The 57,671-nt window shown below is 61.1% G+C and carries 54 protein-coding genes and 3 pseudogenes (2 of these 57 running past the window's edge); 29 read left to right on the top strand and 28 right to left on the bottom strand.

Annotated features, from left to right (window positions below; translation table 11 throughout):
• From carA to C7T36_RS22095, 8 genes are all read right to left on the bottom strand, one after another.
• Window positions 1–1,149, bottom strand: partial view of a glutamine-hydrolyzing carbamoyl-phosphate synthase small subunit gene (gene carA / locus C7T36_RS22130; RefSeq protein WP_033232157.1) — the 5' portion only. It extends 27 nt beyond the left edge of the window; 1,149 of the gene's 1,176 nt are visible here — the first part of the coding sequence; its start codon is at window positions 1,147–1,149; its stop codon lies off the left edge, out of view.
• Window positions 1,146–1,697, bottom strand: a complete 552-nt coding sequence (locus C7T36_RS22125) for a hypothetical protein (RefSeq protein ID WP_033232258.1) — start codon at window positions 1,695–1,697, stop codon at window positions 1,146–1,148. Before C7T36_RS22125 ends, carA begins: the two co-directional genes overlap by 4 nt.
• Window positions 1,698–1,708: 11 nt before the next feature.
• A complete protein-coding gene (locus C7T36_RS22120; RefSeq protein ID WP_033232158.1) occupies window positions 1,709–3,046 on the bottom strand; it encodes a dihydroorotase in 1,338 nt (445 codons plus the stop codon).
• Complete coding sequence (locus tag C7T36_RS22115; RefSeq protein ID WP_045067673.1) at window positions 3,043–3,987, bottom strand: aspartate carbamoyltransferase catalytic subunit; 945 nt, start codon at window positions 3,985–3,987, stop codon at window positions 3,043–3,045. The genes C7T36_RS22120 and C7T36_RS22115 overlap by 4 nt, the downstream gene beginning before the upstream one ends.
• On the bottom strand, window positions 3,984–4,610 hold the full coding sequence (gene pyrR, locus C7T36_RS22110) for a bifunctional pyr operon transcriptional regulator/uracil phosphoribosyltransferase PyrR (RefSeq protein WP_033232160.1): 627 nt from the start codon (window positions 4,608–4,610) through the stop codon (window positions 3,984–3,986). Before pyrR ends, C7T36_RS22115 begins: the two co-directional genes overlap by 4 nt.
• Window positions 4,611–4,792: 182 nt before the next feature.
• A complete protein-coding gene (nusB, locus tag C7T36_RS22105; RefSeq protein WP_045067672.1) occupies window positions 4,793–5,290 on the bottom strand; it encodes a transcription antitermination factor NusB in 498 nt (165 codons plus the stop codon).
• 1 nt (window position 5,291) lies between these two features.
• Window positions 5,292–5,855: an elongation factor P gene (gene efp, locus C7T36_RS22100; protein WP_033232162.1), complete on the bottom strand. Its 564-nt coding sequence runs from the start codon at window positions 5,853–5,855 to the stop codon at window positions 5,292–5,294.
• Between the two features lie 35 nt (window positions 5,856–5,890).
• Window positions 5,891–6,985: a Xaa-Pro peptidase family protein gene (locus tag C7T36_RS22095; RefSeq protein WP_033232163.1), complete on the bottom strand. Its 1,095-nt coding sequence runs from the start codon at window positions 6,983–6,985 to the stop codon at window positions 5,891–5,893.
• 111 nt (window positions 6,986–7,096) lie between these two features.
• Between C7T36_RS22095 and C7T36_RS22090 the strand changes: the two genes are divergently transcribed.
• Window positions 7,097–7,705, top strand: coding sequence for a B-4DMT family transporter (locus C7T36_RS22090; protein ID WP_033232164.1), 609 nt, complete (start codon window positions 7,097–7,099; stop codon window positions 7,703–7,705).
• A gap of 76 nt (window positions 7,706–7,781) precedes the next feature.
• Here C7T36_RS22090 and aroQ read toward each other — a convergent pair whose 3' ends face one another.
• From aroQ to aroC, 4 genes are read right to left on the bottom strand one after another with little or no spacing between them, the layout of a single operon-like run.
• Window positions 7,782–8,210 carry a type II 3-dehydroquinate dehydratase gene (aroQ, locus tag C7T36_RS22085; RefSeq protein ID WP_033232165.1) on the bottom strand — a complete coding sequence of 143 codons (429 nt, stop codon included), beginning with the start codon at window positions 8,208–8,210 and terminating at the stop codon, window positions 7,782–7,784.
• A complete protein-coding gene (gene aroB, locus C7T36_RS22080) occupies window positions 8,207–9,316 on the bottom strand; it encodes a 3-dehydroquinate synthase (RefSeq protein ID WP_033232166.1) in 1,110 nt (369 codons plus the stop codon). The genes aroQ and aroB overlap by 4 nt, the downstream gene beginning before the upstream one ends.
• A gap of 25 nt (window positions 9,317–9,341) precedes the next feature.
• The gene (locus C7T36_RS22075; protein ID WP_033232167.1) at window positions 9,342–9,851 is read right to left on the bottom strand and encodes a shikimate kinase; all 510 of its coding nucleotides are present in this window, start codon (window positions 9,849–9,851) and stop codon (window positions 9,342–9,344) included.
• Between the two features lie 28 nt (window positions 9,852–9,879).
• Window positions 9,880–11,067 carry a chorismate synthase gene (gene aroC, locus C7T36_RS22070; protein WP_033232168.1) on the bottom strand — a complete coding sequence of 396 codons (1,188 nt, stop codon included), beginning with the start codon at window positions 11,065–11,067 and terminating at the stop codon, window positions 9,880–9,882.
• Window positions 11,068–11,522: 455 nt separating this feature from the next.
• On the opposite strand from aroC, the gene C7T36_RS22065 reads away from it, so the two are divergent.
• From C7T36_RS22065 to C7T36_RS22055, 3 genes are all read left to right on the top strand, one after another.
• Window positions 11,523–11,930 carry an SRPBCC family protein gene (locus C7T36_RS22065; protein WP_033232169.1) on the top strand — a complete coding sequence of 136 codons (408 nt, stop codon included), beginning with the start codon at window positions 11,523–11,525 and terminating at the stop codon, window positions 11,928–11,930.
• Between the two features lie 526 nt (window positions 11,931–12,456).
• Window positions 12,457–13,881, top strand: a complete 1,425-nt coding sequence (locus C7T36_RS22060; protein WP_045068037.1) for an ABC transporter substrate-binding protein — start codon at window positions 12,457–12,459, stop codon at window positions 13,879–13,881.
• Window positions 13,882–14,057: 176 nt separating this feature from the next.
• Window positions 14,058–15,479, top strand: coding sequence for a DUF1214 domain-containing protein (locus C7T36_RS22055; protein WP_045067671.1), 1,422 nt, complete (start codon window positions 14,058–14,060; stop codon window positions 15,477–15,479).
• Between the two features lie 12 nt (window positions 15,480–15,491).
• Here C7T36_RS22055 and C7T36_RS22050 read toward each other — a convergent pair whose 3' ends face one another.
• From C7T36_RS22050 to C7T36_RS30400, 3 genes are read right to left on the bottom strand one after another with little or no spacing between them, the layout of a single operon-like run.
• On the bottom strand, window positions 15,492–15,977 hold the full coding sequence (locus C7T36_RS22050; RefSeq protein WP_033236248.1) for an SRPBCC domain-containing protein: 486 nt from the start codon (window positions 15,975–15,977) through the stop codon (window positions 15,492–15,494).
• Window positions 15,978–15,980: 3 nt separating this feature from the next.
• Window positions 15,981–16,322, bottom strand: a complete 342-nt coding sequence (locus C7T36_RS22045) for a helix-turn-helix transcriptional regulator (protein ID WP_033236247.1) — start codon at window positions 16,320–16,322, stop codon at window positions 15,981–15,983.
• Window positions 16,323–16,380: 58 nt separating this feature from the next.
• Entirely contained in the window at window positions 16,381–16,671 is a 291-nt protein-coding gene (locus C7T36_RS30400; RefSeq protein ID WP_162487736.1) for a hypothetical protein, read from the bottom strand.
• A 63-nt stretch (window positions 16,672–16,734) separates the two neighbouring features.
• On the opposite strand from C7T36_RS30400, the pseudogene C7T36_RS22040 reads away from it, so the two are divergent.
• Window positions 16,735–17,311, top strand: a pseudogene (locus C7T36_RS22040) (transposase); the annotation flags it as partial.
• 1,382 nt (window positions 17,312–18,693) lie between these two features.
• On the opposite strand, the gene C7T36_RS22035 reads toward C7T36_RS22040, so the two are convergent.
• The gene (locus tag C7T36_RS22035; protein ID WP_084702803.1) at window positions 18,694–19,302 is read right to left on the bottom strand and encodes a TetR/AcrR family transcriptional regulator; all 609 of its coding nucleotides are present in this window, start codon (window positions 19,300–19,302) and stop codon (window positions 18,694–18,696) included.
• 222 nt (window positions 19,303–19,524) lie between these two features.
• Here C7T36_RS22035 and C7T36_RS22030 point away from each other — a divergent pair, with 222 nt between their 5' ends.
• The 11 genes and pseudogenes from C7T36_RS22030 to C7T36_RS21980 all read left to right on the top strand — a co-directional run bounded on the left by C7T36_RS22030 (window position 19,525) and on the right by C7T36_RS21980 (window position 30,083).
• On the top strand, window positions 19,525–21,075 hold the full coding sequence (locus C7T36_RS22030; protein WP_052683531.1) for an ABC transporter substrate-binding protein: 1,551 nt from the start codon (window positions 19,525–19,527) through the stop codon (window positions 21,073–21,075).
• Complete coding sequence (locus C7T36_RS22025; RefSeq protein WP_045067668.1) at window positions 21,068–21,763, top strand: nitroreductase; 696 nt, start codon at window positions 21,068–21,070, stop codon at window positions 21,761–21,763. Before C7T36_RS22030 ends, C7T36_RS22025 begins: the two co-directional genes overlap by 8 nt.
• Before the next feature lie 91 nt (window positions 21,764–21,854).
• The gene (locus C7T36_RS22020) at window positions 21,855–23,051 is read left to right on the top strand and encodes a CaiB/BaiF CoA-transferase family protein (protein ID WP_045067667.1); all 1,197 of its coding nucleotides are present in this window, start codon (window positions 21,855–21,857) and stop codon (window positions 23,049–23,051) included.
• Complete coding sequence (locus C7T36_RS22015; RefSeq protein WP_045067666.1) at window positions 23,051–23,920, top strand: MaoC/PaaZ C-terminal domain-containing protein; 870 nt, start codon at window positions 23,051–23,053, stop codon at window positions 23,918–23,920. Before C7T36_RS22020 ends, C7T36_RS22015 begins: the two co-directional genes overlap by 1 nt.
• Before the next feature lie 65 nt (window positions 23,921–23,985).
• Window positions 23,986–24,176: pseudogene (locus C7T36_RS30655) on the top strand (IS6 family transposase); the annotation flags it as partial.
• A 581-nt stretch (window positions 24,177–24,757) separates the two neighbouring features.
• Entirely contained in the window at window positions 24,758–25,390 is a 633-nt protein-coding gene (locus C7T36_RS22005; RefSeq protein ID WP_239654722.1) for a TetR family transcriptional regulator, read from the top strand.
• Window positions 25,387–26,334: a TauD/TfdA family dioxygenase gene (locus C7T36_RS22000; RefSeq protein ID WP_045067665.1), complete on the top strand. Its 948-nt coding sequence runs from the start codon at window positions 25,387–25,389 to the stop codon at window positions 26,332–26,334. Before C7T36_RS22005 ends, C7T36_RS22000 begins: the two co-directional genes overlap by 4 nt.
• 316 nt (window positions 26,335–26,650) lie before the next feature.
• Complete coding sequence (locus tag C7T36_RS21995; protein WP_045067664.1) at window positions 26,651–27,340, top strand: nitroreductase; 690 nt, start codon at window positions 26,651–26,653, stop codon at window positions 27,338–27,340.
• A gap of 54 nt (window positions 27,341–27,394) precedes the next feature.
• Window positions 27,395–28,996 (top strand): acyl-CoA synthetase, encoded by a 1,602-nt coding sequence (locus tag C7T36_RS21990; RefSeq protein ID WP_045067663.1) that lies wholly within the window; start codon window positions 27,395–27,397, stop codon window positions 28,994–28,996.
• Window positions 28,993–29,742 carry an enoyl-CoA hydratase-related protein gene (locus C7T36_RS21985; RefSeq protein WP_045067662.1) on the top strand — a complete coding sequence of 250 codons (750 nt, stop codon included), beginning with the start codon at window positions 28,993–28,995 and terminating at the stop codon, window positions 29,740–29,742. The genes C7T36_RS21990 and C7T36_RS21985 overlap by 4 nt, the downstream gene beginning before the upstream one ends.
• A 29-nt stretch (window positions 29,743–29,771) precedes the next feature.
• Window positions 29,772–30,083 (top strand): aldehyde dehydrogenase family protein, encoded by a 312-nt coding sequence (locus C7T36_RS21980; protein WP_162487746.1) that lies wholly within the window; start codon window positions 29,772–29,774, stop codon window positions 30,081–30,083.
• 246 nt (window positions 30,084–30,329) lie between these two features.
• On the opposite strand, the gene C7T36_RS21975 is transcribed toward C7T36_RS21980, so the two are convergent.
• The 6 genes from C7T36_RS21975 to C7T36_RS21950 form a co-directional block, all read right to left on the bottom strand.
• Window positions 30,330–31,109, bottom strand: coding sequence for a sulfite exporter TauE/SafE family protein (locus C7T36_RS21975; RefSeq protein WP_045067661.1), 780 nt, complete (start codon window positions 31,107–31,109; stop codon window positions 30,330–30,332).
• Between the two features lie 52 nt (window positions 31,110–31,161).
• On the bottom strand, window positions 31,162–31,569 hold the full coding sequence (locus C7T36_RS21970) for a DUF302 domain-containing protein (protein ID WP_045067660.1): 408 nt from the start codon (window positions 31,567–31,569) through the stop codon (window positions 31,162–31,164).
• 39 nt (window positions 31,570–31,608) lie between these two features.
• The gene (locus C7T36_RS21965; RefSeq protein WP_045067659.1) at window positions 31,609–31,836 is read right to left on the bottom strand and encodes a DUF2892 domain-containing protein; all 228 of its coding nucleotides are present in this window, start codon (window positions 31,834–31,836) and stop codon (window positions 31,609–31,611) included.
• A 46-nt stretch (window positions 31,837–31,882) separates the two neighbouring features.
• Entirely contained in the window at window positions 31,883–32,152 is a 270-nt protein-coding gene (locus C7T36_RS21960) for a metal-sensitive transcriptional regulator (RefSeq protein ID WP_045067658.1), read from the bottom strand.
• Between the two features lie 124 nt (window positions 32,153–32,276).
• Window positions 32,277–34,430: an MMPL family transporter gene (locus C7T36_RS21955; RefSeq protein ID WP_084702796.1), complete on the bottom strand. Its 2,154-nt coding sequence runs from the start codon at window positions 34,428–34,430 to the stop codon at window positions 32,277–32,279.
• A gap of 288 nt (window positions 34,431–34,718) precedes the next feature.
• Window positions 34,719–36,095 carry a rhodanese-like domain-containing protein gene (locus C7T36_RS21950; protein WP_045067656.1) on the bottom strand — a complete coding sequence of 459 codons (1,377 nt, stop codon included), beginning with the start codon at window positions 36,093–36,095 and terminating at the stop codon, window positions 34,719–34,721.
• A gap of 863 nt (window positions 36,096–36,958) precedes the next feature.
• Here C7T36_RS21950 and C7T36_RS21940 point away from each other — a divergent pair.
• Both C7T36_RS21940 and C7T36_RS30240 read left to right on the top strand, forming a co-directional pair.
• A complete protein-coding gene (locus tag C7T36_RS21940) occupies window positions 36,959–37,306 on the top strand; it encodes a carboxymuconolactone decarboxylase family protein (RefSeq protein ID WP_233363778.1) in 348 nt (115 codons plus the stop codon).
• A 356-nt stretch (window positions 37,307–37,662) separates the two neighbouring features.
• On the top strand, window positions 37,663–37,812 hold the full coding sequence (locus C7T36_RS30240; RefSeq protein WP_162487745.1) for a hypothetical protein: 150 nt from the start codon (window positions 37,663–37,665) through the stop codon (window positions 37,810–37,812).
• Between the two features lie 1,496 nt (window positions 37,813–39,308).
• Here C7T36_RS30240 and C7T36_RS21930 read toward each other — a convergent pair.
• The gene (locus tag C7T36_RS21930; protein WP_181317498.1) at window positions 39,309–40,667 is read right to left on the bottom strand and encodes a wax ester/triacylglycerol synthase domain-containing protein; all 1,359 of its coding nucleotides are present in this window, start codon (window positions 40,665–40,667) and stop codon (window positions 39,309–39,311) included.
• Between the two features lie 71 nt (window positions 40,668–40,738).
• Entirely contained in the window at window positions 40,739–41,317 is a 579-nt protein-coding gene (locus C7T36_RS21925) for an HPP family protein (protein ID WP_045068032.1), read from the bottom strand.
• Between the two features lie 226 nt (window positions 41,318–41,543).
• Between C7T36_RS21925 and ppsA the strand changes: the two genes are divergently transcribed.
• A complete protein-coding gene (ppsA, locus tag C7T36_RS21920; protein ID WP_045067652.1) occupies window positions 41,544–43,850 on the top strand; it encodes a phosphoenolpyruvate synthase in 2,307 nt (768 codons plus the stop codon).
• Between the two features lies 1 nt (window position 43,851).
• Here the strand turns inward: ppsA and C7T36_RS21915 are convergent, their stop codons facing one another.
• Together C7T36_RS21915 and C7T36_RS21910 are read right to left on the bottom strand one after the other, a co-directional pair.
• Window positions 43,852–44,817 carry a 1-phosphofructokinase family hexose kinase gene (locus C7T36_RS21915; RefSeq protein ID WP_045067650.1) on the bottom strand — a complete coding sequence of 322 codons (966 nt, stop codon included), beginning with the start codon at window positions 44,815–44,817 and terminating at the stop codon, window positions 43,852–43,854.
• Window positions 44,804–45,304 (bottom strand): GNAT family N-acetyltransferase, encoded by a 501-nt coding sequence (locus C7T36_RS21910; RefSeq protein ID WP_052683530.1) that lies wholly within the window; start codon window positions 45,302–45,304, stop codon window positions 44,804–44,806. Before C7T36_RS21910 ends, C7T36_RS21915 begins: the two co-directional genes overlap by 14 nt.
• Window positions 45,305–45,476: 172 nt before the next feature.
• Here C7T36_RS21910 and C7T36_RS21905 point away from each other — a divergent pair, with 172 nt between their 5' ends.
• The 8 genes from C7T36_RS21905 (at window position 45,477) to C7T36_RS21870 (ending at window position 52,421) form a co-directional block, all read left to right on the top strand.
• Complete coding sequence (locus C7T36_RS21905; protein WP_045067649.1) at window positions 45,477–46,631, top strand: 4Fe-4S dicluster domain-containing protein; 1,155 nt, start codon at window positions 45,477–45,479, stop codon at window positions 46,629–46,631.
• On the top strand, window positions 46,631–47,095 hold the full coding sequence (locus C7T36_RS21900) for a Crp/Fnr family transcriptional regulator (RefSeq protein ID WP_045067647.1): 465 nt from the start codon (window positions 46,631–46,633) through the stop codon (window positions 47,093–47,095). The genes C7T36_RS21905 and C7T36_RS21900 overlap by 1 nt, the downstream gene beginning before the upstream one ends.
• Window positions 47,073–47,945, top strand: a complete 873-nt coding sequence (locus C7T36_RS21895) for an FAD/NAD(P)-binding protein (protein WP_239654753.1) — start codon at window positions 47,073–47,075, stop codon at window positions 47,943–47,945. Before C7T36_RS21900 ends, C7T36_RS21895 begins: the two co-directional genes overlap by 23 nt.
• A complete protein-coding gene (locus C7T36_RS21890; protein ID WP_045067645.1) occupies window positions 47,945–48,712 on the top strand; it encodes an oxidoreductase in 768 nt (255 codons plus the stop codon). The genes C7T36_RS21895 and C7T36_RS21890 overlap by 1 nt, the downstream gene beginning before the upstream one ends.
• Entirely contained in the window at window positions 48,702–50,006 is a 1,305-nt protein-coding gene (locus tag C7T36_RS21885; protein ID WP_045067644.1) for a Ni/Fe hydrogenase subunit alpha, read from the top strand. The genes C7T36_RS21890 and C7T36_RS21885 overlap by 11 nt, the downstream gene beginning before the upstream one ends.
• On the top strand, window positions 50,003–50,557 hold the full coding sequence (locus C7T36_RS21880) for a hydrogenase maturation protease (RefSeq protein ID WP_052683529.1): 555 nt from the start codon (window positions 50,003–50,005) through the stop codon (window positions 50,555–50,557). Before C7T36_RS21885 ends, C7T36_RS21880 begins: the two co-directional genes overlap by 4 nt.
• 143 nt (window positions 50,558–50,700) lie before the next feature.
• On the top strand, window positions 50,701–50,979 hold the full coding sequence (locus tag C7T36_RS21875) for a DUF1876 domain-containing protein (RefSeq protein WP_045067642.1): 279 nt from the start codon (window positions 50,701–50,703) through the stop codon (window positions 50,977–50,979).
• A gap of 38 nt (window positions 50,980–51,017) precedes the next feature.
• The gene (locus tag C7T36_RS21870; protein ID WP_033236224.1) at window positions 51,018–52,421 is read left to right on the top strand and encodes a wax ester/triacylglycerol synthase family O-acyltransferase; all 1,404 of its coding nucleotides are present in this window, start codon (window positions 51,018–51,020) and stop codon (window positions 52,419–52,421) included.
• Between the two features lie 6 nt (window positions 52,422–52,427).
• Here the strand turns inward: C7T36_RS21870 and C7T36_RS21865 are convergent, their stop codons facing one another.
• Window positions 52,428–55,166: a cation-transporting P-type ATPase gene (locus C7T36_RS21865; RefSeq protein WP_308811202.1), complete on the bottom strand. Its 2,739-nt coding sequence runs from the start codon at window positions 55,164–55,166 to the stop codon at window positions 52,428–52,430.
• 279 nt (window positions 55,167–55,445) lie between these two features.
• Here C7T36_RS21865 and C7T36_RS21860 point away from each other — a divergent pair.
• Both C7T36_RS21860 and C7T36_RS21855 read left to right on the top strand, forming a co-directional pair.
• A pseudogene (locus tag C7T36_RS21860) lies at window positions 55,446–56,305 on the top strand (slipin family protein).
• A gap of 40 nt (window positions 56,306–56,345) precedes the next feature.
• Window positions 56,346–56,972 carry a hypothetical protein gene (locus C7T36_RS21855; protein WP_045067641.1) on the top strand — a complete coding sequence of 209 codons (627 nt, stop codon included), beginning with the start codon at window positions 56,346–56,348 and terminating at the stop codon, window positions 56,970–56,972.
• Between the two features lie 24 nt (window positions 56,973–56,996).
• Here the strand turns inward: C7T36_RS21855 and C7T36_RS21850 are convergent, their stop codons facing one another.
• Window positions 56,997–57,671 carry the 3' portion of a heavy metal translocating P-type ATPase gene (locus C7T36_RS21850; protein WP_045067640.1) on the bottom strand. The gene runs 1,668 nt beyond the window's last position, so only the last 675 of its 2,343 coding nucleotides appear in the window; the start codon falls outside the window, past its right edge — the gene reads right to left on this strand; the stop codon is at window positions 56,997–56,999.

Raw genomic sequence — 57,671 nt, 5'->3', positions numbered from 1 at the left:
TGCGGAGAGCAGGCTGGTGAAGCGGTCGAAGAGATACGCGGCGTCGTGCGGGCCGGCTGCGGCTTCCGGGTGGTACTGCACCGAGAAGGCCGAATCGTCGAGCAGGCGAACACCTTCGACGGCTCCGTCATTGGCGCAGGTGTGGCTTACCACGGCGCGACCGAACGGGGTGTCGAATTCCTGGCCGGCTTCACCTTCGAGTGCGAAGCCGTGGTTCTGAGCGGTGATCGCGATGCGACCCGTCTGATGCTCGATCACCGGGATGTTGATGCCGCGGTGGCCGAACTTCATCTTGTACGTGCTCAGGCCGAGTGCGCGGCCCAGGATCTGGTTGCCGAAGCAGATACCGAACAGCGGCAAGCCCTGTCCGATGACCTCTTTCGTCAGGTGCACTGCGCCGTCGGCGGTGGCCGGGTCGCCCGGGCCGTTGGAGAGGAACACACCGTCGGCCTTGAGGTCGAGGATCTGCTCGAGGCTCGCATTGGACGGCAGTACGTGGACGCGAATGCCGCGCTCGGCGAACATGCGCGGGGTGTTCGTCTTGATACCGAGGTCGATGGCGGCAACCGTGTACAGCGCCTCGCCGCCCTTCGGCTCGACGATGTAGCCGCTGGTGGTGCTGACCTCACCGGCAAGATCGGCGCCGAGCATGGTGGGCTGATCCTGAACCCGTCGGACCAACTCGTCGTCTGCGGCGATGGCCTCACCGGAGAAGATTCCGGCCTTCATCGAACCGCGAGTACGCAGGTGGCGAACCAGGGCACGCGTGTCGATACCGGCGATGCCGACAATCGACTGCTCTTCGAGCTTGGCCTGCAGCGAACCCGTCGCGCGCCAACTCGAGGTCACCCGAGAGGGGTCACGAACGACGTATCCGGCAACCCAGATCTTCGCGCCTGCGCTGTCCCCGGTCGGTCCGACGGACTCGTCGTCCTCGTCGTTCCAGCCGGTGTTGCCGATCTGCGGCGCAGTGGAGACCACGATCTGGCGGTGGTAGCTGGGATCGGTGAGCGTTTCCTGGTAGCCGGTCATGCCGGTGCTGAACACCGCTTCGCCCAGCGTCTGTCCAACCGCGCCGAAGGTGGTTCCGCGGAACACCCGTCCGTCTTCGAGGACCAGTACTGCGGGGCTGCTGTCAAAGCCGCTCATGCGTTCTTTCCGTTCTGCTCGATGTCGCCAGAGCTTGCGTCTTCATTGTTGTTCGTCTTGTTCGAAGCAGTAACCGGCTTGACCCAGTCCGGGTACACCATTTTGTCGTCGCCGCGCACACCCGTGTCGATCTCGGTTCCGCTCGGCAACTCCCAGCGGATGACCAGGACCCCGTCCTTGCTCATGACCTTGCCTGCGAGACCGCTCTCGGTGCGGATCGCGCGGATCGACTTCTCGGGGATCCAGATAGCGGACGCCCCGTCACGCTCGACCAGGATGCCGTTGGAGTAGCGACTGATCTCGCAGGTCGCCCGGAATCCGAGATCTCCGACCGCAATGCGGTCCTGCCAACTCGGCGCGATGGTGCTACCGACGTACAAGCCGGTGGTCGGCATGACCAGCAATTCACCCAATGTCGCCGGCACCGTGGGCAGCTCGCCGATCTTGTCTTTCTGTCGTCGGGCGCGGCCACGCCAGCCGATGAACATCAAACCGATCATCGCGGCCCAGAAGACCACCAGACCGACAATCCACAGAACTCTTTCCATCTCCATGACGCCTACTCCTTGCTGCTCAGCAGCCGCGGCGATCCGTCGTGTGCAGTAACGCGGCCACGTAACAGTGTGGTCGTGACCCGAGCAGGCAATGTCATCGACTCGTACGGAGTGTTACTCGCGACACTCGCCAGTGCCTTGCCGTGCACGGTCCATTCTGCGGAGGGATCGATCAACGTCAGGTTGGCCGGCTCCCCCACCTCGATGGGGCGGCCCTGATCGTCGAGGCCGACAATCGCTGCGGGACGCTCACTCATGACGCGAGCAACGCCGCGCCAGTCGAGCAGTCCGGGCTCCACCATCGTTTGCACGATGATCGAGAGCGCCGTCTCGAGGCCGAGCATGCCGGGGCGCGCAGCGGCGAACTCGCAGCACTTGTCCTGCTCGGCGTGCGGAGCGTGATCGGTGGCCACGCAGTCGATGATGCCCTCGGCCAGGCCCTTGCGCAGGGCAGCGACATCGCTGGCCTCACGAAGTGGCGGGTTGACCTTGTTGATGGCGTCGTACGTCTCGAGACGCGAATCGTCGAGCAGCAGGTGGTGCGGGGTGACCTCGGCAGTGATCGAAATACCCTGTCCGCGAGCCCACTTGACGAGTTCGACGGTTCCCGCTGTCGACGCGTGGCAGATGTGGACCCGGGCGCCGGCGTCACGGGCAAGGAGTGCGTCGCGGGCAACGATGGACTCTTCCGCGGCGCGGGGCCAGCCGGCCAATCCGAGGCGAGCGGCCGTCGGGCCCTCGTGGGCAACTGCGCCGACCGTCAAACGCGGCTCTTCGGCGTGCTGCGCGATGAGAACGCCCAGCGAGCTGGAGTATTCGAGCGCGCGGCGCATGATCAGCGGGTTGTCGACGCAATGACCGTCGTCGGAGAACATCTTGACCTTGCCGACACCTGCGGCCATGGTTGCCATCTCGGCGAGCTGCTTGCCTTCGAGGCCGACAGTGACAGCTCCGACGGGATGGACGTCGACGAGGCCGACTTCCTGGCCACGTCGCCACACGTGATCGGTGATGACCACGGAATCGGCGACAGGGCTGGTGTTCGCCATCGCGAAGACTGCGGTGTATCCACCCAGAGCGGCTGCCGCAGAACCTGTTTCGATGGTTTCCGTGTCTTCACGACCGGGTTCACGCAGATGCGTGTGCAGGTCGACAAATCCGGGAAGCAGGATCTGACCACTGCCGTCGATCACCTCGGATGCGGTGGCCGGATCCAGGTTCACGCCGATCTCGAGAATGACTCCGTCGCCGACACGGACGTCGACGGCTTCCCCTTCTCCGTAGATCAGTACGCCGCGGAGCAGGACACTCACCGGTGATTCTCCGTTCTGATTGCTTGTCACATCGCACCGTCCTCTGAACCGACCAGAAGCCGGAACAAGACAGCCATACGCATGTGCACACCATTGGTAACCTGCTGCAGCACAGCAGCTTTGGGGGAATCTGCGACGGCCGAGGCGATTTCCATGCCGCGCAGCATCGGGCCGGGGTGCAGGACCACCGCGTGATCGGCCAGCATTCCGAGACGCTTCTCGGACAGGCCGTAATTGATCGAGTACTCGCGCTGCGACGGGAAGAATCCGCCGTTCATGCGTTCGGCCTGGACCCGCAGCATCAGGACTGCATCGAGTCCGGGCAGTTCCGCGTCGAGTGAATGCGAGACGGTGACCGGCCACGTGTGTGTGCCTACCGGCAGCAGCGTCGGCGGGGCAACGAGGACAACCTCGGCGCCGAGCATCGACAGAAGCAACGCGTTGGAACGCGCGACACGACTGTGCAGGATGTCGCCGACAATGGCGATCCGCTTGCCCTCGATGTCGCCAAGACGTTGACGCAAGGTCAGAGCGTCGAGCAACGCCTGCGTGGGATGTTCGTGAGTGCCGTCGCCGGCGTTGATGACCGCGGGGCCACCGTCCGATGCGGTGCCGGTCCACTGGGCGATCTGATGAGCTGCGCCCGATGCGGGGTGACGAACGATCAGAGCGTCGGCGCCGGCAGCACGCAGTGTCATCGCGGTATCGCGCAGCGATTCACCCTTCGACACCGACGAGCTGGATGCACTGACGTTGATGACGTCGGCGCTCATCCACTTACCGGCCACCTCGAAGGACACCCGGGTGCGGGTGGAGTTCTCGAAGAACACCGTCATCACTGTGCGGCCACGAAGTGTCGGGAGCTTGTGAACTTCACGGCCCAGGAGTGCCTGCTCGAAGCGTTCGGCCTCGTCGAGAAGTTCAATCGCGGACTCTCGGTTGAGGTCTGCGATGGAGAGAAGGTGCTTCACGCGCTCTTACCTCCGGAAATGACCACAGCGTCCCGGCCGTCGTGTTCCTGAAGGAGTACCTTGACGTCCTCGGACCTCGCGGTGGGAACGTTCTTGCCGACGTAATCGGCGCGCAGCGGGAGTTCGCGGTGGCCGCGGTCGACCAGGACCGCAAGCTGCACCGCACGCGGGCGTCCCAGGTCACGAAGAGCGTCCAAGGCGGAGCGGACGGTACGGCCGGAGAACAGGACGTCGTCGACGAGTACGACCAACGCGTTGTCGACGCCACCTTCGGGAACGGAGGTCCGTTCGAGGGGGCGGTGCGGCTTGGTGCGGAGATCGTCACGGTAGAGCGTGATGTCGAGAGATCCGATGGGTGTACGCACACCGGAGAATTCTTCGATCTTGTCGCGGAGACGTGTCGCGATGGTGGTGCCCCTGGTGGGAATACCGATGAGGACTACGCGGGGCGCAGTACCTTCCGGTCCGTCGAGTGCCGTTTTCTCGATGATCTCGTGCGCGATTCGCGCCACGGTCCGGCCCACATCCTGGGCGGACAGCAATTCGCGGGTCTCGGCGTCACTGGCCTGCGTTGTATCTGGACCTGCAAGATCGGATGGGCGAGACCCTTCGGGCACGCTCATACAGCGACCTCCTTCTCCGCCTCACTGGACGGATCGTTAAAGGATGTCTGACGGTTCCCCACCCTATCAGCCGACAGACCTGAAACCCGCCGCGCGAGCCGTCGTCATGACGGGTTGTGTGCAGACACACAACCTAAGCTCGCACGGCGGGCGGTAGTACTGAAATACGCGGAACGGTAGAGCTACTCGGTACCCGAATCGGTGTCCTGCGCGCGCTGCGAAGTCGCCGCAGCGGCCGAACGAACCTGCGGAGCTACGAGGACAACCTGGCCGAGGATTCCGTTGACGAATCCGGGCGAGTCGTCCGTCGACAACTGCTTTGCCAATTCGACGGCCTCGTCCACGGCAACAACCGGCGGGACGTCCGTCGCGTGGAAGAGCTCCCACACGGCAATACGCAGAATCGCGCGGTCGACTGCGGGCAGACGCTCGAGCGTCCAGTCCTGCAGGTGCGACGAGATGACCTGATCGATCCGGTCGAGGTTCTCCGCAACTCCGGACACCAAGGTGACCGTGTACGGGGCAACGGGAGCTACTGCGTCGTCCTTGACGGACAGATCGGAACGCTCCGACGCCAGTTCTACCGGGTCGAGGTCACGTGCCTCGGCTTCGAAAAGGAAGTCGACAGCACGCTTGCGCGCCTTGTGGCGCGCACCGAGTTTCTTATGAGTGCCGGACACTTTAGGAATTCACACGCCCGAGGTAGTTACCGTCACGCGAATCGACCTTGAGCTTGTCACCGGTGTTGATGAACAGCGGCACGTTGATCTCGGCACCGGTCTCGAGGGTGGCAGGCTTGGTGCCACCGGTGGAGCGGTCGCCCTGCAGGCCCGGATCGGTGTGCTGAACGACAAGCTCGACCGTGACCGGGAGCTCGACGAAAAGCGGGACGTCCTCGTGAGTCGCAACCTGAACGGCCATGTTCTCGAGAAGGAAACGCGACTGCTCGCCGACGACAGTTTCGCTGATCGGAATCTGGTCGTAGGTGTCGCCGTCCATGAAGATGTAGTCGCTACCGTCGTGGTACAGGTAGGTCATGTCGCGGCGGTCGACCGTGGCGGTCTCGACCTTCACACCGGCGTTGAACGTCTTGTCCACTACCTTGCCCGAGAGCACGTTCTTGAGCTTGGTACGCACGAAGGCAGGGCCCTTGCCGGGCTTGACATGCTGGAACTCGATAATCGTCCACAGCTGGCCTTCGATCTGCAGAACCAGACCGTTCTTGAAATCACTGGTGGAAGCCACTTGCTTCGCGTCTCCTAGGGGGTCGGGAAACCGTCTCAGATGACGGTAAGGTCTTTTGCGGTCAGTGTGAGCAGCTCTGGCCCCTGCTCACGAACAACGAGCGTGTCCTCGATCCGTACGCCTCCGCGCCCGGAGAAGTACACGCCCGGCTCGACGGTCACCGCCGCGCCGGAAAGAAGTGTACCGGTGCCGAGCTTCCCGATTCCGGGAGCTTCGTGGATTTCCAGCCCCACACCGTGTCCGAGGCCGTGCAGGAACAACTCGCCGTACCCTGCGTCGTCGATCACCGAGCGTGCCGCAGCGTCGACGGCGGCACATTCTGCACCGGGAACCAGGGCCGCGCAGCCGGCCGCTTGGGACTTGGCAACCAGTTCGTAGACGTCCCGTTGCCAATCGGAAACAGTCTCCAGTACGTAGGTGCGAGTCATATCGGAGTGATACCCGCCGACCTGGGCGCCGAAGTCCAATTTCACGAAGTCGCCAGACGCCAATACCGCACCGGTGGGTCGGTGATGCGGAATCGCGGAGTTCGATCCGGCTGCCACGATCGTCTCGAAGGAGATTCCGTCGGCGCCGTTCTCGAACATGAGGTTTTCCAGTTCGCGGCCCACCTCGCGTTCGGTGCGACCCGGCCGCAGTCCCCCGCGAGTGATCAACTGCGCCAACGCATCATCGGCTGCCGCACACGCGGCACGCAACAATCCGATCTCGTGCTCGTCCTTGACCATCCGTAGTTTCTCGACAAGCCCGCTCACCGGTTCGAACCGGACGGACGGCGCCGACTCCGTCCAGGATCGGTGCTCGGCAAACGTCGCGACGTGCGCCTCGAAAGCCAGGACGTCGCCCGAGAAGGTTCCGATCAGATGCGCTGCGCTCGAACGATCGATTTCGGCCCGCAGATCCGGCACCTGTTCGGCAACTTGCGTGACGTAACGACCGTCCGTGCAGATTACTGTCGCATCCTCGTCGCCATCAGCATCTCGAGCGCTCACCACCAGCGCGGCGTTCGAACCGGTGAACCCGGTGAGGTAGCGGATGTTCAGAAGGTCTGTGACGAGAATCGCGTCGAGTTCGCGCTCAACCAGAAGCGTACGGAGGGCATCACGGCGGGACCGATGATCAACTGACATGACTCGAACCTACCCGCTCGTCGCGGTGTCCCTCTCAATCCGAAACGCGCGGTTACAGCAATAATTGTGGGTTAGGCCACAAGTGGAATCTGTTCTAGTTAGGCTGTAGGTATGAACGCGTGGTTAGTACGTGGCCTCGGCATGGCCCTGATACATGTTGTGTTTCGCGCATTGCTCGGTATGGCGATCGCTCAGTGGCCACTCCAGGGCTCCACCCTGCGATGGCTCTCCCTGTTCATCGTCATCGCACTTGCTGCGATCTGGGGCGGAATCGACGGGATCCGTGATCGTCGCCAGTTCCCCGAGCCGGACGACGGTGCAGACCTCCTGATGCTGTGGCTCAAAGCCGCCGTTGTCGGTGGCTTCGTCGCCGGCGCAGCCAGCTGGCTCCTGAGCCTCGTCCCGGCCCTCGAACTGACCCAACAGGGTCTGTTCTTCGAAATCACCGCCGGTGCGGCCTTCACGATTCTGCTCATCTTCGTTCCCGCGATGGTCGCCGTTACCGTCGGCCGGTTCTTCACGAGCCGTGAGCAGCGCAAGCACGGCACGGCCCCGCAAACTCCGTCGCATGAGCGCCACCATGAACCTGTCCCCGTCAGCGAGGGCTACGACTCCCCCACAACCCAGCACGCGTACAGCGGCGCTGCCATGACGGTCGAGGAATCCGACGCCGACACAACCGTCTTTCCCGCCATCGACCTGGGCAAGCGCGAACAGTAGCGTCCACGACTGAGGGCTCCGAGGAAATCGTCCTCGGAGCCCTCAGCCGTGTGTGGGTTTCTTGTGTCTACGTACTTCAACCGCGCTCGGCGAGGAACCTGATCGCCAGTGGGTATCCGGCAACACCCAATCCGACGATCACGCCGGCCGCGATAGGACTGAGGAGAGAATTGTGCCGAAACTCCTCGCGCGCATGAACATTCGAGATGTGAACCTCGACCAGACCGGCGGTGAGCTCGACGCACGCATCACGCAATACGACAGAGGTATGAGTCAATCCGCCGGCGTTGAGAATTACCGGTTCGCCGGCATCCGCCGCGTCGTGAATCCAGCCGAGCAGGTCGCCTTCGTGATCGCTCTGACGAACAACCACCTCGACGCCCAATTCCTTACCGGTCGCGACACACAGTTCGACCAGATCGTCGTGCGTGGTCGCGCCGTACACCTCCGGCTGACGCTTACCGAGGCGGCCGAGATTCGGTCCGTTGACGACGTTGATTTTCACAGGCGAACCGTTCCGCCGGATGCCCTGGGCGGGCGGGCAATAGCCGAGTACGCCGCAACCAGCAGCGACGGATCCGGGCCTTCGAGCCTGCCGGGCTTGGCCAAGCCGTCGAGAACAACGAACCGAAGCAGTCCGGCGCGGTTCTTCTTGTCGGTCTGCATTCCGGCGAGCAACTGAGAAAAGGCATCGTCGTCGTACGACGTCGGGAGGCCCACTAATTCGAGGATCGACTTGTGCCGATCGGCTGTCGCGTCGTCGAGGCGCCCGGCCAGGCGACCCAATTCGGCAGCGAACACCAGGCCTACCGACACAGCGGCGCCGTGACGCCACTTGTACTGCTCACGGCGCTCGATCGCGTGCGCCAGCGTGTGTCCGTAGTTGAGGATTTCGCGAAGATCCGACTCGCGAAGATCGGCTGCGACAACCTTGGCCTTGACCTCGACGGAACGTCGAATCAGTTCGGGCAGAACAGTTCCCGACGGATCCAACGCAGCCTTCGGGTCTGCCTCGATCAGGTCCAGGATGACAGGGTCGGAAATGAAGCCCGTCTTGATGACCTCTGCCAAACCGGCGACGATCTCGTTATGCGGCACCGTCTCGAGAGTCGCGAGATCGATGAACACCGCGCCCGGTTCGTGGAACGCACCGACGAGGTTCTTGCCGGCTTCGGTGTTGATGCCCGTCTTGCCGCCCACTGCCGCGTCGACCATCGCCAGCAATGTGGTCGGGACGTGCACAACCTTGACGCCGCGCATCCATGTTGCTGCCACAAAACCGGTGAGGTCTGTCGCGGCGCCGCCGCCGAGGCTCATGATCGCGTCGCTGCGGGTCAGGCCGATACGTCCCAACACGTCCCAGCAGAAGCCGGCCACAGCCAGATCCTTGCCGTCCTCGGCGTCGGGGATTTCGATGCGGTGAGCGTCGATTCCCTTCTCCGCCAATGCGCCGCGCACGGCCTCAGCGGTTTCCGCGAGCGGTGGCTGATGGAAAATCGCGACGGTCCGCGTGCCCTCCAACTCGGCGACGATGTCGCCGAGCAGACCGCGCCCGATCACAACCGGGTAAGGACTTGCGGTCTTCACCTCTACAACTACGGGTTCGGTCACTGCTCCACTGCTCCGCTCCGGTTGATCATTTGTCTTCAAGTTTGGATACCAACTGCGCGACGACGCGCGACGGACTCCGACCGTCTGTGCGTATCCGGATGGTGGCGGCACGCCGGTACAACGGACGCCGACGCCGCATCAATTCCTGATATTTCACCTTGGGATCGCCGCCCGCCAGAAGCGGTCGGTGATTGTTGGCACCTGTCCGGCGCAGCCCTTCGGCGACACTGATCTCGAGGTAGATCACGGTGTGACCGTCGAGCAATGCGCGCGTGCGCTCCGACAAGATCGCACCGCCACCGAGCGAGACAATGCCGTCCGTGCTGGCCAACGCTTCCCGAACCACATCTTCCTCGATCTCACGAAAGCGTGGCTCGCCGTCGTGCGTGAAGATGTCGGGAATCGTCCGTCCGGTCGTCTTTTCGATCTCGGCGTCAGTGTCAACCAGGTCGAGTTCCAACGCCTGCGCGATACGACGGCCGATGGTCGACTTACCAGCGCCGGGTGGCCCGATAAGTACAGCTTTCGGTTTCATCGTGGCAGGACCTTCCGCTCGGACGCTCTCAGCGAGGCGGTCGGGCTGCGATACCGTCGGCGTAGCGCCGGTAGTTCGCTGTGGTCTCGGCAATGGAATCACCGCCGAACTTTTCGAGTGCGGCTTGAGCGACAACAAGCGCAACCATGGATTCCGCAACGACACCGGCAGCCGGAACTGCGCAGACGTCACTGCGCTGATGGATGGCAACTGCCTCTTCACCGCTTTCCATGTCGACCGTCGCCAATGCGCGCGGCACCGTTGAGATCGGCTTCATCGCGGCGCGAACCCGCAGTGCCTCGCCGTTGGTCATGCCGCCTTCGATACCGCCTGCACGGTTGGTGGAACGGACAATGCCGTCCGGGCCGGGGCGGATCTCGTCGTGAGCCTCGCTGCCGCGGCGACGCGCGGTCTCGAAACCGTCGCCAACCTCGACACCCTTGATGGCCTGAATTCCCATGAGGGCAGCAGCAAGTCGCGCGTCGAGACGCTCGGCGCCGCTGACAAACGTTCCGATACCGACAGGCAGGCCGTGAATGACAACCTCGACGACGCCACCGAGGGTGTCGCCGTCCTTCTTAGCAGCTTCGATTTCGGCGATCATCGACTCTTCGGCGGCCTTGTCGAAAGCGCGGACCGGGCTCGCGTCGATCGCGTCCAGATCCTTGCCCTCAGGAACCGGTCCGACATAGGGCTCGGATGCACCGATGGAGATGACGTGCGAGACAACCTCGACGCCGAACACCTGACGCAGGAAAGAGCGAGCCACGGTTCCGGCAGCAACACGGGCAGCGGTCTCACGAGCACTCGCACGCTCGAGAATGGGACGGGCGTCATTGAAGCCGTACTTGAGCATGCCGCTGTAATCGGCGTGGCCGGGACGCGGACGCGTCAACGGTGCATTACGGGCCTGATCGGCGAGCAGATCCGGATCGACCGGGTCGGCGGACATGATGGTTTCCCACTTCGGCCACTCGGTGTTGCCGATTTCGATGGCAACGGGGCCACCGAGCGTAAAGCCGTGGCGGACACCACCGATGATGGTGACCTTGTCAGCCTCGAACTTCATCCGCGCGCCACGGCCATAGCCGAGTCGACGACGGGCAAGTTCGGACGAGATGGCCTCAGAGGTCACTTCGACCCCCGCAACCATGCCCTCGAGCATCGCGACGAGGGCGGGACCATGGGATTCTCCAGCAGTTATCCAACGCAGCACGACGACTATCTTTCCACGTCGCGGACTGTGGTTGTGACAGTGGTCCTTCGACCTCTGCCCGATTGCTCGATGTCACACCGGAAGGGGCATTGAGTGTGCGACGTCCTCCAAGTCTCCTCGAACGCAGTTGAAGGGTTGACGGCCCCTCCGACGGGTCGCCACGAAGATCGGGTGCCAGCCCCATCCACCACGACACCTCGAACGTAAACGTAAAGGCACGGTCCCGGAACGTCCCCGCGGGGACGCGGCTCTCACTTACTGCACCGAAGCAGTTTCCCCAACAGCTGGATACGAGCCCAACTCGACGGTGACCTTGTCGTCGAAGAACACGAGTTCTTGGACAAGCTCCTCGACCAACTCAGCACAGCCGACAATTAGGTCAGTAGTTGTCCTAGCTGCCTCGTAACGTGGTTTCCAGAAGCGACCAGGGCGCCCTCTACAGAAAAGAGCAGAAAATGGCCTCTGTGCAGAAAGAGATCGTTATCGATGCGGACCCTGCGGACGTGTGGGGCGTTATCAGCGACTTCGCTGACGGGCCCGTTCGGATGGCGCCGGGATTCGTGATCAACAGCAAACTCGAAGAGCCCGAAATCAGAATCGCCACTTTCTCGGACGGAACCGTCGCGCGTGAACGGCTCGTCGCTCTCGACGACCCATCGCGCCGACTCGCCTACTCCGTCATCGGTGGCACCATGGCGCCGACACACGACAACGCGTCGATGCAAGTCTTCCCCCACAGCGACGGGCGCAGCCGATTCGTGTGGATCCACGACGTACAACCGGATGACCTCGCCACTGCGATGGGCGCCGCAATGGAACACGGCCTGGGCATCTTCAAACAGACAATGGAGGCCATCCGATAAGCCTCGAGTTCTCTTGTCCCACATCGAAGCACCTCACATCCCGATATCAACAGAAAGCGACATGTCGGACACGATCCGCCGATAGGCTCGGCTCGACAACTGGACAAACTACGAGAGGCACTCCATGGGATCTCTGAACGAATGGCTACTCAACAGCGATGGCGCATTCTCGGGAATTGTCGGCGGCATCCTCCTGACGATCGCGATGCTCTCGGGCGGCTCGGGCATGTAATCCACCACCGCGCCCCTGGGAAATCCGAGGGCGCGGTGACCGGTATTGAATGATCCCGTCATCCAAGACCGGGTTCAGGGACCCGCACGACGGTTCGAGGCTGAAACAGGCCGAAAAAGCATGACCAGAGCCACAAAAGCCATCGCTCTGTGTCGCACTTCACTTTCGTATCTCACCCATCGGGAAGTCGCATTCGGCATTGTCCGATCGCTGATTATCTACGGCTCTCAGTGCAACTGCCCAGGCAGTGCCGCCTGTGAACTGCTGTGCCGTCTGCAAAAGGAGAACCTCGAAGTGAAGCCCAACAAGACCACGAAGCTGGTTGTGGCGATTGCCGCCACCGCCGCTCTGGTGTCCGCCTGTTCCGGTGCTCGTGGTGACGACCCGTCAGCGACGTCGAACGGTGCATCCGTTGCGACAGCGGACGCGGCGTCGAAGAGTTCCGATGCCAAGTTCGGAACCCTGGATTCGCCGTGCGGCGACGGAGATGCGAAGGGCGCGACGGATCAGGGTGTCAGCGACACCGAGATCAAGATCGGCTTCGGCGACGACCGCGGCTACGTGAAGTCGCCAGGCCTCAACAAGGAGATGAGTGACGCCGTCAGCGCGCTCATCTCGTGGTGCAACGATCAGGGCGGCATCAACGGCCGCAAGGTTGTCGGCACCGACTACGACGCGGCGATGACGCAGGCCAACTCGGTCATGCAGGAAGCCTGCGCCAGCCAGTTCATGTTGGTCGGTCACGGATTCGCGATGGACCAGACCGCAGAGCAGACCCGCGTGGCCTGCAACATGGTTGCCGTTCCCGGATTCACGGTGTCACCGGACGCAACCAATGGTCCGATGTCATTCCAGGGTGTGCCGATGCCCGTCGACTACTCCAATGCGGCAGCATGGTTCCAGATGGCCGAGATGCACCCGGACCTGCTGAACGACTTCGACGTCGTCAACAGCACGATGCCGGCAATCATCAACTCCACCACCAAGACACGCGCGATGGCCGCGGCTGCGGGCTTCAAGCTCAAGGACTGCGGCGTGACCCTGAACTACGAGGGCGAATCCAGCTACGTGCCGTTTGCCGAGAAGTTCAAGGAATGTGGCGTCAAGGGTATCTGGACCTCGCGTTCGGCCAGCCCGGCCGAGCTGAACTTCGTCAAGTCTCTCGATCAGGTCGGTATGGACCCGATCTTCTTCGGTGAGGCCACCTGGTACGGCGAGGCTGTTTCGGCCTGGAACAAGGACACCGGACTGCTCGACAACCTGAACGCGGACATGATTTTCCAGATGCTCGAGAATGCCGACAAGGTTCCGGCTGTGAAGCAGTACTCCGACCTGGTATCCGCAGGTGGCGGCAAGACGGCACTCCTCGGTATGCAGGCTGCATCGTCGTTCCTGCTCTGGGCCACCGCGGCGGATGAGTGCGGCAGCGACCTGACGCGCCAGTGCATGGTCAACGAACTGTCGTCGATCCACGACTGGGACGGCGGCGGATTGCACGCTGTTACCGATCCGGGCAAGAACATGCCGGCCACCTGCGGCCTCATGACAGCGCTGAAGGGCGCCGAATACTCACAGGTTTTCCCGGCGAAAGCCGGCGAGTTCAAGTGCGACCCCAAGTACCTCATCGCCAACGACAAGAGCATCTGGGGCACCGATCTGGATGCCGATCGCATCTCCACGAAGTACCTCAACGCGAACGTGATCAAGCCGCAGGCCTAATTCGCAGGACGCCGGTGGCGCTCATCGAGTGCCACCGGCGGTCATATGTGACGATCGGCAAACGATCCGGCGCAGCACTGGCTGATCGACCATGTCAGCGGCTTCCTACAGGTAGCGTCCCCACGACGATCCGTCGTATTTGCCCGGATCGAGACCTGGGACGAAAGGTACGGAGTATGTCCACCCTTCGCGATGCACGGTTGACCGGTGACGAGGTCATCAATACCTCGTTCGGCACAATCGAACTCGAGCACACATTCCCGACCGACGCGTCCGCCGAATTACTCTTCGACCAACTAGATGTACAGCGCGCCGCCCAGGCCTATCTGTGGGCGCTTCCGCTCGTCGGGTTCGTCACCTGGCGCGACCGCGCAGCAAAAACGTTTGGCGCCAACAACTTCGGCGACTTCGTCGTGTACGAGACTTTACGGGAGAAGCGAGGCATCGTCACCGCAAACCTCACCACGCCGTACATCATCAATTTCAGCACTCTCGCTGACGGACCGGTTCTCATCGACTACCCCGCCGGCCCAACCGCGGGCGGCGTCCTGGACTTCTGGCAGCGACCAGTGGTCGATCTCGGCCTGACCGGGCCTGACCAAGGCAAGGGTGGCGGCTACGTCATCCTCGGCCCGAACGACGATGCCGCACCGTTCGAGGACTCCGGTAGATATGTGGCACGTTCGGCGACAGTCAATATCTTTATTGCGTTCCGGGTGCTAACCCAGGACGCGGACGTGATGGCCTCGTCAAAACGAGGCCTCGCTCTCGCGCGGATCGGTTCCGCGCCCACACCCGTGAACTTCATCGAAGGGGTCGATACCGAATGGAGCGCAACACCATCGCGCGGCCTCGGCTATTGGGACGACCTCGCGACGGTATTGGGTGAAGAACCTGTCCGAGAAGTCGACAAAGCCCTGATGGCGATGCTCGAGCCCCTGGGTATCGTCAAAGGCGAATCGTTTGCACCTGATGAGCGCCAGCAGCGGCTTCTCCTCGAGGGCGCCGCGCTCGGCGAGTTGCTGGTCCGCACCATGCAGGTCAACCCGCGGCACACGACCCCCTACTGGGCAGGTACGAGCTGGTACAAACTCATCGACTTCGAGATCGAACAGGAGACCGACACAATTCTGCAACTCGATCAGCGCGCCACTCTGTTCTACGAGGCAGTCACGACCACCAAGGGCATGGTTCACCCAACTCCCGGTGTCGGGCAGGTCTACCTGACCTCGAAGCGGGACAGCGAGGGTCGCCTGGTGCGCGCCGACCGGACCTATCGCCTGCACGTGCCCGCCGACGTACCCGTCGCACAGTTCTGGTCTCTCACTCTCTACAGCGAGAACACACGTCGGCCGTATGAGAACGGCGGCAATGACATTCGCAGTGTCAGCCTGGACAGCCGGGACGAGATGTTGGACTTCAACGAAGATGGCAGCATCGACCTCTACATCGGTCCGTCGGCACCCGAAACAGCCGACAACAATTGGATGAAGACGGTTGCCGAGGACGGCTGGTTCGTCTACTTCCGCATGTACGCGGCCACCGAGCCCTTCTTCGACAAATCCTGGTCACTCCCAGACTTCGACGAAATCCGGTAACACTGTCGCCGCTCAGGAAGCGACCAGATCGTCGATCTGGTTGATCGCCGACGAAGCACCCTCGACGACACCCATATCAAGCACCTGCTGCAACGCCTCGACGGATTCGTAAGTGCTCACGTAGGTCGCGCGCGTGCCACCGTCGTGCTCGGTGAAAGTGAAGACGTTCTTCGAAACCGGCATCTCGGGATTCGGGGTGAAATCCTCGTCGGCGAAGCCGTCATCGAACGAGAAGCTCGTCGGTTCGTCGGTGGCCGTAATCTCCCAGTAGCCTGCAAATTTCTCACCATCCGGGCCGGTCATATAGTAGGTCGTGCGACCCCCGGGAGTGAGGTTGTGCTCCACCACGGTCGCCGGGTAAGTCGGTGGGCCCCAAACCTTCTCCAACTGGCGTGGGTCGGCGTAGACCTGCCAGATACGTTCCACCGGCGCGGCGAATTCCGCGACGATGGTCAATGTTCGGGTGTCTACGTCCTGCTGGACATCGGTAACAGGCATGGTTCAGCCCTCCTTGGGCGAGTCGAATGCGATGAGTTCGTCAATACGTCCGATGCGGCCGCGCCACGCTTGCTCCAGTTCGGTGAGCATGGCCGCCACCGACCGCAACGCCGTCACGTCGCCGCTGGCGAGATGCTCTCGACCGGTGCGTCGCTTGGTGATGAGGCCGGCTTTCTCCAGCACAGCGACATGCTTCTGCACGGCAGCGAAGCTCATGTCGTACTTCGCAGCGAGCGCAGAAACCGAGTGCTCCCCGGCCAGCACACGGCGCATAATGTCGCGCCGCGTCCGGTCCGAAAGCGCACGGAACAGTGCGTCCGCGCGATCCTCGTCGTCTCCGTTCACACCACAAACATACAACCAAATGGTTGTATATGTCGACCGTCGAGACGCACCCGTGGGCTCACACCGCGATTTCCGTCAGGGTGCGAGATACAACCGGGCCCGAGCAGCACACCCGGGTTACCGTCACCGTTTCGATCGGCCCTCCTGCCGAAGTCTGGTACGCCATCAGGGAATGCTCGCCAGGGGAAGTGGGAGTCCAGAAAGATGCTCCATCGACAAAAGCCACAACGGCGTTCTTGGAGCGTTCGGAACCGTTCTGAGTAAAGACACCCGGCGCATCAACCGACTCCACGGTGGTCGGCGGCGGCTCTCCTCTTGCGACGGCACTGACGTCCGATTTCTCCCACACTGACTTAAGCGGTATCGGCGCCGACGTTGCACACCTCGCAGCAACGCTCAACCCTCCTGCAGGACAATCAATGCCACCAAAATTGCACCGCGCATGGGCACCCGGTAGGTCGCCGACCTCCACGCCGCACTCGAGGCGCAGCCCGTTGCTGTTCCAGGAACGACAGCTGCCGAGATCGTGGTCCCAAAACGTGCTGATTCGCTGAAAGCGATTCTTCAGCAACGCAAATCAATCAGCGAGGACGTGGAGAGGATGCCAGAAGACCACACTCTTTCCCGGTTGATCTCCACGCCGGGCATCGGGGTCTTCGGCCGGCGCACGAATCTTGCTCAAGTCGGCGATGATTCAGCATTCGCCTCCACCGCTCACCTCGCCGCCTACGCCGGGATCGCACCCGCGACCCACTGCTCGGGGACTTCGATCCACAGGGAACACCCCGCCCGATCAGGTAATCGCAAACTCAAACGCGCCCTGTTCCTTTCAGCGTTCGCCGCACTGCACGACACCGCCAGTCGCACCTACTACTGCCGAAAGCGAGCCGAAGGAAAAAAGCTTGGGCGCCGCCCTCATCTGCCTCGCCAGTCGCCGCTGCGATGTCCTCTACGCCATGCTCACGAACCCTATCGATCACCCGCCGTGACTTCCGCTTGACGAAAACAATGCTTGACGAAACAATAGGGACACCCCCGACGCCTCGATTGCCGGCCGACCGTCCTGCCGACAGTCCGAGTGCGCCACCGCCGATTTCGATCGCACCACAAAACGCCTGCTCTTCTCAGTCACAACGAGGGTTTGAGGTCGCGACCCCTCTGATCGCTTACTGACACCGGCGTGCCATTCTAACCACCACGCACTCTGCACAGTGCACGCATGCGCTTCTCCCCATCGAACAGTCAGCTCTGGCGTGGAGCATTCATATCGCGTCGGGATGTTTGCAGCGAAGCTTCGGATTTCGGTGGACGAGGCTTTAGTACGCCCACGGGCGATGGCGTTTTTCGCAGCAACGTCGTACCGCTGCGATCGTGTGAGACGTCATCGGCGGTGAGGTTTCGACGATGGCGTCACCCCGCCATCGCTCCCGGGCCATCATCGAGACGTGTCATATAGTGGCCGGAGAAGACCGGCCACAACTCGTGGCGGCCGACGCGCCGCTGCGCGCACAGCGAACCAGTTGCGCTAACTGCCGAGCGCTCCCGGTGCGGCGCGGAAACTTCCGCCTCGCGCCGCCGGTAATGCTCAGCGCGAGAAGCGGTACGGTTCCTGCATCTCCGCATTGTTGATGGCGCGACCTAGCCAGATCGCAACGCAGGCACCCACTGCGGTCCACCCGACGATAATTTCGGCAATCCACCACATGCTAGGACCTTGACACGCAACGCACCGACGTACTGGACTTTGATCCCGCGAGACGCGAATGAAAGTCTCCCGCAACGCAATTGTGACCTGCCCCTTCACACTCACGTCGGGCGGCTCTTGCCGTACATGTGACGCAGATAACCGCAAACGCAGTGAAAATGTACAGTGCAATGACTAGCCACGTTTGCAATCGGGCTGTCGGTTCTGCGCGCCTCACCGCGCTTAACCTCAGCCCTGTGATGTTTCGTCATTGGCGGATCGTCTCATGTACCGATCCTTCGGACGTCAACGCGTGAAGGCTTCGTCCCTAAGGCTCGCCCGGTGTCGCCGAAATAGCGATGTCGTTTAGCCTGCACGCGGCGATAAATACGCGTTCCGGCCCCTCATGGGAGGTCATAGGGCATTTGATGCGCGCAATTAACTCATGACGAATCTAACGCAGCGGCCCGGAAGCATCCCGGAGCAATAATGGCCCTCGGCGCAGACATCAACTTGTCCAATACTGACCCGCGCACCAAACGCGGCGAATGAACACGCTGCCTGTGGTGTGCTCAGCGACGCTCACAGTGCCGTTGCTGTCTTCCCGTCACGGACTGGTCGCCCTTTCGAAACGTGCTTCCGGTCCCCACCGCCATTGCCATTGCCATTGCCATTGAATCTTGTCGATCATTTTGACAGGCCTGTGAGCATACGGACTGCCACCTCGGTGACTCGTTCGTCGAGTTGTTCAATAGGGATACCTGTTTCACGGCTTATTTGCTCACGAAAGATGGTGTAGCCGTAGTTCATTGCGGCAGTCATGACGTGAGCTGCGACTGGATCGAGGTCGGGGAGCAGATTACCTTCTTTCTGATCGCGCTCGAGATCGGCTTTGCTGCGATCCAGTTGTGGAAACAAACGGACATCAGGATCTCCGTCGAGCACGAGAAGCGCGGTGAGCTTGAGAGCTTCTTGTGCACCGATGGTCTCCTCCAGCACGCGCGCGCGCCTCTGAGCGAACGGTAGCGCGCGGTCGGCCTGGAAGATCGCGGCCTCTCCCCAACTGTGTTGGGCGATTGCAGCACGAAGTAGGCCTCTTCTCGAACCGAAGTATTGGTAGACCTGACCGCGGTTGACGCCGGCTTCGTCGGCTACCTCGCGGAGGTTGATGCCTGCCAGCACTCCGTCGCGCTCGAGCAATCGCGTTACGGCATCGAGCAACCGTTGTTCAGTAGCTTTTCGGTCGCGAGACCTGCGTGAGCCCTGGTTGTCCTCAGACTTCGGTAATTCGGTCATCACCCCTCCTCTGGATCGACACAACGCTAACAGTTCGTGAACCGGGTCTTAGTCCCTAACCCGAGCTGTCGAAAATCCTTGTGATGGAACTACATTGCTGCTAGCGTTTTGTTAGTAACGTTATGCTAGCAATCGGATGGAGGGTACATGCACATGTCCTTACCGCTTCGACAAAGCGGCGCTCGACCCACGCGATCGACGATTGGCCTCGCCCTGCTGACAATGACACTGTTGGCCTCATGCGACTCCAGCGGCGCGGAACTGACAAAAACGCCTGCGTCCACAGGCGATAGCGGAATTGTCGGCGGGCAGCAAGCATCAACCGAACCCACCAGCGGCGGCACCGTGACGATGGCCGCCTATTCCAATGTGACCAGCCTGGACCCGGCTAAGATTCCGGCACTGGGCTCGACCGGCGGCAATGAAATGGCGGCTATCTACGACGTTCTGATGCGCTATGAGACCACTTCCGGCACGTTCGTCCCACACTTGGCCAAGTCTTTGACTGTGTCATCCGATCGGTTGCAGTGGATCCTTCAATTACGCGATGGGGTTACGTTCAGCGACGGAAATGATGTGAGTGCATCAGAGGTGATGTGGAGCATCGACAGGTACACCAGCGCAAATGGCCTAGGAAGCCAGCTATGGAAGTCCAATGTTTCTTCAGCAGAGGTCTCAGGATCTCACTCAATCACATTCACGATGAAACAGCCGTGGACAGAGTTTCCCGCGACACTTGCCAGTGGTTACGGCATGGTCGTCTCCGCGAGCTCGGTCGCGGGTGAACAATTCACTCCCGTCGGAGCCGGACCCTTCACAATTGACCAATTCAGGCCAAATGAGGAACTTCGGCTCACTTCACGATCGGACTACTGGGACGGAAAGCCATATCTGGATGCTCTGCGCTTCGTTGGGTTGACAGGCGACACAGAAAAGCTAGAAGCACTCAATGTGAACGACGTCCAAGTTGCGTTCATCCGTTCCGCAGAGGCTGTCGAGCGCGCCCGAGCAGAGGGTCACGCCGGATACGTCGAGACCATGCCCCTCGCTAGCGTCGCCATGATCAACAACCGTCCAGGTCGCCCCGGTGCCGATGTTCGCGTGCGTCAAGCCATTGCTCACGCCATCAATTTAGACACATTCAATGAACGCGTTGACAAAGGAGCTGGCCTGCCCGGATCCTCGATCTTCCCCGAGTGGTCCCCGCTGCACGGTGAAGTCAGCGGACTGGAGTACAACCCCGAGGCTGCGAAACGACTCCTCGACGAGGCAAAGAGCGACGGATACGACGGACACTTATCATTTCTGGGCATCGCCGCAGCGAAATCGCAGACCACTGCACTCGCAGTGCAGTCGATGCTCCAAGCTGTGGGCTTCACAGTGACACTGGAGCTGGAGAACAGCGCCGGCGATGTAACCAAAAGAATCAACGTCGCGCACGACTACGACATCAGCTATTCCGGTATCAGCTTGCCCGCTGCCGCGCCCGTCAACAAACTGACATCAGCACTGAACAGTACGTCCAACAATAACTACCTGGGGTATTCGAACCCACGCATGGACGCCTTGCTCTCTCAACTTCAGACAACCGATGCAGACTCGGATGCACGTCGAGAATTGCTCGAAGAACTTCAGGGCCTGGTGAACGAGACCGTCCCGTTCGTCACACTCGGCGCGGCGCCGACTTTCACTCTGTGGGCGGCCGGCGTTCACGGTATCGAACCAAGCATGGACTCCATCATGCTTTTTGGAAAGGCTTGGCTCAGTGCCTGATTCAGAGCTACACACCACGGGACGTCCCGAAGTCCTGGACGCGATTCTGCAGGACCGACGAAGCTGCCGTGCCTTTCGCCCGGAGCCAGTTCCCGCCCATATCGTCGAGCGAATTCTCGAGATGGCGCAGAAGTCGCCATCCTGGTGCAACACCCAACCTTGGCACGCCACCATCACAAGCAAAGACGCTACCGAGCGTTTTCGGCGCGGCTTAATCCAACACGTGCGCAGTGGACCACATCAACCGGACTTTCCGTTCCCACACGCATATGAGGGTGAGTATCAAGCCCGGCGACGACACTGTGCTGCCCAGCTCTACGGCGCTCTGGGCATCGAGCCAGGTGACCGTGTCGCGTCAGTAGGACAAGCGATGAAGAACTTCGAATTTTTCGGAGCCCCTCACGTCGCAGTGATAACCACTGAGGACGCGCTCGGTGTGTATGGCGCGGTGGACTGCGGACTTTATGTCGGGACATTCCTGCTCGCAGCCGAGAGCCTCGGCGTCGCCTGCATCCCTCAGGCAGCGCTGGCCGGCTACGCCGAGTTCATCCGCGAATTCTTGGGACTGGACAACAACCGCAAGATCGTCTGCGCAATCTCGTTCGGCTACGCCGACGAAGAACATCCCGCCAATGGCTTTCAGACGACTCGAGAACCGGTTGCGAATGCAGCTTCGTGGGCGCATTAACTCGGCCCCACCCCGCCGAGACGAGAGCCCATCCGAGAAAACTGACGACAAAATCCCACTCATGGCACGACATCGAAGGACGCTGAAGAACATGGCTGAACTACCCCTTGAAGGCATCCGAGTCCTGGACATCTCCTCGGTTATCGCGGCACCTGTCGCCACTACATTCCTTGCCGACTTCGGCGCCGAGGTCGTCAAGGTCGAGGAGCCGACCGCGGGAGACTTCCTGCGTGGCAATTCCGGAACCCCGGGAAACCGCTCACTGCAGTGGGCGCAGGAGGGGCGAAACAAAAAATCCGTCACCCTCGACCTGAGACAGGCCCGAGGACAGCAAATTTTGCGTGAACTCATCCCCCAGTTCGACGTGGTCGTCAGCAATCACCGCCTGCCCACGCTCGAAAAATGGGGACTGTCCCCCGAGTCGATGCAAGCACTCAATCCGCACGGCGTCTTCGTCTTCGTCACCGGCTACGGTCTGACCGGACCTTATCGAGATCGGGGCGCATTCGACAGGATCGCCAGCGCATTCTCCGGGCTTACCTATGTGAGCGGTGAACCCGACCGCCCGCCGGTGCGAACAGGATTCGCGATGATCGACTATATGGCCGCCTACCTGACAGCCTTTGCCACAGTGACTGCCCTGTACCACCGAGACGCCAACGGTGGACGGGGGCAAATCATCGACTCCTCACTCTACGAGGCAGGGTTCCGGGCCAGTGAGGATGCGCTGCTGTCCTACTCCTCGAATGGCATGATCCGGGAGCGAAGCGGTAACCGTAATCCGGCATTGGTTCCGGCGAGCGACTTCGATACCGCAGACGGCCGCCGGATTGCCGTGCACGCTGGCACCGATCCGCTGTTCCGCCGCCTCGCACAGGTCCTGGGCCGACCCGATCTTGCCGACGACCCGCGCTTCGCCACGCGCGCCGCGCGCGCGGAGAACCCCGAATACCTCTACAAGATCATCGGCGAGTGGGCAGCAGAGAAGAATGCCGATGAAGCAACCGAGATCCTCAGTGCGGTAGGCATTCCCGCATCTCTCCTCATGAACGTCGCCGACATCGCCAGCAACCCCCACTACCGCGAGCGTGGCACCATTGTCGATGTCGAGGATCCAGATTTCGGCGAAATTTCGATGGTCGCGCCGCTACCGCACTTCAGCGAGACGCCGGGTCGCATCGAAACGCTCGGATGCGCATTGGGCGCCCACACGGACGAAATTTACCGAACCCTCCTCGGATTCGATGACGAGGACCTCGCCGAGCTTCGGTCCGCGAAGGTGATCTGATGCCGATCGACGTCGCAGCCGCGCTTTCGGCGAAACCCACCGTGCAGCGCCTGCAATGGACCGAACGGGACGTTTTGCTGTACCACCTGAGCATAGGCGCAGGATCCGATCCAACCGACCTCACCGAACAGCGTTGGGTTTACGAGCGAGATCTGCAGGTACTTCCCACCTTCGCAATGGTTGCAGGAAAAGGGATCTCGGCGCCGAGCACTCCGAATACGACGGCGCTTCCAGGAATCGACGTGCCCCCCGCGAAACTCCTGCATGCAGGCCAGAAATTGGTTATTCACTGTCCGGTCGCCGCCGGCGACTCCGCTATTGTTACAACGCGCATGACAAACGTGTTGGATCGAGGACGCGCCTCCGTCATCGAAATGGAATCCCTCGCAATGACAGCGAGCGGAGAGCCCTACTGGACCAGTAGAACAAGCATATGGGCTAAAGACGAAGGCGGGCATGGCAAGAAGATCGCGTCAACCCAAACGCCAACAGTGACGCCCGACCGCGCACCAGACATGGTCATCCATCGAACAACGCGTCCGGATCAAGCCCTGCTGTACCGACTAAATGGAGGGCGGAACCCCCTACATGTAGACCCAGCATTCGCTCGGCAGGCAGGCTTCGAGCGGCCCACCATGCACGGATTGGCAACATACGGGATTGTCTGCAAGGCACTGGTGGACGAGATACTGAATGGGGATGCGGAACGGGTAAGCAGTTTCGATGCGCGCTTCTCGAGCTATATGTTTCCCGGTCATAGCCTACGGATCTCGGTCTGGAAAGAGAGCCTTACACTTCGGTTCTCGGTCACCAGCCCGGAGCGCGGCGATGTACCTGTACTGACACACGGCCGCATGATGCTTAGCTAGCTGTATGAGGCATGGACCTTAGTTACGCGATGCCGGTGGTAAGCGGCGGTCGGTCGTCCTCCGCAATGGTGTCGCACAAGGGCCACCGCCACCCAGGGGAATTCATCAATCACTGCGTGTGGTTGTGCTTCCGTCCCCGCTCAGCTTCCGCGAAGTCGAGGAACTCATGCTCGAACGCGGTGCCCTGGTGAGTTACGAAACGATCCGACGGTGGTGCGCCAAGTTCGGGCACACCTACGCCAACGGGCTCGCTCGTACATTTCGACCTCACATTGGTTTCGCAACCTGAGCCGGCCAACATCGATATCCCTACATCGACAGACAGTCGGGCAGCCCGTGCTCTGCACAAACGCGGGCGCTGACGCACCCGGAAATCATCACCATTCTCAAATCAACTATTCCCAAACATCATTGGAAAATTTGAACCTGAAGCAAAACCCCCTTTCTTTCAGGGATTCGCGTAGCCGGTTCTCGAGTGCAGAGCACCCGAATGCGCCGAGCAGTCGAAAAATATCATGTGCTCATGCTGAGGGAGAGGATCGCACTGTGATCGCCTGCGGGGGAACGTCGGATGTGCGGAATGAAAACGATTGTATGCGGAACCTTGTATCCGGCAAGATTTTCCGATACTGCTCGGCCAGGTCTTCGGTATCGACGACTTCGGAGAAGCCCTCCGGGATCCAACACGAATGGCATTCCGGCACTGAACGTTATACATCAACGCCTCTCGGACAATCAGTGTGAATCACAGAGCGTGAAAAATTGAAGGTTCCTTCCCCCAGGACGTAGCCGCCAGGCAGTCTTGACACATTAAGGTCGCGACCTTAATATGTGGGTATGACCCAGACCACGTCTCGACTGGCGATGATCGAAGCGGCCGAACACATCGTCGCCGAACGTGGCTTACACGCACTGACTCTCAAGGACGTCCAACTCACAGCGAACCAATCGAACAAATCTGCAGCGAAATACCATTTCGGTTCCCGGGAGGGTCTCATCGAGGCCCTTGTCGAAGCTCGGATGTCCCCCGTTGATACGCGTCGACAAGAAATGCTCGACGAGATAACGCGACTGGGCACGCCACCGACTACCCGACAAGCCGTCGAGGCCCTTGTCCGGCCGTTGGCAGCCGAAACTCTCGGTCGCTCCGGTAGTCGCTACGCGCGGTTCCTCGTCCAAGCCCTGTTCAACCCCGCTCTCGCCGACATGATTGAGAAGCACCTGAGAGCAGAAAGCTACAAACACGTCCGGCAGTTGCTGATCGAACTCTGTCCGGCACCGAACCCGATCGCGATCTGGCGCACCGATGGCATCGTCATGCACAACATGACAGTGCTCGCGGCACACGAAGGAAGCGATCGCACTCCCGCAGAGAGTACGGCGATCATCTGCGATCTCGTCGATACCTGCGTGGCCATGCTCGAGGCACCGACCTCGATGACAACCAAATCCTCAGGAGCATCCTCATGACATATGCACTTCCCGCTACTGCAGCACCCACACCGACCGATCCCCTCGCATACTTCGGACCGATTATCGCCCCGCGAACCGCAGAGAATGTGGAAACTCCTCCCTACGAACTGTTCTCACTAGAACCACAGACACCGACCATCGGTGCCGAAATCTCCGGAATACGACTGGGCGGAAATCTGTCGGACGAGGTCATGGCGGAACTGCGCCGCGCACTGCTCGAATGGAAGGTCCTGTTCTTCCGGGACCAGGACATCGAACGCGCGGAACACCGTGCCTTTGCCGAAGCATGGGGAGACCTCGAACAGCACCCGTTCTACCAGTACACCCAACCAGGACAAAGCGACGTCGACGTCGCCACCCTCGCCAAGGACGCAGCCGCCGTCGGCGCCGAGAACATCTGGCACAACGACGTCACATGGCACGAATTCCCCTCGTTCGCAGCAGTTTTACGTGCCATCGAGATCCCCACTGTCGGCGGCGACACACTCTGGGCCGACACCGGCGCGGCATACGACTTGCTTCCCGGCGACATCAAGGCCCGGATCGATCACCTCGAAGCCGAACACGACTGGATCACCTCGTTCGGGTCCGGGATGCCACAGGACGCGATCGACAAGCTCCGACCGAGCTTCCCACCGGTGCACCATCCCGTTGTGCGAGTGATCCCGGAAACCGGTCGGCGCGTGCTCTTTGTCAATGTTGCATTCACACAACGAATTCTGGGTGTATCAGAGCAAGAATCACACGAACTCCTGCGCCTGCTGTACCGTCACCTGATGCGCCCTGAGTTGCAGGTTCGGTTGCGGTGGAAGCCGAATACCATCGCTTTCTGGGACAACCGGACGTGCCAGCACTACGCGTCGAGCGACTACTACCCGGCGCGCCGTGTGATGGAACGCATTTCGATCGTAGGAAGCAAGCCCACCGGCATCTCGCGGTAACCCGGCAGGAACTGCGACTTCCCATAGCATCGCGACGAGCCGAGCCGAGAGCGAATCGTCGCCACCTCGGCTTGTCATTGCATTCTCGGACTTCGCAGCCTTCGAGACCATCCGAGTTTCGCGCGCTGAGGAACACAGCGCCCGATCCAGGCCCGCACATGGCATACATCTGCCGTAATACGCTTGTGGACAATACTTTTAACTCGCGGCGGTCACCGCTGTTCATTCGGATGATCCACTGCAGCCCAGAACCAAGATATGACTACCGCCCCATCTCCGGACTCCCCATCTTCCGGCCATTTACAGGAGTGTCCTCGTGACCGAAGTACCCACCTTGCCTGTCCACACTGATCTGCGGTCCATACTCGAGACGCGCAGCAGCTGTCGCGCGTTCCAACCGGACCCCGTTACGCGTGAGACGATCGAGCAGATCCTCGAGATGGCACAGCGCACTCCCTCCTGGTGCAACACGCAGCCCTGGCAGGTTTCGATCACCGAAGGGCAAGGCACCGAGCGCTTCCGGAAGGGACTCGCCGAGTATGTTCGGTCGTCTCCGCAGGCACCGGATTTCCCTTTCCCGGCCGAGTACCGCGACGTGTACGGCACGCGCCGTAAGGAGTGCGCGACGCAGTTGTATTCGAGCGTGGGCATCGCGGCGGATGACCGGAAGGCCTCGTCTGAGCAGACCATGAAGAACTTCGATCTGTTCGGTGCGCCCCACGTCGCGGTCATCACCACCGACGAGGCACTCGGCGTTTACGGCGCGATCGACTGCGGGTTGTACGTCAACACGTTCTTGCTCTCCGCGCACAGCCTCGGTCTGGCCGCTGTTCCGCAGGCTGCTCTCGCCGGGAGCGCGCCTTACCTGCGCAATTTCTTCGACCTTCCCTCTAACCGAAAGGTGGTGTGCTCGATCTCGTTCGGCTATGCCGACGAATCCCACCCCGCCAACGGCTTCCGCACCGATCGGGTGGACATCGGAACGGTCGCCGACTGGGTGTCCTGAGTCGACGGCCCGTCGCTGCCCCAGTCTTCGTTCCACTCGAGAAGGACCCCTCACATGTCGTTGAACCTTGCAGACCTCTTCGAAGCCGTTGTCGACAAACTTCCCGACCGCACCGCCCTGGTCTGCGGCGATGAGCGTCGTACGTTCTCCCAGCTCGACCAACGGGCGAACCTGCTCGCCCACCACCTCGCTCAGCGAGGTGTCCAGGTGGGTGAACATGTCGGCATCCACATGCGCAACAGCACCCAGTTCGTCGAGGCCCTGCTGGCATGCCTCAAGATTCGTGCGGTGCCGGTCAACATCAACTACCGGTACACCGAAGACGAGCTGACGTACCTCTACAACAACTCTCAGATCGTCTCGTTGATCGTCGACGGCGAGTTCGTTCCGATCATCGCCGGCGCCCTCCCCGCCTGCCCTGGCATCAAGGACGTACTGGTATTCGGATCCGTGGATGATCCGACGTCGATATCCTTGCCTCTCAATGACTTCGACGACGCGATGCGGACCCAATCGGCGGACCGGGATTTCGGCCCACGCAGCGATGACGACAGATTCGTCATTTACACCGGGGGCACAACCGGAATGCCGAAGGGAGTGGTGTGGCGACACGTGGACTTCTTCATGGCCGCACTCGCGGGTGGAAACCACGGAGGTGCCGCCTTCACCAACACCGCCGACCTCGCCGACGCTGTCGCAGCCAACTCCCACCCCATGGCGTTTCTGCTCCCGGCACCGCTCATGCACGGCGCCGCGGTGTACTCGGTGTTCAGCGGCTTCTTCAGCGGCGCAAAGCAGGTTCTGATGCGCAGCTTCGAACCAGTCGAAGCGCTCCGTCTCATTCAGGACGAGCAGCTTTCCTGCGTCACGGTCGTCGGTGACGCGATGGCACGTCCGTTCACCGATGCGATAGCCCGCCACGGCTCCGACTACGACCTCACCTCGCTGACACTTGTCAGCTCCGGCGGTGCACTGTGGTCACGCAGCTCGAAGAACCAGCTTCTCGAACTGATGCCGAACTTGTTCTTGCGCGACGGATTCGGAGCATCGGAATCCGGGGTGGACGGCACACTCGAGATCGACGCGGACGGCAACATGCGTGTCGTGGGCAACCCCAACATGCTGGTCGTGGATGAAGAACTGCGTCCGATCGAGCCCGGCTCCGACATGCTCGGATACATTGCCCGTGTTGGACACGTACCACTCGGGTACTTCAACGAGCCGGAGAAGACCGCAGAGACCTTCCCCGTGGTCGACGGGGTACGGATGTCGATCCTCGGCGACATGGGCCGGGTCGAACCGGACGGCTCGATCGTGCTGCTCGGCCGCGGCTCGGTGTGTATCAACACCGGCGGTGAGAAGGTGTTCCCCGAAGAGGTCGAGGCTGCCATCAAGAGTCATCACGCCGTGATGGATGCCGTCGTCGCCGGCACACCGAACGCGCTTTTCGGCGAACAAGTCTCGGCTGTGGTGCAACTTCGCGAGGACTTCGAGGATATCGACACCGATGAGATCGCCGAACATTGCCGGGCCTCGATCGCCGGGTACAAAATCCCGCGTTCGATCGTCGTCGTTCCCGCCATCGTGCGCTCTCCCGCCGGAAAGGCGGACTACCGCTGGGCTCGCGCGACCGTCGCGGAGGTTGTAGGCGCATGAGCGTAATCCAAGAACAGCACGGCAGGATCCTGCTCATCCGCCTCGATCGGGAGAACAAACGCAACGCGATCGACCGCACCATGGCAGAGGGAATCGACGAGGCCCTCAACCGACTCGACGACGATCCGGCTCTGTGGGCCGGAATCATCACAGGGACAACGACGATCTTCAGTGCAGGCACCGACCTGAGCGAGCGCGCCGACCTGAGAACCGAACGCGGTGGCGAGTACGGGATTATCCGACGGCAGCGGAGCACCCCTCTGATCGCCGCCGTCGAGGGACCGGCCCTCGGCGGAGGATTCGAAATCGCACTTGCCTGCGATGCGCTCATCGCTTCCCGTACAGCGAGTTTCGGACTCCCCGAGACCCGTCGCGGACTCGTCGCGACATCGGGCGCCCTCTTTCGGGCCGCGCGGGCATTGCCACCGAACATCGCGCGAGAACTACTTATCTCGGGTCGCACACTGGACTCGGACCGGGCCTACCAACTCGGACTGGTCAACGAGGTGGCCGACGCGGGATGCGCGCTCGATCAAGCCATGGCGCTCGCCGAAGACATCTGCCTCTCGTCCCCGATGTCGGTACGTGAGAGTCTGCGTGCGCTACGCACCCTGACCGTCGACGAGGACGCACTCGGATGGCAGGCCACCGAACGAGCGATCGAGGTCTTCCTCGAATCGGACGACATGAAGGAGGGCATCAGCGCATTCTTCGAGAAGCGCCCGCCGCAGTGGCTCGGACACTGAGCCACTGGCACACGACGAGAGTCACGACGATGAGACAACAGACGATGAACGAGCTCGTATCGATCAATCCCGCCACGCTCGAGGAGATCGGGCGTATTCCAATCACGACCGAGGAGGAGCTGGATCAGGCCGTCCGGAACGCAGACTCGGCCCTCGCACAGGGTAAGACCGACCGTGCATACCGGCAAGAGCTGCTGCAATCGTGCGCTCTCGAGCTGACACGTAAGAACGCCGAGATCGGGCCCCTGCTGGTGATGGAACAGGGCAAGACGACCACCGAGGCCGGCGGTGAGATGTGGATCAGCGCGAAAAACTTCACACACGCGGCTCAGATCGACTGAGCTGACGAAGAATTCGGTCCCGATCTCGCCGGGCGAACCGCCCGCTATCACGCCATCGGGGCGACGCGACTCTGGCCTTTCGCGCAGCGTGCCCATGACAAGATCCTCCGACACCTTGCTTGTCCAGGCTCTCACGATCATATGGCGCCTCATCTGCGCGCCCCGGTGCACCGGGAGGCCGTACTCGCGAAACTGCTGACATGGCCTGATCCACCGGCAACCCCACACGATTTCTGGTGCCGTATGTCAGCGGCTCAGCGCGAGAGTATCGAACAGAATGTAGGCGGCAACGGCGAATACCAGGTACGCGAACCAGCGCTGGAGTGATCCGGTGTTGACGCGGTTGCCGAACCTTCCGGCGACCAAGGAGGCAACGATCGCAGCTCCGCTGAAACTGATCGTGATGGCCGGATCGATGGCGACGCCGCTACCGAGATGTGAGATCAAGCCGGCGGCGGAGTTCGCGACGATGATCAGAAGCGAGGTTCCGATCGCGATCTGCATGTCTATTCCCAACATCAGGACAAGGGCGGGGATGATGAGGAATCCGCCGCCGACGCCGAAGAGCCCGGTCAGCACACCGACAGCGAATCCGGCTGGGATCGCACGAGGTGCGCAGCGACGCCAATTGATACCGGAATCACCTACGCTGCAGGCGGTCCCGGCATTGCCGCGGTCGGCGAGCATACGAGCACCGGCAACGATCATGACCGCGGCGAACCCGGTCATCACGACGGACTGCGGGAGCAGTCGCCCGAGGGCACTACCAATGAAGGTTGCGGGGATACCTGCAGCGGCGAACACGGCGGCCAGTCGCCACTGCACCAGGTGGGCACGAACTTTCGGGATGGCTCCGACGGCAGAGGCGACACCGACCACGATCAGTGAGATCGGGATCGCCTGGTCGATGTCGAGGCCGAGGGCGAACACCAGGACCGGTACGGCGAGGATGGAACCGCCACCGCCGAGGAGTCCGAGAAGGATGCCGATGACAGCGCCGGCCGCAAGTGCGATTGCGAGGGTCATCGGAATCCGTTTCCGTTCATCGGCGGTCGAGGATCTGCCGCATTGTCACGAGTCAGTGTGGTTGCGTGGTAAGTGAATCGAGCGCAGCTTGCAGTCTGGTGGCCGCTTCGTCGGCGATGGCCCCCAGTGCCGGCTCGCCGGTCACCTCGGCCATGAGGGCGGGGTTCATCGCATCGACGATGACGCTGTTCTCGGCGGTGCGGTCGGCGCGCACGACGACGTTGCACGGCAACAGTAGTCCGATCTGCCGCATGACGTCGACGGCTCGATGCGCCAACGGCGGATTGCAGGCGCCGAGGATGAGATAATCCTCGATGTCTTCGTCGAGCTTGGCCTTGAGAGTCGCTTTCATGTCGATCTCGGCGAGTATCCCGAAACCTTGCTCCGCCAATGCGGTGCGGGTTCGTTCGACGGCGTCGTCGAAGGTGGTGTTCAGGGTGGCCGTGAGTGCGAGTTGCATGATCTACGTCCTTTTCGGGGATCCAGGGTCTGGGATCGGTCAGCGGGTGCCGAGTCGTGGGATACCGAGGCGTTGGAGTATCAGGCTCATCGGGCACCACCCCACTGCGCTGTAGAGCAGGAGATTCGCAGCGACGAATGCAGTGAGAATGAGCCACCAGGTGGAGAAGGCGAGTGTCAAGGCCACACTGAGTAAGACGACCACCCCGCCCAGCAGGGGAACGATCCGTTCGATAGTCCAGCCGTGATGCCGAGGGAGAGCTGTCATGATCTGTGTCTTCCTTTCCGATTCGTTGTTCCGCGATACCCGCGGGTCAAGCGAGCGCGAGGAAAAGCTTTTCCAGTTGGGCTTCGGTCATCGGCTCCTTACCGTTCTCGGTATCGCCGGTCATGCATTCGCGCAGGCCGGTAGCGACAATCTTGAAGCCCGCCCGGTCCAGGGCCCGCGAGACCGCGGCGAGCTGAGTGACGACGTCTTTGCAGTCGCGGCCCTGTTCGATCATCGAGATCACCCCGGCGAGTTGGCCGTGAGCGCGGCGGAGCCGGTTGAGTACCAATGCGATGCTGTCGTCGTCGCCGACCATGGGAATTCCTTTCGAAGATGAATCGCTAAACTAAATTATACCCCTAGGGGTATTTATAGCTCGTGGTTCGGCAGGTCTGTCCGTCACATACCTGCCGAACCGCCGTGGCTGTCGGCCAACTCCGTCAGTGCGAAAAACTGATGTCGGGCAGCACTTTCCGCAACCACGCCGGGGACCACCACGCGGCATGTCCGGTCAACCGCAGTAGCACCGGCAACAGGATGAGGCGGATCAGGACCGCGTCGAGTAGGACTGCGACACCGAGAATGATGCCCATCTCCTTCGGCGGTAACGGGTCAGCGAGCGCGAAAGTGAAGAACACGGCCACCATCACCGCGGCGGCGGCGAAAATCACTCGTCCGGAATGCGCCAAGCCGGCGACGTGTGCGACCTTAGGGTCCCCGGACCGTTCGTAGTGTTCTTTCGCCGTGGCGAGGAGGAACACGGTGTAGTCCATGGCGATCGCGAAGATCATCGCGAAGAAGAACACCGGCCCCCAGCCATCGAGAAAGCCTTGCGGGGTGAATCCGAGCAGGGATGCACCGTGCCCGTCCTGGAAGATCAACTTCGCAACGCCGAATGCGGCTGCGGTGGAGAGCAGGCTGACCACGGTGCCCAGGATGGCGATCAGTGGCGCTTGCAGAGCCACCAGCAGCAACACGAACCCGAGCACCAAGATGATGCCGACGATCAGCGGGAAGTAGTCGTTCAGCGCTTGCTGCAGATCGAGGTTCTCCGCCGGCGCGCCGCCCACGAGCGCGCCGGAGGGGAGGTCCGCACGCAAGGTGTCGAGGATAGTGCCCATCTGTGCATCCGACGGGTCGACGGCCGGCATGGCCTGCAGCATCACATAGTCACTACCGTCCGGGGCGGGTTGCGGCGGCGTGACCATAGCGATGCCGTCGGCCCCAGCAGCAGCCTGCGCCGTCTGCGAGGCTTCGGCGGCGGGAGCGATGATCTGCACCATCCCGGGCGCACCCTCACCCATCTGGGCCTGGACGAGTTCGTAACCTTGGCGCACCGGGGCGTCGGCGGGGACGACTTCAATGGAAGGCATCGCAACCTTGAGACCGAGGACCGGGATCGACAACGCGATCAGCACCAGGACAGAACCGATAGCGAACGGCCACGGGTGACGATGCAACAGCTCACCCCAGGCTGCGAACCGCGGAGAACGATGCTCTTGCCGCTTCGCGTAGGGAAGCGAGCCGGCGTTGACTTTGCCACCCAGCGCGCCCAGAGTCGCCGGAAGAAGCGTCATCGAGGCCAGCAGAACGAAGAAGACGGCGAGCATGATGCCGATCGCCATCGTCCGCACCGCAGGGGCCGGAACGAGAAGCACGGCCGACAAACTGACCAGCACTGTGATACCAGACAGGACAACGGCTTTGCCCGCCGTGTCCATGGTTTCCGCCACAGCTGCCTGCTTGGAGGAGGCGTGCGCGATCGCGTCACGGAAGCGGGCGACGATAAACAAGGCGTAGTCGATACCGAGAGCGAGAGCGAACATCATCGCGAAGTTCATCGCCCACACCGATATCGGAGTGACCTGGTTGAGTAGGACCAGGCCACCTGCCGAGGCGACGAGTCCGGCCAGGGTCAACAGCAACGGGAGCCCTGCGGCGACGAGGGACCCGAACGCGAGCACCATGATCGCGAGGGTGACAGGCCAGGAGAACAGTTCGGCCTGAATCATCGCGTCGTGGTTGGCTTTGTTGAAATCACTCCACAGTGCCGAAGCGCCGGTCGGGTAGACCTCGATGCCGTCTCCGGACAGAGCGGTCAACTCCCCCTTGAGATCGTCCACTGCCTTGACCATCTCGTCGGTGGACGCGTTCGCGCCCGCGATGAGAATTCCTGTGTGCCCGTCCGGGCTGATGGACATTCCCGGTTGCGGTGCGATGATGGCACCGAAACGGGTGTCCCCGGCGAAGACATCCGCGACCGCAGTGAGCGTTTGCTGCACTTCGGGACTGTCGACGGTGCGGTCGCCGGAATGGACCACGACCTGGACCGCGGCGGAGGAGTTACCGCCGAAGTGTTCCTGTGCCAGTTCGCGGACCTGGACCGATTCCGACCCGTTGGCTTGCCATCCGGCGCCCGCGAGTGAGCTGAACACTGATGGTGCGGCGGCGCCGAGGGCGACGAGGACGATCAGCCAGACGCCGAATACCCATTTCGCATTGCCTGCCATGGCCGCGCCCATACGCCCGAGCGCTCCGCCGGAGGATCGAGAGGCCGACGTAACGCCTTCCTCGACAGTAGATTTGCCGGTCATTGGTTAACTCCTGAAGATGCGGTGAATGGGAGGGGCGTGCGCAGCAGTATCCGGTGCGCCGGTCAGCGGCCGAAAAGGGATCGGAAGAACCCGGACCCCGAGTCAGGAGCAGGGGTGCAGGTGCAGCGCCGCGCTTTCGGGACACCTGCCATGACCTGATCGGAGTGCTGGCCGCATCCTGCCCAGGTGGTCTTGGAGCAGGAAGAACATGTCGTGGGGTAACACATCTGGAATCTCCTTGTCAGACGTTGTGCCACGTATGGGCACGAGAGTTTTCGTGATTAGGCACTATTCGAACGACCGGTCGACCCAGGCCGAGTATCCGCCGACCAGGTCGCTAACGTTCTCGATGCCATCGGCCCGCAACAGTGACGCGGCGACGGACGAGCGCCAGCCGCCGGCGCAGTGCACGACGATGGGCTTGTTACGTGGCAGGTCCGCGAGCTGGGAGCGGAGCTGGGCGAGCGGAATCGACCGGGCACCGTCGATGACCCCGAAGTCGCGCTCGCCGGGATTTCGGATGTCGATCAAGGTCACCGCATCCGAATCCAGGAGCCCCTCCAGCTCGACCGCAGCAGTACGCGGCGCGGTACGGACAAGGTCTGTGAGCGAGTTCGGAAAGATGCCATCGGCGTCGACAGTGAGGTAGCCGAGTGCGTTGTCGGATCCGATGCGCGCCAAACGCATCGCCGCAATCTGTTCCTCACCCGGATAGGTGATGAGTACGATGCGCTCGCCGATATCGGCGACCATGCCACCGGTTTCGGCGAACCTGCCGTCGAATCCGACATTGATCGAGCCGCGCAGATGCCCGCCAGCGAAGTCGTCCGGGGTGCGGGCGTCGAGAACGCGAGTTCCGTTGGCCATTTCTGTCCGGAGCTCCTCCGGTGTCAGCTCGGCGATGCGCCGATCTTGTTCGAGGAGAGCGCGATTCGATTTGTTCAGGGCCACATCGGTAGAAAAGTACCCCGGCACCGCAGGCTGACCGTCGGTGATCAGAGCAACGAACGTATCTTCACTCATCGGCTGCACCGACGGGTTCGTGCGGCGCTGCTCGCCGATGGTGGAGGTCAACTCGGCGGAGAGGTTCTTGCCGCAGGACGATCCTGCGCCGTGGGCCGGCATCACGGTCACCGAATCGGGCAACGCCAGCAGTGTCTGGTGGACGGTGCGGTACATCGCCCGAGCCAGGTCGGTACTGGTGCCGTCGCCGAGATTAGCCAGGTCGGGGCGGCCGACATCGCCGATGAACAGCGAATCCCCGGTCAGCACAGCGGACGGCGTTGCATCTCGATTCTCGCGCACCAGCAGGCTGATCGACTCCCACGTGTGGCCGGGAGTGGAAAGGATCTCGATGTCCACCTCCCCCAGTGTCAGGTGTTCGCCATGGCGAAGTCGGCGGATCGGGTAGTCGGTGTCCGCGATTTCGCCGAAACCGATCCACGCGCCGGTCGCCTCGAGCAACTCGAGGTGGCCGGAGACGAAGTCCGCGTGAAAGTGCGTGTTGACGATCCCTTCGATAGTCAGGTCATGGCGGCTTGCGTCCTCGAGGTATTCGGTGATGTCGCGCCGCGGATCAACCACGATGGCACGGCCTGTGCTCTCGTCGCCAATCAGGTACGACGCATGCGAGAGGCACTCGATGTAGTACTGCTCGAGGATCATCGAACAACCTTTCCTGAATCTGGACGATGGTATGCACACAGGATGCCATATACCCCCTGGGGTATGTCAAGTACCCCCGGGGGTATATGGATGGACGTACTGATTAGGTGAAGAAGTCGTTCACTCGTCGGTGCAGAGTCCTCGATCGCCACGGGCCCCGCTGGGTCGTGACCGCCGGTTCCGTCCTCGCGGCGCCCACGCTGGTGATCATCGCGACGGCTCTCGCGCTCCCGATCTTCTTCGCGGGGTGGGAGATCGCCGGTATCGCGATGGGCGCGGTGCCCTATCCACCTGCATTCGCCGCCCTGACCCCGCTGATACGGCGACAACTACGTCAAAACGCTGATGATCCTCACCCTCGCTGCAGGTCTGGCCAGCACCGTCTTCGCACCCCTCGCCGCCCCTGGCCGATCGATTCGATTGGCGTACAACCTACTTGGTTTGTCAATGGTGTTGGCTCTGGTCACGATCCCCGGGCGTGTGTAGGGATTACGGGGGTAGGTGGCCTGACCCGATTCGTCTACCGCACGCGCACCTCAGTGATCATCGCATCGGTAGGTACTGCCGCTCCTCGGAATCGTTGGGTTCCGCCGGGTTTCTTCGCACCGCGAGAGAGAAATACGTGCGCTGACCGTACGGATTGAGAGGGCTGACGGTCCGGCGTGAGCAAATTTAGTCCGAACTGCTGGTCCGGCGCTCGAGAAGAACTGTGTCGTACTGCTTCCGATCATCACCACAGTCGGTAGAAATTATGCGAAAACAGATGACGAACCGTCTCTCGCCGCTGCCACGGAATTATCACCGCCCAGCAGACGCACAATGCGCCGTAGGATCGAAAGGTGAGGCCGCTCGAAGGAGGAGCTGTGGCTAACTATCCAGAAATGTATGAGCGTCTACGGACGCTGATGGGTCAACTTGGACGCGAAGCGCCGGCGGCGATGGGCGCTTTCGGCTCGCTGCACATGGCAAGTACCGCAGACGGGGCCTTGCCGAGGAAAACCAAGGAATTAATGGCCTTGGCGATCGGGATCGCCGCGCACTGCGATGGATGCATCGCATACCACGTGCATGATGCACTGAAAGCGGAAGCTTCTCGTGCCGAGGTCATGGAGACCATCGGTATCGCAGTGATGATGGGCGGAGGGCCCTCTGTCGTCTACGGCTGCGAGGCGCTCGAGGCAGTCGAACAGTTTGCCAGTTCAACCGATTGACAGCGGGACAGGGTTCTCTTTCCGACAGAAATTCGAACGGGCCCGCGCGCAAGCGTCACCGTAGATGGAACCACGTGCGTGTGTTCTCACCAGCGGCCGGAGGCCCTCGACTCGGCACACCGCTGTTAGAGCAGACTCTCAGACACCCAACGGTGCCTTACCTGACAGGCCGAGGACACGAAACTGCCATTCCGTCGCCAGTTGGCCCAGCGAGTGCGGGCACATGAGACCGGGACTGGTTGAACCCGTTCCACCTCGACAGACTGCTATGACCTCTATGGAAGACGGGATGCTGTGCTCACCCAGATAACCTCAGCTCACCGACTTTGATTGTTGCCGGACCATGGAGATTCGGCGTGTGTACCACGCGTCGCCTGGGCGAGCGTCACATAGATCTGAAGGTCACTCTGCACGTGAAAAGTCTGCTCTCCATCCCGAACCCGAATGGTGCCACTCATTTCGAAGCCGCACCGTGGGAGGGGGCGGCAACATGGCGCAACGTCTAGACGCATCTTCGATCACAAAGATGGTGCCGCCACCAACTGATCCCGACCACGGTTACGAAATTGTGTGACTTTTGGTCGATCCTGCACCAGATGACAGCTGTCAGGCGGAATGGGATAGGAGCCGAACGATGACCTTCGGCCCTGGCTCTGCCACCAAGACCACGAAAGGGTAAAAGCAGGGACCCCTCATCCAACGCAGAAACTGGTTACGAGCCTGACACATGAACACCGCGCCATTCGACGAAAGAAGCCATGAATACACGAAATTCAATGCAGCACAAATCTATCCATGATTATGAGGACGGGTCCGCATTACGGCCCCCACCTTTGCGAGTCGCGGTATTACGTCTCCTCGGCTGCGTTGCACGGACTGTGAACCTCGTCGCCCAGCGCCGCATCTGTCAACCGACAGAGCACATAGGGCAAGAAATGACTTTCGCGGACGGCACAACTGGAATCGTCTACCGGGAAACCATCGTGAAGGGACCGCCCCCTGTCGACCCGGTTGTCCTCGTCGTAACCTTCCGACTGCGGGGTATTCATGGCCGTGCACACGCTCTGTTTCGGGCCGAAAGCCTTTTCAACACACCGCTTTTCGTTGGCTTTCCCGGATTTGTCTCGAAACTGTGGCTGAGTGCTGATGAAGAAAACCGGTACCGCGGATTCTATCAGTGGGATGGAGAAAGGTCCGCTCGAGAATACGCGTGCACGTTGTGGTGGATTCTCGCATTGGTATGCTCTCTCGATTCGATTCGCTATCGTGTGCTGCCAGGCGCATTTCGTGACAACGTCCTCGCGGACACGCTGTCGGCAGGAAAGGCCATGCCGGAAGGCGCCATGAGTCCGACCGACGCAGTATGGTGGCGGCTGGTCCAAGAGCGAAAGCCATAGATTCCGTTGCCGGAGCGGGGTTAGCTGTCGGTCGGGGGCAGCGACCGTTGATCGGCTGTGGCGCTTCAAGGCGTAGCCGTGCCGACGCACGGAGCTATCGTGCGCTCCGGCTCCATTCTGGTGAAGGGGTCGTCACTGCCGAGACAATCGGTAATACCCTAGACACCGACAGCCCCGCACACCAAACTCGCGCGCCGGCGCACCACGCCACTAAACACGCTGAACCTGCGACATTCTTCGCGGATGGCCTAATACACTGGGCCGAAACTTCAACGTGTTTGCACTGCTCCGTCCCGCCAAAGGCCCTGCAATCAGGTTGGCACCGCAGTGATCATGAGTTTCACCAACGGCGAAGGGTGACGCAACCTCCGTTGTCGGGACCTCGCTCGTGCAGCTGCCTGCTGGGTAGGTGTTCATGGAAAGTCGCCGTCCTCCTGGTCGAAATGATCCCGAGTTACACGCTCGGGAGTGGACGTTACTTTTCCCTCCGCTTGGGTGGCAGGCCCCCACAACTCCCAGTCGGTACCTGGCCTTGAACTATTCACCCACGCTCCGAGAATCTCCGGTACACAATTCGAAGGCATGCTGCTCATGGTTCCCGCTGATCAGCATGAAACCGTCACTGCAGCGTCAATTCCCCGCGGACACAGAGCCAGCACCGCGCGAAAACCATCGGAAAGTGCCGCCATCAGCACCGACAGATCAGGAGTCGCACCAGCATCCGCGTTGATTCCGATACACACGTGCGTCGTGTACGACATCAACGTCACGTTGAATGCCGAGCCGAGAGTGGGACTGAACGCAAATTGCCTGGTGATCTCCGCGCCCGCAAGATACAAAGGTACCGAGGAACCTACGACGTTCGAAGCGACAAAATCCATGTGCTTGAGCATGTCGCCGGTCACCGCAACCGGCAGCATATTCAGCATCGCGGCCAAGTGCGGAGAGAGCGGAATTGCAGGTTCATTACGCCAGCTGTCGACGATGTCGTGGACTCGGCGCATCAGCTGATCCGGACTCGCAATATCGAGTGGTAACGCAAATCTCGCCAATGATATTCGGTTGCCGCCCAATGGGTCTCGATCGGTACGTAGACTGATCGGCAAGGTCACCATCAGCTCCGGCGGTATAGCACCATGGTGGCGGTGGTACTCGGCCATTCCGAGGAGAACAGCAGCCAAGAATGCATCGTTGATCGAGCACTTGGTGGCAGTCGCGGCCGCGGCAAACGCCGCGACCGGAAACTCGACCACACCGAAACCTCGACGCGTACTACGAGCAGTCATCACCGGTGACAATGTGGTAGTCGCCGGTCGTGTCATACGCAGAGCCGAACCGATGATTCGTGCGGCGCCGCGGCCGGTAACGGCAGGATGCCGCACCGCACGGGCACCCTGTCGAACAGAAGACCCAAACGCTGTCCCCAGTGCACTCGCCACGGCGTTGGCGCCGGTCGGATGATCAATAGATGTCACAGTCTCCCGCGCGGATCGGCTCGATTCCCCTTCTCTTGTCTCGTCTGTGATTTCACGTGTCAGTTGCATTCCCCCGACCCCGTCGGTGAGAGAATGATGAACCTTGACCACCAGAGCAGCACCACCGTCAGCCAGTCCGTCGAGCACTGTGAACTCCCACAGCGGACGATCCTTGTCGAATGCGGCCATCCCAGCTGTGCGTGCGAAGTCGAGAACCTCTTTCCAGGTTCCTGGCTCCCGCACGGTCAACCGACGCAAATGCCAGCTGAGATCGAAGTCAAGATCGCCGACCCACCGAGGTGGAATCCAAGGAATCGAACTCGGAACCGCTCGGCATCTGAACATCGGCACCACATCGATCGCGCGATACATGACGTCGATCAATCGATCTTGGTCAGGACTTCTGTCCAGCAAAACAATCGAGACGATGGTCGAGCGAAGAATCGGATCCTCTTCCATCCGCCACGACATCAGATCCGTCTGCGTCATCGATCGTGCGCACGCTGCATTCATTGCTACTCGATCCAGTTCTCGTCACCCGTCATCACATCTGTTGCTGTTCAGGGTTGTAGTCGTATCTCGTCTACTCCAGGAACCGACGATGCAAGTGCGATGACAACTCCTCGCTGCGGATCGTCCTCGGAAATGCCACTGACAGTAAGTGTTCCGTCGACAAACCCCACTGCCCACAGATCCGGGCCGCCGTAGAGGTCGAGTCGATGCCGCACTTCGTCGACGATGCGATCAGGATCAAGCGCCAAGAGGCCGATCAGGTCCTGGCGCGTCACTATTCCGATGACATCGCCTTCCTGCACAATCGGCACCGCACGCAGTCCGGACCGGAGCATGGCCGAGGCGAGGGCGTTGATCTCAGCGTCTGCGGTCATCGCAATGACCGGCTTGGTCATCACGTCAGCGACGGATTCGTCGGCGGACACGACCCGATCTTCCTGCGACGCACCGTGAAACCTACTCCGGAGAAGGTCACCCTCGGAGACGATCCCGACAAGGTGCTTGTGTTCGTCGATCACCGGAAGCACCGAAAACCCTGACCGAGAAATTACTTGCAGGCATTGGTCCGTACTCGCCGCCTGATCGATCGTCGTCACCGGACTACTCATGATGTGCCGTGCGGGCATGACGATCTCCTTTGGCTGCCCGGTAAGGCAGCAGACGTCGAAGGACTGATGTATCCAGCGTGACGGAATCCCATTTCGAGCGGAAGGGTCCTGGGCACCGCGCGTGTACTGGTAATCGACATCGAGTGCAGTGACTTCCGCCTCTGTCGACCCGACACGCACCAGAGTTCGCTGAACACTGTCGGCCGCGATCAGGTGAGCGGCCCCCCTCCGATCGGGAGAGCCCATGAAGACGAGCCGTTCAGCCGCCACGCATCCAGTCGCCACACACAGGTGGGTTGTACCGATCGATGCGGTCGGCCCCGGCGATGCTCCCACTATCGGCGGCAAGGCCGCCAACCTCGGCGAACTGATGCGGTCGAAATTCCCGGTTCCCCCGGCATTTGTAATCAACACTGCAGGTTATCTCGACACAATTGAAGCTTCCGGGTTTCGAGAACTGCTGAAAACGGGGCCTCTGCCACACGTTGACAGCACCAAAGACGCGATCTGCTCGGCAGTCCTCCCCGATGCGATGCGCGCGGAGATTATCGACGCTTATCGTGTCCTCGGCCCTTCGACGACTCGCGTCGCCGTCCGTTCGTCAGCGCCGGCCGAAGACGCGGCCGACACGTCGTACGCCGGTATTCACGATAGCTTCACGAACGTGTCCGGCGACAGGAATCTGATCCACGCGGTCCGAAAGTGTTGGGCATCTCTGTGGTCGGATCGAGCATTGACGTACCGCAGTCTCCAAGGGGTAACCGAAGAGCCGTCGTTGGCAGTTGTTGTCCAACGCATGGTCGATGCTGAACAGTCCGGCGTCGTGTTCACCGCCGATCCACGCACCGGCGCGAGAGATCGCATCGTGATCGAAGCTGCTACCGGCCTGGGCGAAGTAGTCGTGGGCGGGCAGGTGGAACCAGATACGTATGTGGTGTCGAAACCGGACTTTTCCGTGCTCGATGTGCATATCGGCTCGCAATCCTTCGCGATTGCGCTATCGGAGGGGACTGAACGATCGTCGGAAATTCCTCTGCTGCAACGTGAACAACAGATCCTCACCGAAGATCAGATCCACCGGCTCGCGGTTCTTGCGGCAGCCGTGGAAGATCACTATCAGCGACCGCAGGACCTCGAATTCGCCTACAGCGGGCAGCAACTGTGGCTGGTCCAAACACGCCCGATCACCACGCTGGGGCAGCGTACAGAAGCGAAACGACCTGACACACAGGCAGATATGTCGAGCGCACAGATCCTGGCCCACGGACTGGGAGCCGGACCGGGCACAGCCACCGGCCGGGCACGGGTCCTGCGTTCGGTGGCCGACGGTCGCAATCTCCTCGACGGCGAAATTCTTGTGGCACCGATGACCCGACCGGACTGGCTGCCTGTTCTCCGGCGCGCTGCCGCAATTGTCACCGATGGCGGGGGCATCACGTGCCACGCCGCCATTGTCGGCCGCGAACTCGGTCGGCCGGTCGTCGTCGGAACACGCACGGCGACATCAGATCTTACCGACGGAATGTTGATCACTGTCGACGGAACCGCGGGAACGGTCCGCGCGGGAGATGCTGCAGCGGCCGCAACGACGAGCGCACCCACAACCCAGATCGCACCTTCCGCCGTGCCGCACCGCGGACCGACAACGGCAACATCCGTCTACGTCAACCTGGCAACACCGGAGGCTGCGGAGCGAGTAGCCGCCACAGATGTCGACGGTGTCGGCCTGCTCCGGGCAGAGTTTCTGATCATGGACGCCCTCGAAGGACTGCATCCCCGCACGATGATTGCGCGTGGCCTACACGAGAAGTACGTAACCGCAATGTCTTCGGCTCTCTCGCGGATCGCAGCCGCATTCGGTGCACGTCCCGTTATCTATCGCGCCATCGATCTCCGTACCAACGAATTTGCGAACCTCGAAGGTGGCGAGGTCGAACCGCACGAAGACAATCCGATGATCGGCTACCGCGGATGTTTCCGCTACATCCGTGAACCCGAATTGTTTGCACTCGATCTCGATGTCATCACCGAAACCCGTAAGCGCCACCCGAACGTTCATCTCATGATTCCGTTTGTTCGAACTGGGTGGGAACTGTCCAAATGCCTCGCGCAGTTGGACGCGCATCCTCTCGGGGCGGATCGTCGTATGCTGCGATGGGTCATGGCCGAGATACCCTCGGTGGCGTATTGGATACCGCGTTACGCAGCAATGGGCATCGACGGAATATCCATCGGCACCAATGACCTCACACAATTGGTGCTGGGCGTAGACCGGGATTCGGAAATCTGCAAGGACCTCTTCGATACCATGGATCCTGCAGTACTCGAGACCATCGACACGATCATCGAGCGGGCCACCGCCGCAGGTTTGACGACCTCCCTCTGTGGCCAAGCTGTGTCCACCGATCATGCTTTGGCGGAACATCTAGTGAGACAAGGGATCACGTCTGTCTCTGTGACTCCCGACGCGGTAGACGCGACCCGCCACACAATAGCTGTTGCGGAACGTCGCATCATGTTGCACCAGGCCAGAACTGAACCCCCTCAATGAATCAGAACGGAAGAACTCCAAGGGTGGAACGTTCCACGATCACGTCGAAGTAAGCCTCGACATCGGCGCGTCTGCACGGCGCAGTTCCTGGCGTCTGCAGCATCGCTGCACCCGCCGCAACACCGAACTGCACGGCTTCGATCAGCGAACGATCATGCACGAGCGAATACACGATGCCCGCAACCATGCTGTCACCTGCACCGACTCCACTGATCGACGCCACATCCACCGAGGGAACATACTCGGATACATCAGCCGTAATCACCAGAGCTCCCTCCGCCCCCAGCGAGACAACCACCACCTCGGACACTCCCTGTTCAACAATGCTTCTCGCCGCCGCTGCTTGTTCCGCCCGAGACTCGAGAGGCAGATCAACCCAATCACGGAGCTCTCGAACACTCGGCTTGACGAGGTAGACGCCCCGCTGCAAGGCCCGCAACGCGACGCCGGAGGTGTCTACGACCAGCAGGGTCGGTGTGTCGGCCAGCAGATCGGAAAGACGCTGACAGAAATCGGCGTCTACCCCTGGAGGCAGGCTTCCGCTCACGACGACAAAGCGGGAATCGGTTGCGAAGTCGCGCACACGCTCGAGGCACGACTCCACCTCTGCATAGGCAACTGTCGGGCCGGGCAGCACGAAACGGTACTGGAAACCCGTCGACAGGTCGTCGACGGTAAAGCTCTCGCGGGTAGAACCGGTGATCGGCACCGCAGAGAACCGCACCTGCTCACCAGTCAGTAGATCCTGAACCGCCTGCCCACAGTGCCCGCCCGAGGGAAGGAGCGCTGTCGCGTCCTCCCCGAGCGCATGCAGAACTCGAGCCACATTCAGTCCACCTCCCCCGGGGTCGCGGCGAGGGGCTGCGCAGCGCATCTTATCCGTGGCATGCACTGCAGGTGCGCTGGTGGAGATATCGAGCGCAGGATTCATCGTCACCGTCACGACACGCGAGCTATTCTGCGACATGAAGTTTCACCTCTAGATGAAGTGTGGATCCGTCACGACGGAGTGCATGTGCCCAGCCTCGTTCCCGGATGACTTGAAGCATGGGTGCGTTCTCCCCCATCACCTCGGCCACCATGCGCCGCGCACCGTGTCGGTATGCCTCATCTTCGAGTCCATCCAAGAGTGAGGTACCGATTCCGTGCAGCCGCTCATCCTGCGCGACTACGAGGGCGAACTCCACCGTGGTCGGTGAAACCCCGTCCAACATGACGAAGTTGCCGACCCCAACCAATTCGTCGCCGATGAACGCGCCCAGAGCGCATCGCCGCTTGTTGCACTCGCACAACTGATCGGAAAAGGCGGTGAGCTGTTTCGGCTGCGGCCCGAACCATCGCATGTACGAATCGTGCTGGTCGAGACGCGCATGTAATCGCTGCACCGCACCGGCGTCATCTGCGCCGAGGCACCGAACTGTTGTCGTGTCGATTCCGCTGCCCGTCGCGGCCATCGCTCATCACCTGATTCGGCTGGAGGGATACCTCCCGATTGAACCGTGGCATTGGCTGTAGAGGGCAGAGACTTTTGTCATCGAATACCGTCCTTCGCCCACTACCCGCCGACAGTCACCCCGCGAACACTGGATTGTGGAGAAATACGGATGTCGCCCGCAAGGAGGACCCATGACCGGCACCAGATCACCGACCGACGTCACTCGCGATCACGTCGTCATAGACCGACGCGGGCTCGACGACCTGATCACAGTATTGTCCGCCGAGGGTTACCGCGTCATCGGCCCCACGATCCGCGACAGCGCCATCGTTCTCGATACGCTCGTATCCGGTGACCAATTGCCGGCGGGCTGGGGTGTAGAGACCGGTCCTGGTCGATATCGACTGCGTCGGCGGGCAGATGCCGCCGTCTTCGGTCACTCTGCCGGGCCGCAATCGTGGAAGCAGTATCTTCATCCAGCGCGTCAACAACTGTGGAGCCAATCCCAGGACGGTATGTTCCACGCGCCGGCGACCACGCCGGTGAAATATGCCTTTCTCGGCGTACGCGCGTGTGACCTTGCAGCGATCGGAATACTCGAGACGGTCCTGGCCGCCGGCGGACGTTCGAGTACCGGTCCTGTCGAGAATCTGTTCATCATCGCCGCCAACTGCACCGAACCCGGCGGGGTCTGTTTCTGTGCGTCGATGAATACCGGCCCCGAAGCCAGAAGCGGGTACGACTTGTCTCTGACCGAAAGAATCGACGACGACGGCCACCGATTCATTACACGGGTCGGCACCGAAGAAGGAGCACGGATACTCGCACTCGTCCGAAGCAGACAAGCCACTGACCGGGAAACTACCGAGGCCGCACGAGCTGTCGCCGACGCGGCACACCACATGGGCCGCGAAATGCCCGACATCAACCTTCGCGGCATGCTCCGCGACGCTCGGGACGCCGATGTCTGGGAGGACGTCGCCTCGCGGTGCTTGACGTGCGGAAACTGCACAATGGTCTGTCCGACATGCTTTTGCACCACCTCCGAGGACGTCTCCGACCTCACAGGTGACCATGTAGAACGTTGGCAGCACTGGTCGTCGTGTTTCGACCTGGACTATTCACAACTGCACGGCGGCATAGTACGGACCAGCGGCGAAAGCCGTTATCGCCAGTGGATTTCTCATAAACTCGGCACCTGGCACGACCAATTCGGTTCGTCCGGATGCGTTGGGTGCGGTCGATGCATCGACTGGTGTCCCGTGGGAATCGACATCACGGCAGAAGCGGCTCGCCTGACTGGTGCCTTGAATGTGGAACCCGACAGCAATACCGGTGGTCTCTGATGAGCGAACCCCCAGGCAACGCCTGCCCGAAAGGATTCGAGGACCTTGCCGATGACCAACAGCGCCGGCTCGCTACTATCTCTCACGAAGTGCAGTTCGCGGAAGGTGCCGTGCTGTTTCACGAGAGCGGCCACGCTGACAGGTGCTGGTTACTTCAGTCAGGCCGAATTGCCCTCACCACAAAGATTCCCGGGCGCGGCGACGAAACTGTCGAAACGCTGTCCGTCGGCGAAGTGTTAGGCGTTTCTTGGTTCAGCCCGCCTCGACAATGGCAGTGGACAGCGACTGCGCTCACACCCGTGACAGCAGTCGAGATCGATGCCACGATGCTGCAAGCGGTCGCCGAAAGCGATCCTGCGCTCGGACGGGCAGTGTACTCGATCCTCGCGGACACACTCCTCCACCGAATGCAGGCGACGCGCGCACGCTTGCTCGATGTCTATGCACGCGAGCATGTTCGGTAAGCCGTCGAGCGAGCGGGGCATGGCTCCCCGACGCGATGCACTCGTGCCAACCGCCTGCCGAGTCATTTCTCACCACGACGAGAACAGCGATACTTCGACCCTGACCCTGGCCGCACCCGAGCATGAGTTCCCCGGGTTCCGTTCCGGACAGTTCATGATGGTCTATGCGCGGGCGGTGGGTGAGATTCCCTTGTCGATCAGTGGAGACCCCACTCGTACCGATCACACTGTGGTCCATACTGTTCGGGCTGTCGGGGCGGTCAGTCGCGCACTGCACGAAGCGTGTGTCGGTGATGTCGTCGGCATACGAGGGCCTTTCGGAGCTGGATGGGATCTGGAGTCTGCGAAGGATGATCTGATTGTCGTCGCCGGTGGGGTCGGCTTGGCGGCAGTGCGTTCGGCGGTCCTGGAGGCACTGGCTTGCGGTCGATTTCGTCGTATCGCCCTCCATGTCGGCGCTCGCCGACCATCCGATCTGTTGTACAGCGCGGATCTCGATACCTGGAGTAGGGGAAACGTGGTGGACGTCGAGTTATCCGTCGACGTGGCCGATCCTGCCTGGCGCGGGCATGTCGGCTTTGTCACGCAGTCACTCGGAAGAGGTGTTCTCGAACCCGAATCCACGACGGTTCTTCTGTGCGGGCCTGAGCCGATGATGCGGATGTCGGCTCGCACCATGATCGGTAGAGGAATTGCACCGCAGAATATTCGGGTTTCACTCGAGAGGAACATGCAGTGCGGGGCCGGGCTGTGTGGGCATTGCCAACTCGGCGAACTTCTACTCTGTCGTGACGGTCCGGTGGTCGACTATTCCGTAGCCGAGCCACTTCTCGTAGTGAAGGAGTTGTGATGAGCACCCCGACTATGGCGGTCTGGAAGTTCGCATCCTGCGATGGATGCCAGTTGACGCTGCTCGATTGTGAAGACGAATTGCTCCCTTTGGCCGAGACCGTTCACATTTCGCACTTCCTCGAGATGTCGAGTGCTGTGGAAGTGGGACCCTACGACCTCTCACTGGTCGAGGGGTCGATCACCACCGCTGCCGATGTCGAACGTATTCACCGAATCCGGGACAACTCCGAATATTTGGTGACGATCGGGGCCTGCGCGACTTCTGGTGGAATACAGGCCCTGCGGAACTTTGCGGACATCACCGAGTTCATGTCCGTTGTCTATGCGAGCCCCGAATACATCGACACTCTCGCCACCTCCACACCGATCGCCGCCCATGTGCCGGTCGATTTCGAATTGCGGGGCTGTCCTATCGATCGTCGACAACTACTCGAGGTGATCTCGTCGTATTTGGCCAGACGCAAGCCCAATATCCCGGACACCAGTGTTTGCGCCGAGTGCAAACGACGCGGTCTTACCTGCGTCATGGTCTCCGACGGCACACCGTGCCTGGGGCCGGTCACACATTCCGGCTGCGGCGCGCTGTGCCCCGCGCAGTCGCGGGGGTGCTACGGATGTTTCGGTCCGTCGTCCGATCCGAACTTGACTGCCATGTCCGGGTGGCTGCGCACCTGCGGGATGACCGACGAGGGCATCGAGCGCGTCTTCTCGACCTTCAACGTCGCCTCCCCCGAGTTCGACGGGATCAGGCGAGATGGACAATGACAGCGCCCGGAATACCACCCGGGTGACGCTGGGTTCCCTTGCACGTGTGGAAGGGGAAGGCCGCCTGTCCTTCACGGTCCGAGATGGCCGTGTCGAAGCCGCTGAGTTGAACATCTACGAACCCCCACGGTTCTTCGAGTCGTTTCTCCGTGGCCGCGATTTCCGCGAACCTCCCGACATCACCTCCAGGATTTGTGGAATCTGTCCTGTTGCTTATCAAGTCAGCGCATGCAACGCGATCGAGCAGGCCTGCGATGCCGACCTCGACCAACCGATCCTCGATCTGCGCCGACTCCTCTATTGCGGCGAGTGGATCGCCAGCCACACTCTGCACATCTACCTGCTCCATGCTCCTGACTTCCTGAACGTGAGCGATGCCGTCGAACTCGCCCGCATCGCCCGTGCCGACGTCGAACGTGGCCTGGCCTTGAAGAAAGCAGGAAACGCGATACTCGACCTGATCGGTGGTCGATCGATTCACCCGGTCAATGTGCGCCTCGGCGGCTTTTATCGAGCGCCGACGCTCAGCGAACTCGGGCCTCTCGCCGAACAATTGCGCACGGCGCTCGACGACGCTCTCGCGACGCTGCGGTGGGTGTCGCACTTCGAGTTCCCCGATGCCGAGATCGATTACGATCTGCTCGCACTTACACACACTGGCCAGTATCCGATCGAAAATGGTTCATTGACAACCGCATCCGGATCGATTTTCGCGCCGTCAGAGTTCTGCGATCATGTCGAGGAACGCCAGGTTCCTCATTCGACGGCGCTGCACGCATACCTCGACGGCCACGCCTATCTCACGGGGCCGTTGGCGCGATACAGTCTCAACTCCGCCGAACTATCGGATACCGCACGTCAAGCGGCCACCGAAGCAGGCTTGGGAGCAGTGTGCCGCAACCCTTTTCAGAGCATTGTGGTGCGCGCGGTAGAAACCGTATTTGCGGTAGACGAGGCGTTACGACTGATACGCGAGTACCAACGACCGGATCAACCGTACGTCGACGTCTCGCCCCATGCCGCGACCGGGTACGGCGTCAGCGAAGCACCGCGGGGCGTGCTGTACCACAGCTATCAACTCGATCCAGAAGGCCGGATCCTGCGCGCCACCATCATTCCGCCCACCTCACAAAATCAGGCAGCCATCGAAGACGACCTCCGCAAGACCCTCGCCGCGAATCTGATGTTGACAGACACCGAGTTGGCAAAGCTGTGCGAGAAAACCATCCGGAACTACGACCCCTGCATCTCCTGTGCCACCCATTTCCTCGATCTGACGATCGACCGCGCATGACCGTCACGGTGATCGGGATCGGCAACGACTTTCGCCGCGACGACGGCGTCGGACTTGCCGTAGCGCAAGCGATACGGCACCTGCACCCTGCCGGCGCCCGTGTAGTGACCACGAACGGCGAGGCTTCCACGCTGATCGATACCTGGTCCGGCTCGGAGTTGGCGGTATTTGTCGACTCGTATCTCCAGACACACGCTGTCGATAGTTCACGGCAACCGGGAAGGATACGTCGATTCACGAGCTGGCCGACCGAACACTGCGGACACTGCACCAGCTCACATGGACTGGGCATCGTCGAAGCGCTGGCATTGGGGGCTGCACTCGACCGAAAACCACGCCGCGTGGCGATCTATACAGTCGAGGCACAAGACATCGGTTTCGGCATCGGACTTTCACCCCCCGTTGCGGCGTCCGTCTCCGTAGTTGTATCCGCGATCATCGAAGAGATCGTCAACCCTGCGAAGATCCCTTCGTCGAACAGATCACGGACTTTCGCCGTCGAATACGGCACTTCGCCTCTATGCCACAGGTCGTTCACCCCAGGACAATGAAAAAGTGACCGTACCGCGAACCACACCATTCCGCCACGGAGACAACATGTGTCAGTCGCAGCAACAACGGCGAAACGATCGCGAGATCGTGGTCACGTGTCATCGGTGCGACCAGCGACACGTGAATGCAGAGGAGTCGATCCATGAACGAAAAACACTGGTCGGTGGACATCACCATCGACGAGCACACATCAGCAAACGGTAACCGCACTCGCGCGATCGCGCGACTGCATTCACAGGACGACACGCACTTCGCCGGCGCGGGATTCGCACGCCGCAACCCGTCCGACCTCGACGTACCCGAAATCGGTGACGAACTCGCAGCCTCGCGCGCTCTTGCAGACCTGTCGCGACAATTGATCGAAGCCACCAGAGTGGATCTCGTGGGCATCACGCATGAGCCTATTCACCTGACTTCCTGAGCCGATTCGTTCAGCACGCGCGAGGAAGGTGAAAGGTAATGTCGGACAAGTTAACTCCACTCGATGCCGGGTTTCTCGAAGTCGAGGATTCGGATTCCCACGCGAGTCTCGCCATCGGGGCATTGGTGATAGCCGAAGGCCCCGTACCGACCGATCGCGAGTTTCTCGAGCGATTGAGCTCACGGATACGATTCATCCCACACGGCACGGACTGTCTCCATACAGTTCCCGTCGATCTGGCGGCCCCGACGTGGACGGCGGATCCGAACTTCGATCCGGCGCGCCATGTTATGAGGATCGCAGTGCCCTCGCCCGGGCGACTGCAAGACGTTGCCGCGACGGTGGCGTGGATCATGTCCGAGCGGCTGGATCGAGATCGCCCACTCTGGCAGTGCTGGCTGATCGAAGGCCTCGAAGCAGATCGGTGGGCAGTACTGACGAAAGCGCACCATTCGCTGGTGGACGGGGTCAGTGGCGCTCGCTTGTTCGACGTACTGTTCGACTCGCCGCCGGAATCCGAACCGGTTGGTGACAACACCACGAGCACGAGCGGTACCGCATCGGAGAAATCGGCGTCCCTGTACAGCACGTTCATCGGTGTTTCGACCGCCGCGCTGGGCGCACCTGTCCGTGTGTCTCGCCAGCTACTGCGGAGAGCCGCGGGTTTTGCACACCTTCTCGGCGATGTGCTGACCCCGAGCCGCCGAACGACGCTGATCGGGCCGATCGGTAGTCAGCGGAGATACGCCACGGCCAACGTTCGGATGCAGGACGTGAAGGCAATTTGTTCGACGTTCGACGTAACCGTCAACGACGTGGCACTGGCTTGCGTGACTGGTGCTCTTCGTTCACTTCTTCTGCACCGCAACGAGGACCCCGACGGGCACTCAGTGCGTTGCCTCGTGCCGGTGTCGGTTCGGACACCCGGCGGCGATGTATCGCCGCACAACGAGGTTTCTCTTCTTCTCCCGTTCCTTCCCGTGGACGTACCCGATCCTGTCGACCGACTTCAGGTGATTCACGAGAGACTCTCACGGTACAAGCGAGGAGGGGAATCTCGCAGTGGTCACTTTGTCACGACGCTCGCCCAGTATGTCCCGTTCGTATCGTCTGCATGGTTCGTGCGACTTGCGGCGCGGGTTCCTCAGCAAAGCATCGTCACCGTTGTCACCGACATCCCTGGACCTACAAGGAAATGCCGACTGATGGGTCGAGAGATAGTCAGCATCTACCCTTTCGTGCCGATTGCCGTGCGCTTGCGGCTCGGATTCGCACTACTGAGCTACAGCGGCCAATTCGCGTTCGGCATCACAGCCGACTACGATTCTGTCCCCGAAATCGATCTTTTACCAACGTTTTTGGAGAGTGAACTGAGAATCCTCGTGAGCGCCCAGGAGTCGAGCGTACGAGAACCCGACGACACAACCGAGAGTGGACCGTAGCTTCGGCTACGCCTGCCCGGATCGGCGCCGCCGCGTCCACCTCCATATCTCGTCACACCCCCACACCAGGATCGGCAACGGCAGTAGCCACAGAACCTGGTACCACTCTGGTGTCACTGTTCCGAATACTCGCTGCAATGACGGTACCGTCACCACAATGGCGGCGAATGCCACTTCGAACGCAATTCCCCACAGCAACAACCGATTCGAGAACAGTCCGATCTGCTGCAGAGACGCATGCTCGGTGCGCGATGCCATCGCCGTGCCGATCTGACAGGACACGATCCCGAGAAGACTCATTGTCGTGGCCAGCTTCCAGGTGTGCTCGAGCGAGCCAGTCGACACGTCCGCCCCGAAAGTCCACCCTCCTGATAGGAGAGTTGCCATGAACAGGCCCATGACTGCCGCTGCCGAGACCCCACCGAGCAATCCCCACGACCGAATCAGCATCGCTTTGTCCACGACATTTTGCGAGGCTTTTCGCGGCGCCCTATCCATCAGTCCGGGTTCTTCTTGTTCGCGGCCCAGTGCCAACGCCGGCAACGTCTCGGTACCCAAGTCGATCGCCAGTATTTGCATCACTGTCAGAGGAAGCGGAATCTGCCCTCCGGACAGCGCGTAGACGAGAAAGGGCACCACTTCCGGTGTGGCGTGCGCAAAAATGTAGACGATGAATTTCCGGACGTTGTCGTAGACCCTGCGCCCTGCTTGGACGGCTTCGACGATGGTGGCGAAATTGTCGTCGGTGAGCACCATCGTCGCTGCTTCCCGGGCGACATCGGTGCCGGATCTGCCCATTGCGACCCCGATATCCGACCTTCGCAGTGCCGGAGCGTCGTTGACGCCGTCGCCGGTCATCGCGACCACATATCCGCCAGCGCGTAGAGCGTCCGTTATCCGCAGCTTCTCCTCGGGCGAACTGCGCGCGAAGATGATCTCGTTTTCGGTGTAGAGGAGCGCGTCGAGGTCCTTCTCCGACATATCTTCGAGTTCAGCTCCGGTCACCACCTGCAAACCTCTGTGCCCGATCCCCACACTTTCGGCAATTCCGCGGGCGGTCAGGCCGTGATCGCCTGTCACCACGATGATGCGAATTCCGGCCGAATGGCATTTCGCTACAGCGTTCTTGACTTCGGGTCGTGGCGGATCGATCATCGCGGCGATGCCGAGCAACGTCATCTCTCGTTCGGCCTCGCCACGATCGAATAGTTCTCCGCCGGCAACGCTGACCGAGCGTTCTGCCACCGCGATCAGTCTCAGGCCCTCGCCTGCCCAATCATGCACCAGCGCAGCAAGGTCGGAGCGATCTTCAGCCGTAATGTTGCGCTGCGCCCGTTCGGGTTCTGCGATGTGCGTGCACAGGGACAGGATTTCCTCCGGCGCGCCCTTCGCGTAGATCTCGAACCGATCGTCGACTCGATCCACCGTCGACATCCGGCGTAGTTCGGGATCGAACGGGAAAGTGGCGTCATGGCCTTTCGTCGTGGGAGATAGAGGCTCGCCGATCAGAACCGCTGCGCGCAACATCGCCAACTCCGTGGGATCCCCGGTGCTCGTGTTCTCTCCGGTCGGCGTGTCGTCGCGTAGTTCAGCAGAGCAACAGGATGCGACGGCGTGTGCCATCCGGCGCGGCAGGGATTCGTCAGGCTGAGGTTGATTGTTTCCGTCGAAAGTGAGAACACCACCCGGTGTCCATATCTTGATCGTGTGCATACGGTTGACAGTCAGTGTCCCGGTCTTGTCGGTGCAGATCACGCTCGTGGAACCGAGCGTCTCGACCGCCGAAATCCGTTTGACCAGAGCACCCCTCCTGGCGAGTGTGCGTACTCCGACAGCCAAAGCCAGCGTGATGGTCGGCAGAAGTCCTTCCGGAACGTTGGCCACAAGGAGCCCGATTGCAAAGTTCACCGAATCCCTCCAGGACAGTCCCGCAATCAGACTCCCGAGTGGTATGAACGCCGCACCCATCACGACGGCCACGCAGGCAATCAGCCACGCCACCTTCTTCACTTGCTTCTCGAGCGGGCTTTCGTCCCGTCCTACCCGTTCGGACAGAGCCGCGATTCGTCCGATCTCAGTCTTCATGCCGGTGGCAAAGACCAATCCGATTGCCTTGCCGCCCAACACGTCCGTCCCGCTGAAGGCGATGTCCCGAGCCGCCACAAGAGGACCTGTGCCGCCACCTGAATCAGCGGAAATGGAGACGGGAATGGACTCTCCGGTCAGTGCCGACAGATCGACCTGGACGGAACCGGACACCAACCGTGCATCTGCCGATACCCGGCCCCCCTCGTCGAGAACGACAACATCGCCCGGAACGAGGGCCCGCGCGTCAACGACTGTCTCGACCCGGTCCCGCAACACTGTCGCCTGAGAAGGAAGGAATGCAGAGAGCGCCTCCACCGCTTGCTCGGCGTGTAATTCCTGGACGAACGCAAAGACCGCATTGACCAGAATCACGAAGACGATTGCCACGCCTAACGGGGTAGCGCCACTGACAACCGCGAGCGCCGAAGCCATCCACAGAAGCAGCGCGAGCGGATGAGTCAACTGCCGAAGCACCTGACCTGGCCACTCACGCCCGCGCCGACGCTGGAGTTCGTTCGGTCCGTGGACAATAGCTCGACGCTCCGCTTCCCTCAACGAGAGGCCGTGCCGACCTGACCTCAGATCACGAAACATCCGTTCGACGGATTCACGCGGATTCACCGCATCCGATTCCGAATCGACGACCGTTTCGGACACACGCACCTCCCACACGGATCGAAAGTCCGCGAACAGTTACTCGGTTCGAGGTTTCTCCGTACACGAGCGCAATACCAGGGTCATCGGTCGTCAAATCGTGGCTCACGACCTGCCAGATCGGAATCGAGGTCGCAGGCCATGCAACTAGTGACATTCGACCATGTAGACGACGGTCAGATGGGCGCGAGGCTGGACGGTAAACGGAACACGTCCCTCACGTCCTGGCCTCCAGCGGGACTGGGCAGTTCGAGTCCGTTCTGCACAGAACCAGGAATCACCATGAACGCAACGATCGTCGTCGTCATCATCGTCATCGTCGTCGCATTTCTGCTTTTCGCAATGGCAGTGCGAGTGGTCACCCAGTACGAGCGCGGTGTTCACTTCCGGCTCGGAAGGATCATCGCGGTGCGCAATCCCGGCCTCACGCTCATCATTCCCGCGATCGACCGGATGACCAAGGTCTCCATGCGTATCGTTACGATGCCGATCCAATCGCAGGAATCATCACCCGTGACAATGTAAGCGTCGACATTGCGGCAGTTGCCTACTACCGCGTCATCGATGCCGAGAAATCAGTGGTCACTATCGAAAATGTCAGTTCCGCCATCAACCAGATCGCCCAAACCACTCTTCGCAACGTAGTAGGTCAACACTCTCTCGACGAAGTCTTGTCCGAGACAGCGGTGATCAACACCAGCATTCGTCAGATACTCGACACAACCACGCTGGACTGGGGTGTCGAGGTAACGCTGGTAGAGCTCAAGGACATTCAGCTGCCCGAGAGCATGAAGCGAGCGATGGCTCGCGAAGCTGAGGCCGAACGGGAGAAGAGAGCGAAGATCATTGCAGCCGAAGGTGAAGCGCGTGCCGCCGCCGGACTCGGCGAAGCGTCGGACACCATGATGGCCCACCCGTTGGCACTCCAACTGCGTAATTTGCAGACCCTTGCCGAACTCGGTGTCGAGAAGAACACCACCGTCGTATTCCCCGCGCCGCTGATGAGCGCAATCGGCGAACTGGGGTCGTTCCTCCAACGGGAAACGACTTCTGCCGAAGAGCTGTCCAGCCGCGGGTCGAATGAAAACACCGTCAACGAAACAATCTTCGACGACAACGCCCTCAACACCATCCGTTCGTGACGTAGCCCGTCAACTCATGCCGCTCCGGAAGGCGGACACCATGCGCAGCTATCTGATTCGCTCGATCACTCGGCCCAGTCGCTGGTGGAATCAGGTGCCGTGGTCCTCGAACCGGCTGATGCGCCCCTCGGACCGACTCCTGTCCTCTCTGATTATCGCCGCATGCGCAATCGGCGCTCTCGGAATACCTGTCTCGGCGGCAATCGGGACTTCCGTCTACATATCCGGCCGAGCCCGAATCGAACAGCAGTACAACACCTACCGACAGTGGAACGGAACAGTCGCAAACACCTCTCCATCGGTTCCATCGACTCCCGAGATTCCAGCAAACCCGATAGGTGCGGAGACAAAAGTTGCCGGTGCCGCGAGGAAAGTCGTGACGTGGACGATGAACGGAAACTCCCGCACCGAACCGGTGATTGCACACTTCGGTGCGCATGACGGTGACACGATCAAGGTCTGGACGAACGGCAACGGCGACCAGGTTCAACCACCACCAGAAACGTCGATTGCGGCCGTAGACGGAGTGGCCGCTGCGATCGTGTTGTACTGTGCGACCGTTTTCGCGATGTGCATGATGATTTCCGCAGCACGAACAATGATCGGTTGGCACAACGATCGGATGTGGGACATGGAGTGGAAGAACAAATTTCAGCAGCAGGCGTGAAACCTGAAAACCTCCGCAACGAAATCAACCACGCGCATCCTCATCCTCCGTTTCCGGCTCGTCGGCAAGAACGAAATAGCTTTGTTCCTCTTGGCGGAAGTGCAGCCTCAGTACGGCATACAGCCCGTACAGGCAGGCAAGGAGGTCTTGTACCTGCTCCGCTTCCACCTCACCATTGAGGTCGGCGGTTCTGACGTGATAACCCAACCTTCGACTGAGACGCTCGATTTCGGCGTGCGCGCCGGCCATTGTCGCGATCGAATCCGCGCCACCAATCGAACGCTCCAACATAGGGTAGAGATTCGCCCCCTCGGAACGCTCGTGGGGAAGAATCACGTCTTGGAGAAATCTGTCGGTCTCATGAAGTCGACGCAAAGCCGACGTACGATCTCCACTCACCACCGCCTCTGCGGTGACACGGATTACTTCCAGTTCATCTCGCATCTTTCGATGGTCAGAGGAAAATCCTCGGAGCATCGTCAACAACGGCGGATCGAGTACCGGAGCCGTGGATCTTCCGCCGTTCAGTGCACGTAACGCGTTGAGTATCACGGCAACATCGATCAACTCCTGTAACAAGGCACCGACTGCGGGAATCAGGAATCCGAAGGCAGCAAAGATCATCGCGGCGAGCGACAGTGTTGTTCCGAGTATCGCGCTCTGTAGCGCGATTCGGCGGGATCGACGGGCAATGTCCAT

Origin of the sequence: Rhodococcus sp. AD45-ID (genome assembly GCF_003023755.1) — a bacterium.
In the GTDB taxonomy this organism is placed as follows: domain Bacteria; phylum Actinomycetota; class Actinomycetes; order Mycobacteriales; family Mycobacteriaceae; genus Rhodococcus_F; species Rhodococcus_F globerula.
The sequence above is the reverse complement of the archived record's forward strand: the minus strand, read 5'-3'. Positions and strand labels throughout refer to the sequence as shown.

Excerpts from the sequence above, each read along its gene's own strand:
- C7T36_RS21885 (WP_045067644.1), top strand. The coding sequence starts at position 48,702 with ATGGACAATGACAGCGCCCGGAATACCACCCGGGTGACGCTGGGTTCC.
- C7T36_RS21905 (WP_045067649.1), top strand. The coding sequence starts at position 45,477 with ATGACCGGCACCAGATCACCGACCGACGTCACTCGCGATCACGTCGTC.
- C7T36_RS22055 (WP_045067671.1), top strand. The coding sequence starts at position 14,058 with ATGTCCACCCTTCGCGATGCACGGTTGACCGGTGACGAGGTCATCAAT.
- C7T36_RS21915 (WP_045067650.1), bottom strand. The coding sequence starts at position 44,817 with ATGTCGCAGAATAGCTCGCGTGTCGTGACGGTGACGATGAATCCTGCG.
- C7T36_RS21880 (WP_052683529.1), top strand. The coding sequence starts at position 50,003 with ATGACCGTCACGGTGATCGGGATCGGCAACGACTTTCGCCGCGACGAC.
- C7T36_RS21890 (WP_045067645.1), top strand. The coding sequence starts at position 47,945 with ATGAGCACCCCGACTATGGCGGTCTGGAAGTTCGCATCCTGCGATGGA.
- C7T36_RS21895 (WP_239654753.1), top strand. The coding sequence starts at position 47,073 with ATGCACGCGAGCATGTTCGGTAAGCCGTCGAGCGAGCGGGGCATGGCT.
- ppsA (WP_045067652.1), top strand. The coding sequence starts at position 41,544 with ATGAAGACGAGCCGTTCAGCCGCCACGCATCCAGTCGCCACACACAGG.
- C7T36_RS21965 (WP_045067659.1), bottom strand. The coding sequence starts at position 31,836 with ATGACAGCTCTCCCTCGGCATCACGGCTGGACTATCGAACGGATCGTT.
- C7T36_RS22020 (WP_045067667.1), top strand. The coding sequence starts at position 21,855 with ATGGCTGAACTACCCCTTGAAGGCATCCGAGTCCTGGACATCTCCTCG.
- C7T36_RS21970 (WP_045067660.1), bottom strand. The coding sequence starts at position 31,569 with ATGCAACTCGCACTCACGGCCACCCTGAACACCACCTTCGACGACGCC.
- C7T36_RS21855 (WP_045067641.1), top strand. The coding sequence starts at position 56,346 with ATGCGCAGCTATCTGATTCGCTCGATCACTCGGCCCAGTCGCTGGTGG.
- C7T36_RS21990 (WP_045067663.1), top strand. The coding sequence starts at position 27,395 with ATGTCGTTGAACCTTGCAGACCTCTTCGAAGCCGTTGTCGACAAACTT.
- C7T36_RS21980 (WP_162487746.1), top strand. The coding sequence starts at position 29,772 with ATGAGACAACAGACGATGAACGAGCTCGTATCGATCAATCCCGCCACG.
- C7T36_RS21870 (WP_033236224.1), top strand. The coding sequence starts at position 51,018 with ATGTCGGACAAGTTAACTCCACTCGATGCCGGGTTTCTCGAAGTCGAG.
- C7T36_RS21975 (WP_045067661.1), bottom strand. The coding sequence starts at position 31,109 with ATGACCCTCGCAATCGCACTTGCGGCCGGCGCTGTCATCGGCATCCTT.
- C7T36_RS21985 (WP_045067662.1), top strand. The coding sequence starts at position 28,993 with ATGAGCGTAATCCAAGAACAGCACGGCAGGATCCTGCTCATCCGCCTC.
- C7T36_RS22035 (WP_084702803.1), bottom strand. The coding sequence starts at position 19,302 with ATGACCGAATTACCGAAGTCTGAGGACAACCAGGGCTCACGCAGGTCT.
- C7T36_RS22005 (WP_239654722.1), top strand. The coding sequence starts at position 24,758 with ATGACCCAGACCACGTCTCGACTGGCGATGATCGAAGCGGCCGAACAC.
- C7T36_RS21930 (WP_181317498.1), bottom strand. The coding sequence starts at position 40,667 with ATGACGCAGACGGATCTGATGTCGTGGCGGATGGAAGAGGATCCGATT.
- C7T36_RS21925 (WP_045068032.1), bottom strand. The coding sequence starts at position 41,317 with ATGCCCGCACGGCACATCATGAGTAGTCCGGTGACGACGATCGATCAG.
- C7T36_RS21910 (WP_052683530.1), bottom strand. The coding sequence starts at position 45,304 with ATGGCCGCGACGGGCAGCGGAATCGACACGACAACAGTTCGGTGCCTC.
- C7T36_RS22125 (WP_033232258.1), bottom strand. The coding sequence starts at position 1,697 with ATGGAAAGAGTTCTGTGGATTGTCGGTCTGGTGGTCTTCTGGGCCGCG.
- C7T36_RS21955 (WP_084702796.1), bottom strand. The coding sequence starts at position 34,430 with ATGACCGGCAAATCTACTGTCGAGGAAGGCGTTACGTCGGCCTCTCGA.
- C7T36_RS22030 (WP_052683531.1), top strand. The coding sequence starts at position 19,525 with ATGACACTGTTGGCCTCATGCGACTCCAGCGGCGCGGAACTGACAAAA.
- C7T36_RS21950 (WP_045067656.1), bottom strand. The coding sequence starts at position 36,095 with ATGATCCTCGAGCAGTACTACATCGAGTGCCTCTCGCATGCGTCGTAC.
- C7T36_RS21960 (WP_045067658.1), bottom strand. The coding sequence starts at position 32,152 with ATGGTCGGCGACGACGACAGCATCGCATTGGTACTCAACCGGCTCCGC.
- C7T36_RS22090 (WP_033232164.1), top strand. The coding sequence starts at position 7,097 with ATGAACGCGTGGTTAGTACGTGGCCTCGGCATGGCCCTGATACATGTT.
- C7T36_RS22075 (WP_033232167.1), bottom strand. The coding sequence starts at position 9,851 with ATGAAACCGAAAGCTGTACTTATCGGGCCACCCGGCGCTGGTAAGTCG.
- C7T36_RS21900 (WP_045067647.1), top strand. The coding sequence starts at position 46,631 with ATGAGCGAACCCCCAGGCAACGCCTGCCCGAAAGGATTCGAGGACCTT.
- C7T36_RS22050 (WP_033236248.1), bottom strand. The coding sequence starts at position 15,977 with ATGCCTGTTACCGATGTCCAGCAGGACGTAGACACCCGAACATTGACC.
- C7T36_RS22000 (WP_045067665.1), top strand. The coding sequence starts at position 25,387 with ATGACATATGCACTTCCCGCTACTGCAGCACCCACACCGACCGATCCC.
- C7T36_RS22065 (WP_033232169.1), top strand. The coding sequence starts at position 11,523 with ATGGCCTCTGTGCAGAAAGAGATCGTTATCGATGCGGACCCTGCGGAC.
- C7T36_RS21875 (WP_045067642.1), top strand. The coding sequence starts at position 50,701 with ATGAACGAAAAACACTGGTCGGTGGACATCACCATCGACGAGCACACA.
- C7T36_RS22095 (WP_033232163.1), bottom strand. The coding sequence starts at position 6,985 with ATGTCAGTTGATCATCGGTCCCGCCGTGATGCCCTCCGTACGCTTCTG.
- C7T36_RS22015 (WP_045067666.1), top strand. The coding sequence starts at position 23,051 with ATGCCGATCGACGTCGCAGCCGCGCTTTCGGCGAAACCCACCGTGCAG.
- pyrR (WP_033232160.1), bottom strand. The coding sequence starts at position 4,610 with ATGAGCGTGCCCGAAGGGTCTCGCCCATCCGATCTTGCAGGTCCAGAT.